Below are 55,632 nucleotides of genomic sequence, written 5' to 3' on the forward strand. Positions count from 1 at the left end.
AGATTTCCGAGCCTTCGTTGTCGAAGGTGACATGGGTTGGAAAGCGGAACTCCTTTTCCCGCTTCTTCACCTTGTCGCGCCCCGCCAGCGCCTCGCGCGCCACGACCTCGCCCTTCAGTGTCTTGTCGATCATCTGCGTCAGGCGCGGCAGGCGTTCCACGTCATAGGGCTTGCCCTCGGCGTCCTGAATCCAGAACACCGGCGTCGCATAGCCGTCCTTGGACGTGTAGGTCTTGGCATCCACCACATTCGCGCCCACCAGCGCCAAAGACCCGGCCAACCGGCTGAAGATGCCGGGGTGATCGACCAGTGCAAAGGCCGCGCGGGTGGCGTCGCGTGCCGGTTCCGGGTGCAGGTCGATGCGGATCTCGTTGTCTGGCAGGCCGTGCAACAGCCGGGCAAAGACTTCTTGGGTTTCGGTCGTCAGGCCCTGCCAGTAGGGCGCGTAATGCCGGCCGCATTCATGCCGGATCGCCGCCTCGTCCCAGTCGGTCAGCCGCGCCCGCAGCGCCGCCTTGGCTTCATCCTCGCGCTTCTCGCGGTTGATATGCTCCAGCCCGCCTTCCAGCGCATCGGTGGTCAGCCCATGAAGCTGGCGCAGCAGCATGGCCTTCCAGTTGTTCCAGGTGTTCGGCCCGACGCCGCGGATGTCGCAGACCGTCAGCACCGTCAGCAGGTCGAGCCGCTTGCGCGTCTTCACCGCCTTGGCAAAATCGCGCACCGTGCGCGGGTCGCCGATGTCGCGCTTCTGTGCCATGTCCGACATCAGCAGGTGATAGCGCACCAGCCATTCGACGGTCTCGCATTCTTCCTCGTCCAGCCCGAGCCGCGGCGCGATCCGCCGCGCCAGCTGTGCGCCGATGATCGAATGGTCCTCGGGCCGGCCCTTGCCGATGTCATGCAAGAGCAGCGCGACATAAAGCACCCGCCGGTTCACCCCCGCCTTCAGGATCGAGGACGACAGCGGCAGGTCTTCGACCAGTTCCTCCCGCTCGATCTGCGCCAGCGTCGAGATGGTCTGGATGATGTGTTCGTCCACCGTATAGTGGTGGTAGACGTTGAACTGCATCATCGCCACGATGTTCTCGAACTCGGGGATGAAGGCTGCCAGAACCCCAAGCTCGTTCATCCGCCGCAGGGCGCGCTCGGGGTTGCCGTGCTTCAGCATCAGATCCAGAAAGATCCGCTGCGCCTCGGGGTCGTCGCGCATCTCGTCGTCGATCAGATCGAGATTGGCGGCAATCAGCCGCATGATGTTGGGGTGCAACAGATAGCCCGAGCGCAGCGCCTCCTCGAAGGCGCGCAAGAGGTTCAGCTTGTCCGACAGGAACTTGCCGGCATCGGCCACGTCGATCCGGCCCTGCACCAGCTTGTAGCCCCTGGCCACGGTCTTGCGGGTGAAGAACCCTTTCAGCCGGGCCTCGGGCTTGGCGTGGCGGGCTTCCAGCTCGGTCAGGAACACCCGGGTCAACTCGCCGACGCGCGTGGCGTGGCGGAAATAATCCTGCATGAAATGCTCAACCGCCCGGCGCCCGCCCGCATCGCGATAGCCCATGCGCGCGGCCACTTCGACCTGCATGTCGAAAGTCAGCTGATCGACCGGCCGGCCGGCGATGTAATGCAGATGGCAGCGCGCGGCCCAGAGGAAATTTTCCGCCCGCTCGAACTGGGCATATTCCTCGGCCGTCAGCAGCCCCGCCCCGACCAGCCCCGCCGAGGAAGGCACGCGGTGCAGATACTTGCCGATCCAGTAGAGCGTCTGCAGATCGCGCAGCCCGCCCTTGGCCTCCTTGACGTTCGGCTCCAGCACATAGCGCTGGCCGCCCTGCCGCTTGTGGCGCTCGGCCCGTTCGGCCAGCTTGGCCTCGATGAACTCGCGGCCCGTGGTCTTGAACAGATCGGACCACAGCCTGTCGCCCAGCTCGGCTGCCAAGGGGGCGTGGCCGGCGATGAAGCGGTGTTCCAGCAGCGCGGTGCGAATGGTGATGTCCTCGCGCCCCAGCCGCAGGCAATCGGCGACGGTGCGGCTGGAATGGCCGACCTTCAGCTTCAGATCCCACAGGATGTAGAGCATGGATTCGATCACCGCCTCGGCCCAGGGGGTGATCTTCCACGGCGTCAGGAACAGCAGGTCCACATCGGAATGCGGCGCCATCTCGGCCCGGCCATAGCCGCCCACAGCCAGCACGGCGATGCGCTCGGCCTCGGTCGGGTTCGGCAGCGGATGCAGGTGTTGCGCGACGGCAAGGGCGGTCTCGACCAGCCCGTCGGTCAACCGGGCCTGCGCCGCCACCAAGGCGCGGGCGCTGAGCGGCGAGGCGGTGAACGCCGCGGCAAGGGCCGTGTTGCTGCTGGCCTTCGCCGTCGCAAGATGCCGCACGGCCACGGCGCGTGCCGCCCGCGGCTCGGTGTCCGCCGTCAGATCGGCCCTGATTGCAGCGATCAGGGCGGCGGTGTCGACATGCGCGGACGGCGGCACCAGCGGATCCACTGCCGGGGGCTGCGAGGCGGGCAAATCGCTCATCTCCTCAACCCCGGCAATCGTGATCAGAGGCCGGCGCCGGCAAAGCTGCGCGGCGCGGAATCGACGATCGTGGCCTGCCCGCCCTTGATCTGGGCAATCGCCAGACCGCGCTCGTTCTGACCATCCTCGCGCAGCCGGAAGATGCCATTGACGCCGACAAATCCCGCCCCTTGCGTCAGCGCGGCCTTGGTCAGCGGGCCGCTCTGGCCGGTCCGGGCCAGCGCGCCAACCGCCGCGATGCCGTCATAGGCAAGGCCCGCGATCGGATGCGGCCCTTCGCCATAGGCGGCGCTGTAGCGGCTCTGGAACTGGGCATAAAGCGCGGGGTCGGGCAGGGCGAACCAGCCCCCCTGGACGCCGGGCAGGCCCAGCGTGGCGGTGGGAATGTCCCAGCGGGTCAGACCGATGAACTGGGCATCAGCCGAAGACAGGCCATTGTCGGCCAGCAGCTGGGTGACCAGCGGCAGCGCACCCGCGCTGTCGGCGGTCAGGAAGATCGACTGCGCCCCGGTCTCCCGCGCGGTCCGGACGATGGTCGGCGCCGCCCCGACGACGCCATTTTGCGAGAATTCATAGCTGCCGACCGCAACCACCGAACCGCCCGCCGCGCGCACACCGCGGTCGATGGCGGCCTTGCCCAGCTCTCCGGCGGTGTTGCGGTCGTGGACGACCATGATCTTGCCCTTGCCCTGGCGCACGGCATAGGCGGCAAGACGGCTTGCCGTGTTGTCGAACGTCGAGCCGAGCACGAAGACGTTGTTGCCCGCGATGTCGGGATTGTTGGAAAACGACAGCAGGTTGACGCCGGATGCAGCGACAGCGACGCCTGCGGAATTGGCCTCCTGGGCGAAAACCGGCCCGAGGATGACCTGCGCGCCCTCGGCCACGGCCTTCTGGGCCTCGGCGGCCGCCAGCGCCGGCGAGCCGGCAGTGTTGTAGACCCGCAGATCGATCTGGACGCCCTTCAGGTCGGCAATGGCAAGCCGCGCCGCGTTCTCAAGGCTCTGGGCCAGGACTGCGTCGCTGGCCTGACCTGACCCGCCCGGCACCAGCAATGCCACCTGAACCTTGCCGCTGCCACTGCCCGTCGAAGGCCCGGGTCCGGTGCCCGGCACGCAGGCCGAAACGGCAAGTGCGGTGGCGAGGATGGCAAATCGGCCCAATGACTTGCGGGCCCGGCGCAAAACAGACAACATCAGTGAATTCCCCACCAGACAGGATTGGCTACATGAAGGCCGAACCTAAGGCCTTCGTGCCGGGAAGTAAACGCAAAGAGGACGGGGCAGGCCATGGCAGGCGGCAATTCGGCGTATCAGCTCAGCCCGCTCGCGCCCGGGCTTTATCTGGTGGCAACGCCCATCGGAACGGCGCGTGACATCACGCTTCGGGCGCTCGATGTGCTGGCTTCAGCCGATGTCCTGGCGGCTGAGGATACCCGAACCTTGCGGCACCTGATGGAGATCCATGGCATTCCACTTGGGGACCGGCCTCTGATCGCCTGCCACGACCACAACGAGGCGCAGGTCAGCCCGCGCGTGCTGCAGGCCATCGCGGCGGGAAAATCGGTCGCCTATGCCTCCGAGGCCGGAACGCCAATGGTGTCGGACCCCGGCTTTCCGCTTGCCCGCGCAGTGATCGCCGAAGGCCTGACCGTCACCTCGGCCCCCGGCCCCTCGGCCGCGATCTGCGCCCTGACGGTTGCGGGCCTGCCCACCGACCGCTTCCTGTTCGCGGGCTTTGCCCCAAGCCAGAAATCCGCCCGCCGCAGCTTCCTGCAAGAGCTTGCGCCCATCGCCTCGACGCTGGTGCTGTATGAAAGCCCGAAGCGGATTAACCAAATATTGGAAGATTGCTGCGAGATTCTGGGGGAAGGGCGCAAGATGGCCCTCTGCCGCGAACTCACCAAGCGATTCGAAGAGGTGATCCGCGGCACAGTTGCCGAGGTGCGGCAGGTCTGCGCAGGGCGTGACTTGAAAGGCGAAATCGTGCTCGTGATCGGGCGCGGCGAAAAGGCTGCGGCGGATGCAGCCACGGTGGAGGCGGCTTTGGACAGGGCTCTGGCCAGCATGACGGTCAAGGATGCCGCGGCGGCGGTGGCCGAGGCGTTCAACCTGCCGCGACGTGAGGTGTATCAGATGGCTTTGGCACGGGGGAAGGCATGAGCGGGGCAAGATCCTATTACGCGGGGCTGGCGGCGGAACACCTTGTCGAACAGGTCTATGAGCGGACCGGTCGGCAGATCTGTGCCCGGCGATGGCGCGGTTCGGCGGGTGAGATTGACCTTGTGGCGCGCGACGGGGCCGAGGTGATCTTCATCGAAGTCAAGCAAAGCAAGACCCATGCCATGGCCGCCGAACATCTGACCGAACGCCAGATGGCGCGCATTTACGGCGCCGCGTCCGAATTCATCGGGGGTGAACCCGCGGGGCAATTGACGCCGGTGCGTTTTGACGTGGCCTTGGTGGACGGGCAGGGCCGGATCGAAATTCTGGAAAACGCCTTCGCGGCCTGAGGGGTTTGCAACTCCGCTGGTCATGCGCCACAAAGGGCACGTTCAACGAAGGAGCGCGCCATGGGCCTGAAGGTTGCCTTGCAGATGGACCCGATCGGGTCGGTCAACATCAACGGCGATTCGACATTCCGGATTGGATTGGAGGCACAGGCGCGCGGGCATTCGCTGTTCTTCTATACACCCGACAATCTGGCCTTTGTCGAAGGGCGAGTCATGGCGCGGGGCTATCCGATCGAGTTGCGCCGCGAGCCGGGCAACCATGTGAGCTATGGGCCGGAGACCGAGGTGGATCTGGGCGACTTCGATGTCGTGTGGCTGAGGCAGGATCCGCCGTTTGACATGGGCTACATCACGACGACGCATCTGCTGGAGATGATCCATCCGAAGACGCTTGTGGTGAACGATCCGTTCTGGGTGCGGAACAGTCCCGAGAAATTGCTGGTATTGCGGTTCCCCGATCTGACGCCCCCCACCGCGATTGCCCGCGATCTGGCTGCCATCCGCGCCTTCAAGGCGCGGCATGGCGACATCATCCTGAAGCCGCTTTATGGCAATGGAGGCGCGGGGGTGTTCCGGCTGGACCCGAACGACCGCAACCTTGCCTCGCTGCACGAGCTGTTCACCGGGATGAGCCGCGAACCCATGATCGTGCAGAAGTTCCTGCCCGATGTGTCGAAGGGGGACAAGCGGGTGATCTTGGTTGATGGTGAGCCGGTCGGGGCGATCAACCGGGTGCCGCAGGCGGGCGAAACCCGGTCGAACATGCATGCCGGCGGGCGTCCCGAGAAGGTGGGCCTGACGCCGCGCGATCTGGAAATCTGCGCGCGGATCGGGCCGGTCCTGCGGGAAAAAGGGCAGGTTTTCGTCGGCATCGACGTGATCGGCGACTGGCTGACCGAGATCAACGTCACCTCGCCCACCGGAATTCAGGAGCTCGAGCGATTTGACGGCACCAATACGGCCGAACGTATCTGGCAGGTGATCGAGGCCAAGCGCGGGTTGTGACCCCTCCTCGGGCGCCTTCGGCTTCTCGTCGCGGGCCTCCCGAGGAGCGACGACGTCGACGACGAGATCACGTCAGCCCTTGGTTGCGACGGTCAGGCGGAAGCTGACCGCTTCGGCGACATGAGGCATGCGGACATCGGGGCTTTGGTCCAGATCGGCAATCGTGCGTGCAACCCGCAGGACCCGGTGATAGCCGCGTGCCGACAGGCCAAAGCGTTCGGCCACCCGGGCCAGCAGCGCGCGGCCCTCGGCGTCAGGGGCCGCGGCGGCCTCGAGCAGCGGGCCCTCGAGGTCGGCGTTGACGCGGGCTGTCGCGTGGTCCTTGAACCGTTCGGCCTGCACCGTCCGCGCCGCCGCCACCCGCGCCGCCACCTCGGCTGACGTGTCGCCCGAGGGCGGCAGGTCAAGGTCGGTATAGGCCACCGGGGGCACTTCGACCCGCAGGTCGAAGCGGTCCATCAGCGGGCCGGAAATCCGGCCCAGATAATCCTCGCCACAGGCCGGCACCCGTGCGCAGGCGCGGGCGGGGTCGGTCATGTAGCCGCATTTGCAGGGGTTGGCCGCCGCCACCAGTAGGAACCGCGCCGGATAGCGCACATGGGCATTGGCGCGCGCGACCACCACATCGCCGGTTTCAATCGGCTGGCGCAGGGTTTCCAGCACGGCGCGGGGAAACTCCGGGAATTCGTCCATGAACAGAACCCCGTTATGGGCCAGCGAGATTTCTCCCGGTTTCGCCCCTTTGCCGCCGCCGACGATCGCGGCCATCGAGGCAGTGTGATGCGGTTCGCGGAACGGGCGGTTGCGCGAAATGCCGCCTTCGCTGAGGAGCCCTGCCAGAGAGTGAATCATCGAGGTTTCAAGGGCTTCTGCTGCCGACAGCGGGGGCAGGATTGTCGGCAGCCGTGCTGCCAGCATCGACTTGCCCGAGCCCGGCGTGCCGATCATCATCAGGTGATGCCGCCCCGCCGCCGCGATTTCCAGCGCGCGTTTGGCGCGTTCCTGTCCCTTGACGTCGCGCAGGTCGCGGCCGCCTGCGGCCCGCGTCACTTCGCCCGCTTCGGCGGCCATGAGCGGCACCTGGCCGGTGTAATGCCGCACCACTTCCTGCAGATTGCCGGCCCCCAGCACCTCGGCCGCGCCGACCCAGGCGGCCTCGGCACCGCAGGCGCGCGGGCAGAGCAGCGACTTGTCCTCTTCCGCCGCGCACATCGCCGCCGGCAGCGCGCCGATGACCGGGATCAGCCGGCCATCCAGTGACAGTTCCCCCAGCGCGATCGTGGCCTCCACCTCTTCCTTCGGCACGATCTCCAGCGCCGCCAGCAGGGCGAGCGCAATCGGCAGGTCGAAGTGGCTGCCTTCCTTCGGCAGGTCGGCGGGCGAGAGGTTGACGGTGATGCGTTTCGACGGCAGCGCGATGGACAGCGTGTTCATCGCGGCGCGCACCCGTTCCTTGGCTTCGCTCACCGCCTTGTCGGGCAGGCCGACCAGCGAGAACGATGGCATGCCGGGAGACAGCGCGCATTGCACCTCGACCAGCCGCGCCTCGACGCCTTCGAATGCCACCGTAAAGGCCCGCGCGACCATATTGCCTCCGTTCGTCTGGTTAACGGATAGGCGGACAGCGTTAGCAAAGGGTTAACACGCCTCGGAGCGCCGTTCCGGTCTGCGAAAAGCGACCGGAACGGAGCGATGAGACGGATCAGACCAGCGCCATGAACCTGGGCCAGGCTTCCGGATCGGCCACGGTCTTGTCGCGACAGAAGGCGTTGCAAAAGCCGATGCGCCGGCCCTGCAGATCCAGAACATGGGTCACCGGCCTGCCGGAATAGGGGCAGGCTGCGTTCTCGGCCCCGGTCCCCTCGACGGCTCGGGCGGCCAGAGGCACCGGGCCGGGCCATGGGCGGCGCGGATAGGGGCGGCGGTAGAAGTCCTGATCGGCGCCATCGACCAGACCCATCGCGCGCCAGCGGCGGAACGAGGGGTGCGCCAGATGAGCCTGCACATAGTCCATGGCGCGGGGCGAGACCGGCAGGTTGTAGGTGGCGATCCGGGTCGCAACCGGGGCAAAGAAGACATCCGCGGCGGAATAATCCCCCGCCAGCCAAAGCTTTGCGCCGGTTTGTTCGCGCGCCCAGTCCCAGATCGTCTCCAGCCGCTGCAGATCGGCCAGCACCTCGGCCGGCGGCAGGCAGTCAGTATAGCTGACGCGCAGGTTCATCGGGCAATGGCTGCGCAGGGCGGTGAACCCCGCGTGCATTTCGGCGGCCAGAACGCGGGCCACGGCGCGGGCCCGGGGATCGGCGGGCCAAAGCCCGGCCTCCGGATGGCGGCTGGCGAGTTCCTCGGCAATCGCGATGGTTTCCGGCACCACCACCCCGTCGGGCGTGCGCATGGTGGGGGCGGTCTTGCCCGGGTGGAAGGCCTTGAGAAGGTTTGGCAATTCGTCGGTGTAAAGTCGGGCGTGGTGCAAATTCACCGGGATGCCGAAGGCATCGAACAGCAGCCATCCACGCAAGGACCACGAGGAATAGGCGCGGTCTCCGATCACAAGATCATAGGTCATTGGGCGTCTCCTTTCGCGGCAAGGAAGCACACCGCAGATATCAGGAAAAGCGCCGATTTGTGCGCAAGCCCATCACGGGATGTGATTGACGGAAATCACTCTTGGCGCGGCGCCGAACTCCAGACAGGTCACCGACAGGTTGTCGATCTTGTGCGAGAAGGCCTCGGTCGGGGTCATGGCGCCAGCGTGCTGGATCGCCGCGACAATGGCGCCGAAATGGGCAACCACGATCACCTCGGGCAGGTGGGCCAGCCGCCGCAAGGCAGTTTCCACGCGGGCCGTGACCGCGTTCCAGCTTTCGCCGCCCGGAGGGCTGACATCGCCAGGGGTTTCCCAGAAGGCGCGGATATGGTCGGGGCTTTCGGCCTCGACCTCGGCAAAGCTGCGCATTTCCCAGGCGCCGAAATGCAGTTCGCGCCAGTCGCGGTCATGCGGCAGGCGGGGACGCGCCTGCAACCTGTCGGCCGTCGCCACCGCGCGGCTGAGGTCCGAAGAGATCACCGGCACGTCCGGCAGGTGCGCGTTCAGCCGCGCAAGTGCGGCATGGTCCGACAGATCGGCGGGCAGGTCGGTCCAGCCGACCATGGCCTTGGCGTGGGTTGGCCCGTGGCGCACCAGCCAGACCCGACAGGTCCCGCCCCGGTTCAAGGCAGCACCGGCATCTGGCCTTTCAGCACCAAGGGCAGCCCCGCCATGACGCCCGCCACCAGATCGGCGGCCTCGGCCAGACGCTGGTTCAGCCGGCCCTGCTCGTCCCGGAAATCCCGGGACAGGCGGTTGTCGGGGACAATGCCCCAGCCGACCTCGTTCGACACCACGATCACCGGGCCGGGGTGCGTGGCAATAGCCGCGATCAGCCCGGCGGTTTCGGTCGCAATGTCGTCGCCGCCCAGCATCACATTGGTCAGCCACAGCGTTGCGCAATCAAGCAGCACCACACCCGGCGCGCGGCCCAAGGCGCCCGCCACATCGCGCGGCGCCTCATGCGTCACCCAACCGGTGCCGCGGTCGGCAACATGCCGGTCGATCCGCGCCCGCATTTCTTCATCCCAAATCTCGGCAGTTGCGATATAATGCCGCGGCAGGCCCGCCGCATGTGCCAGCCGCTCGGCGAGCCGCGATTTGCCGGACCTTGCGCCGCCGACTATCAGGGAAAATTTCGGGAAGGGCGGGGGTGATCCGGTCACGCGGTTGGTCCGTATAAGTTCCAGAAGTCGCTCTGGCCAGAAGGGGGAGGCGGCGATGGCTCTCGATGGATATACCGATCAAACGCTGCCCCGCCAAGCGCGCGCAGCCGAACTTCTGGATGCCGAGACCGAAGCCGCCCTTGCCCGCGCCTGGCGCGACCACGGGGATACCGCCGCGCTGCACCGGCTGGTGACGGCCTATATGCGGCTGGCGATTTCGATGGCCTGCCGGTTCCGTCGCTATGGCGCCCCGATGAACGACCTGATTCAGGAAGCGAGCCTTGGCCTGATGAAGGCGGCCGAAAAGTTCGATCCCGATCGCGGGGTTCGATTCTCGACCTATGCGGTCTGGTGGATCAAGGCTTCGGTGCAGGATTATGTCATGCGCAACTGGTCCTTGGTCCGCACCGGCTCTACCACCGGGCAAAAGGCGCTGTTCTTCAACCTGCGGCGGGTCGAGGCCAAGCTTTCGCGCGAAGCCGAGGCGGCGGGCGGCAGTCTTGATCCGCACCAGCTGCGCGAAAGGGTGGCGCACGAGGTGGGCGTGACACTCGCCGAGGTGCAGATGATGCAGGGGCGGCTTTCCGGCATGGATGCCTCGCTCAACGCGCCACAAGTCAGTGATGAAGACGGGCGCGAGTGGATTGACGTGCTTGAGGACGATGCGATGCAGGCGGCAGAGGCGGTGGAAGCCGCCCATGACCGGGCGCAGCTGCGCCACTGGCTGGCCGGGGCACTGGGGGCGCTGAAACCCCGCGAGCGCTACATCGTGACAGAGCGCCGCCTGCGGGATGTGCCGCGCACGCTGGAATCGCTGGGGTTGGAGCTGGGCCTGTCGAAAGAGCGCATCCGCCAGCTTGAGGCCGCCGCCTATGCCAAGCTGCGCCGCCACCTTGAAACCCACAGCGCCGGGGTGCATGACTTTCTGTGATGAAAGTTCTTGCGCTCCTGCTGGCGCTCGCCACCCCGGCCTGTGCCAAAGAAATCCCGCTCGAGGCGCTGGACGACCCCACGATCTTCTCGGGGGTCAACGTGGTGATCCTTGGCGAAACCCACGACAACCCGGCCCATCACGCCCATCAGGCCCGGGCAGTGGCCACCTTGAAGCCAAAGGCGCTGGTCTTCGAGATGGTGTCACCAGAGGCGGCGGCGCGGATGCCCGCAGTCCTGCCCGATGCACCCGGACTTGCCACCACGCTGGGCTGGGATGCGACCGGATGGCCGGATTTCTCGTTGTATTACCCGATCTTTGCTGCCGCTCCCGCCGCGCGGGTTTACGGCGCGGAGGTGTCGCGGGACATCGCGCGCAGGGCTTTTGACACCGGCATCGCCGCCCAGTTCGGCGAGGGCGCCGCGGCCTATGGCCTGACCACCGCGCTTGCCGCCACCGAACAGGCGCAGCGCGAGGCCGAGCAGCTTGCGGCGCATTGCAACGCGCTGCCGCCCGATCTGCTGCCCGGCATGGTGGCGGTGCAGCGCCTGCGCGACGCGGTTCTGGCCCGCGCTGTCGTGCAGGCGATGGCCGAGACCGGCGGCCCGGTTGCAGTCATCACCGGCACTGGCCATGCGCGCAAGGATGAGGGCTTGCCCGTGCCGCTGGCCCGGGTCGCGCCCGAGTTGCGGCTGCTGTCCATCGGCCAGTTCGAAGCGATGGTGCCGGACGCCCCGCCCTTTGACCTTTGGCTTGTCACCCCGCCCGCGCCGCGCGACGACCCCTGCGCTGCGTTTCGGGGCTGATCCGGCAATCCGCCTTGCGCGGAACCGGCTTATCGGCAAACCTGCAGACCGATGGGCCGCAGCACCATCCCTGAAACCGTGGAGCAAGATGGCCACCCGGCACCGCCCGCCCCCCGCCAGTCCGGCACAGCTCATCGCCCGGCGCCTGCCGGACTGGCGCGCGGACGTGGTGTTCGATGTCGGGGCCAACGTGGGCCAATCTGCCCGAGAATTTGCCCAAGGCTGGCCCGACGCCCGGATCCACAGCTTTGAACCCGTACCCCGCAGTTTTGCGCGGCTGTGCGAGGCGACCCGCGACCTGTCTTTGGTGACTGCGCACAACCTCGGCCTTGGCCGCCATTCGGGGGCGGCAGAGATGACGGATCTGGCCAATTCGGTGCAGAACCGGATCGTCGCCGAACCCGCGGCCGCAGCCGAGGCCACCACCACCCAGACTGTGCAGATCCTGCGCGGCGCGGATTTCTGCGACAGCCACGGCATCCGCCGGATCTCTTATCTGAAGATCGACACCGAAGGTCACGATCTGGAGGTGCTGAAAGGGTTTGGTGCCCTGCTGAAGTGGGTGGATTTCGTGCAGGTCGAAGCCGGGATGAACCCCTACAACAAGACGCATGTCCCATTCGAGGCGCTGTCCTCTTTCCTGACAAGACGCGGCTTCCTGCTGTTCTACCTGTTTGAACAGATGATGGAGTTCAAGCTGGGCGGGCGCCCGGTCCTGCGGCGCTGCAATCCGGTTTTCATCAATGATCGCCTTGTCGATCTGGCCGGCATTGCCTGAGCCGGGTTGAGTTCGCCCCGGCCCGGCCCTAACGTGGGCCGACCCTGAGCGGAGACCCCCATGCTGGCCGGCAAGCGCATTCTTCTGGTGATCGGCGGCGGCATCGCGGCCTATAAATCGCTTTTGCTGATCCGGCTGCTAAAAACCGCAGGCGCAGCGGTGACGCCGGTGCTGACGCGGGCAGGGGCAGAATTTGTCACGCCGCTCTCGGTTGCGGCACTTGCCGGTGAAAAGGTGCATGAGGCGCTGTTCGACCTGACGGATGAGGCCGAGATGGGCCATATCCAGCTCAGCCGCGTCGCCGATCTGCTGATTGTCGCCCCGGCAACGGCGGATCTGATGGCGAAGCTTGCCACCGGCCGGGCCGAAGATCTGGCCTCGACGCTCTTGTTGGCGACGGATACCCCGGTGCTGATGGCGCCGGCGATGAATGTGCGGATGTGGGACCATCCGGCAACCCGGCGCAATCTGGCGGTGCTGCAGGCCGATGGCGTGCGCTTTGTCGGGCCGGAGGACGGCGAGATGGCCTGCGGCGAATTCGGGCCGGGGCGCATGGCCGAACCCGAGACGATCCTTGCGGCCATTGACGCCGCCTTGGCGGACGGGCCGCTGAAGGGCAGGCATGTGCTGGTGACTTCGGGTCCGACGCATGAGCCGATCGACCCGGTGCGCTACATCGCCAATCGCTCGTCCGGGGCGCAGGGCACTGCGATTGCCGCCGCGCTGCGCGATCTTGGGGCGCAGGTGACGTTTGTCACCGGGCCAGCCACTGTGCCGCCACCGGCGGGGGTGCAGGTGGTGCGGGTGGAGACGGCGCGCGAGATGCTGGCGGCGGTCGAGGCCGCGCTGCCCGCCGATGCCGCCGTGATGACTGCCGCGGTTGCAGACTGGCGGGTGGCCAACCAGAACGGCCAGAAGATGAAGAAAGACGGCTCGGGCAAGGCCCCGGCGCTGGAGTTTGCCGAGAACCCCGACATACTGGCGAGCGTCTCGAAAGGGCCGACGCGGCCCCGGCTGGTGATAGGCTTTGCCGCCGAAACCGAGCAGGTGGTGGACCATGCTACCGCCAAGCGGGTGCGCAAGGGCTGTGACTGGATCGTGGCGAACGATGTCTCGCCCGCGACGGGGATCATGGGCGGGACCGAGAATGCGGTGGTGCTGATCTCGGCCGCGGGCGCAGAGGCCTGGCCGCGCATGGCCAAGGATCAGGTGGCGAAGAAACTTGCAGACCGCATTGCCCTAGCGCTGCAAAATTCCTGAAGCAGGAATTTTGTCCGGAATTCGTGCGAATTCCGGGGCGATCTGGCGAAGGGGAGTGCTGGCGCAGATGTGCGCCTCCGGCGGGGATATTTGGGAACAGATGAATGGCAGTTGACGTTCGGGTGATGCGGGAAGACGGGGCGGACCCTGCGGTGCCGTTGCCGGCCTATCAGACGGTGGGCAGTGCCGGGGCGGACATCTGCGCCAATCTGCCGGTCGAGATGCGGGCGGCGGGCTTTGTCCTGCAGCCGATGGAGCGGGCGATCGTGCCGACCGGGCTGCGGGTGGCGATTCCTGTGGGTTTCGAGATGCAGATCCGGCCGCGCTCTGGCATGGCCCTGAAACATGGCATCACCCTGCCGAATACGCCCGGCACCATCGACAGCGACTATCGCGGACCGCTGGGGGTGGCCTTGGTCAACCTTGGGGCGGCGCCCTATGTGGTGCGCCATGGCGACCGGATCGCGCAATGCGTGGTGGCGCCGGTGGTGCAGGCGGGCTTTGCGCTGGTGGCGGATCTGGACGACACGCCGCGCGGCCAGGGCGGCTTTGGCTCGACGGGGACACGCTGATGCTGGTGATCGCTCTGGGCCTTGGGATCTGGGCTTTGGGCTGGGTCATGGAGGTGCCGGTTGTCCGGCGTCTGGCGGTTCTGGGGGCGGTTTGGGCAGCGGTGGTTCTGGTGCATCTGGTGCTGCCGGAGGGGCATGCGGTTCGGCTTGCCATCGGCGGGGATGTCAGGGTCTGGCTGGTGCTTGGCGGGGGCGGGGTCCTGGTTGCGGGCTATGTTTTCGGATTGCGCCTGTTGCGCGACCGCGCCCGGCCACTGGCGGTGCGGGAGCCGGTGCAGGACGGAGCGTTCCGTGACGCCGAGCTTGACCGCTATGCCCGCCATATCCTCTTGCGCGAGATCGGCGGGCCGGGGCAGCAAAGGCTGAAGGCGGCGAAGGTGCTGGTGGTCGGGGCCGGCGGGCTGGGCTCGCCCGCCTTGCTCTATCTTGCGGCGGCCGGGGTGGGAACGATCGGGGTGATCGACGCCGACGTGGTCGAAGGATCGAACCTGCAGCGCCAGATCATCCATGCCGACGCTCGCATCGGTCTGCCGAAGGTGCAGTCGGCCGAGATCGCCATGCGGGCGCTGAACCCGTTCATCACGGTGCGGCCCTATCAGCGGCGGCTGGAGGAGCAAACCGCCGCCGCGCTGATTGCCGAGTATGATCTGATCCTGGACGGAACCGACAATTTCGACACCCGCTATCTGGTGAACCGGGTCTGTGCCGATCTGGGCAAGCCGTTGATATCGGCGGCCATCACCCAGTGGGAGGGCCAGATTGCGCTTTACGATCCGGCGCGCGGCGGCCCCTGCTATCAGTGCGTCTTTCCCGAGCGTCCCTTGCCGGGCATGGTGCCGACCTGTGCCGAAGCCGGGGTGGCTGCGCCCTTGCCGGGGATCATTGGTGCGATGATGGCGATGGAGGCGGTCAAGCACCTGACCGGCGCAGGAGAAGCGCTGCGCGGGCGGCTGATGATTTTCGACGCGCTTTATGCCGAGGCGCGGGTGATCGGTGTCAAGAAACGCCCGGATTGTCCGGTCTGCGCAGGAAAGGCCTGACGCCGGCAGACAAACGTGTAAGCTCAGGCTGCGAACAGGGAGGGTTTCACATGTTTGAAGGGGTGAATTGGCTGGCCGTGGGGCTGGGCTTCGTCCTGTCCTTCGGCTTTGGCTGGTTTTACTACGGGCCGAAAGGGTTCTATCCGGCATGGAGTGCTTCTGCCGGGGTCAGGCATCAGCCGGGTGATCCGATGGGCGCGGCCTTTGGCAGCCTGGTGGTCGGGTTGGTGCTGTATTCGGTTTTCGTGGGCGTGATGGTGGCGCGCGGCATGACGGGGCCGCTGATCCTTGGGGTCATCGCCTTCATCGTGATGGGCTATTCGAACAACGCCTTCAAGAAGCTGGGGCCGGCGAGCCGCGCGATTGACGCCGGAAGCTGGGCAGCTTCCGGCGTGCTGATGCTTCTGGCGCAGGGGCTTTTGTAAGGGGGAACCTTGCCCTACCCCAGACGGTAACTTGACGCTGTAACCCCGCCGAACAGCCCGGTGTCGTGATAGACCATGCGGGCGGGATCGGCTTCCGCCGCGCCGACCACGGCCCAGATCGGGGCGAAATGGTCCTCCTGCGCGTGGCAGGTGCGGGCGTAGGGGGCCTTTTCCCAGTCGATCAGATCGGCGGTGCGCTGGGCGGTCGGTTTGGCCATCACGTCCTTCAGCCAGGCATCGAAGGCCTCGGACGGCACTTTCGCGCCCGGCCCGAACAGGCGCAGGTTGTGATAGCTGAGACCAGAGCCGACGATCAGCACCCCCTCGTCGCGCAAGGGCGCGAGCGCGCGGCCCAGCTCGACATGCCGCGCCGGATCATAGCCCTTTTGCAGGCTGATCTGGAATACCGGCACGCTGGCATCGGGATACATGACATAGGCCGGAACAAAGCAGCCATGGTCGAACCCCTGTCTGGCATCCAGCCGCACCGGCAGGCCCGCCGCCTTGATGAGGTCGGCCGCCTTCTGCGCCAAATCGGGGGCGCCGGGGGCGGGATAGACGATCTGGAACGTCTCGGGCGGGAAGCCGTGGTAGTCATAGACCATTGGCGGGTTGGCGCTGGTCATCACGGCAAAGCTGTCGTCTTCCCAATGGCCGGAGATCATCAGGATGGCCTTCGGGCGTTCGGGCAGGTCTTTCACCATCTGCACGAAGCTGGCCTCCAGATTTTTGAACATCGCGCGCCAGTCGGGCATCCAGGGCCAGGGGCCGCCGCCATGGCTGATGAAATAGGTGGGCATCCGGGTCATGTCGGCTCTCCTGTTCGCTTGGGAGAAAGATGGGGCTGGCGGGAGATTCTCGCAACGGAAAGAAGTGGCGGGGAATGGGGGAAGTCTTGTGCAAATTTGCAAAATTCTTCACCATGAAACGGTGTGTTTGTGCGAATGGATGGGGCGGTCGGCGCCCCCCTCTTGCGCCCCGGCGTGCGGCGCTGCCATAGTCCGCCATCACGTCGAGACAGGAGTTTACAGATGAAGTTTGCCGCCGCCGCCCTTGCGGGATTTTCAATGCTGGCCACCGCCGTTTCGGCACAGGATCTGCCGAACCTTGACGGCAAGGACGTGGTCGTCGTGACCGAGAACGCCTATCCGCCCTTACAGTTTCTGGACAAGTCCGGTGCCGCGGTGGGCTGGGAATATGATGTCATGGCCGAGATCGCCAAGCGTATCAACATCACCGTGAAATATGAGAACACGTCATGGGATGCGATGATTCCGGCGGTGTCGGAAGGTCAGTATGACATTGGCATGACCGGCATCACCATCAAGGACGAGCGCAAGGAGAAGGTCGATTTCTCCGACGCCTACATGCGGTCGGAAATGTTGATGATCGTGCGCGGCGACGAGGCCCGCTTTACTGATGCCGCGTCTTTCGCAGCGATTCCGGAGTTGCTGATCTCCGCCCAGCCCGGCACGTCCCCCTTCTATGCCGCGATCTATGAAATCCTTGATGGCAATGAGGAAAACCCCCGCGTCATCAAGTTCGAGACTTTCGGCGCGGGGCTTGAGGCACTGAAAGCGGGCGATGTCGATCTGACGCTGTCGGACAGCACGGCGGCCAATGGCTATGTGGCGGCCTCAAACGGCGGGCTGAAGATTATCGGCGCGCCGCTTGCCTCGGAGGATTTCGGCTTCATCTTCCCGAAAGGTTCTGAACTTGTCGCCCCGATCAACGCCGCCATTGCCGCGATGAAAGCCGACGGCACGCTGGACGCGCTGAACCAGAAATGGTTCGTCGACTACAAGATGGGCGAATGACCTCTCATGGTGGCCCTGTCCTTTGGGGCGGGGCCGCCGCTTTCCCGCATGACCCCCTCTGCCCGACCCGAAGATGATTTCCCCTGGTGGCTGGTGATCCTGGCCCTGAGCGGGGCATTCCTGTTCTTCCAGATCGCCACCTCCGAAGTCTATTCAGCCGCCCTCTCGGCCCTGTCGAAAGGCATCTGGATCACCATCGGCGTCGCCGTGGTGGCCTATCTCGGCGCTTGCATCATCGGGCTTGGGCTGGCCGTCATGACGCTGTCGCGCCATCTGATCCTGCGCCAGATCGCCCGGCTTTACATCGAGGTGATGCGCGGCGTGCCGATCATCGTGCTTTTGCTCTATGTCGCCTTCGTGCTGGCCCCCGGCCTCGTCTGGCTGGCCAATCAGGCACTGGAGCCGCTTGGCCTGTCGCCGCTTCGGACCCGAGATTTCCCGCTGCTGAGCCGCGCCGTCATCGCCCTGATGCTGGCCTATTCCGCCTTTCTCGCTGAGATCTTCCGCGCTGGCCTGCAGGCGGTGGACAAAGGCCAGATCGAGGCGGCGCAGGCCTTGGGTCTGAATGGCTGGCAGCGCTTTCGCCATATTACATTTCCTCAGGCATTCCGGCTCATTCTGCCACCCCTTGGCAATGATTTCGTCGCCATGGTGAAGGATTCCTCGCTTGTCGCCGTGTTGGGCGTGACCGATGTCGCGCAGCTGGCCAAGGTCACGGCCGCCGGCAACTTCCGCTATTTCGAAACCTACAACGTCGCGGCCCTGATCTATCTGACCATGACCATCACCCTCAGCCTGATCCTGCGCCGAATCGAGCAACGCCTGCGCGCGCGCAATCAGCGCTGACCCCCCAAAGGACACCCCATGAACGCCCTCCTAACCGACTGGACCGCCGAGTTTTCCCTGCCGCCCTTTGCCGCCATCCGTGATGAGGATTTCGCCCCGGCCTTTGACGCAGCCCTGACGCAGGCGCGCGAAAACATTGCGAAAATCGCGGAAGATCCCGCAGTTCCGACATTTGCCAACACCATCGAGGCGCTGGAACTTTCCGAGGCGTTGCTCGACCGTGTGTCGGGGGTCTTCTACAATCTCGCCGGGGCCGACGCGAATGACACGCGCGAGGCGCTGATGCGCGACCTCGCCCCGAAAATGAGCGCCTTTTCCTCCGAGATCACCAACAACAAGGCGTTATTTTCCCGCATCGAGGCCCTTTGGCAGGCCCGCCAGACCCTTGACCTGACCGCCGAACAGGCGCGCGTGCTGGAGCTTTACCGCCAGATGTTCGTCCGCTCGGGGGCCAATCTGGAAGGCGCCGCCGCCGACCGGCTGACAGCGGTCAAATCCCGCCTTGCCGTCCTTGGCACCCGGTTCAGCCAGAACCTGCTGGCCGATGAACGCGACTGGTTCATGCCGCTGACCGAGGCTGACCTCGCCGGCCTGCCCGAGTTCGTCATCGCCTCGGCCCGCGCCGCAGGGGCGGAGAAGGGTCAGCCCGGCCCGGTGGTCACGCTGTCGCGGTCGCTGATCGTGCCGTTCCTGCAATTCTCGCCGCGCCGTCCTCTGCGCGAAAAGGCCTATGAGGCCTGGGTCGCCCGTGGTGCCAATGGCAATGCCAACGACAACCGCGCGATTGCCGCCGAAATTCTGGCCCTGCGCGAAGAGCGGGCAAAACTTCTGGGGTATCAAAGCTTTGCCGATTTCAAGCTGGAACCGGAAATGGCCAAGACCCCGGCGGCAGTACGGAGCCTTCTGATGCGGGTCTGGCAACCGGCGCGCGCCAAGGCCCTCGCCGACGCCGCCATTCTCGAAACCATGCTGCACGGCGACGGGATTTCCGGCCCGCTGGAGCCCTGGGACTGGCGCTATTACAGCGAGAAGCGCCGCAAGGCCGAACATGACCTCGACGAGGCGGCGCTGAAACCTTACCTGTCGCTCGATGCGATGCTGGCCGCGCAGTTCGACTGCGCGGGCCGCCTGTTCGGGCTGGAGTTCCGCGAGATTGCCGGCCCGTTCTATCACCCCGATGTGCGCGGCTGGGACGTCACCCGCAATGGCGCCCACGTTGCGGTGTTTCTGGGCGACTACTTCGCGCGCGGCTCAAAGCGCTCGGGCGCGTGGTGTTCTGCGATGCGCAGCCAGAAGAAGCTCGGACAGGACACAAGGCCGATCGTGGTCAATGTCTGCAACTTCGCCAAGGGAGAGCCAGCGCTCCTGTCCTATGACGACGCGCGCACGCTGTTCCACGAATTCGGCCATGCCCTGCATCAGATGCTGTCGAATGTGACCTATGGCTTCATCTCCGGCACCTCGGTCGCCCGCGATTTCGTGGAACTGCCGAGCCAGCTTTACGAGCACTGGCTGGAAGTGCCCGAGGTTCTCGAAAAACACGCCCGCCACTGGCAGACCGGCGAGGCGATGCCGGCCGATCTTCTGCAACGCCTGCTCGCCGCCGGCACCTATGACCAGGGCTTCGCCACAGTGGAATTCGTCGCCTCCGCCCTTGTCGACCTTGCCTTCCACGAAGGCGCCGCGCCCGCCGATCCGATGCAGAAACAGGCCGAGGTGCTGGAAGGCATCGGCATGCCCCGCGCCATCCGCATGCGCCACGCCACCCCGCATTTCGCGCATGTGTTCTCGGGTGACGGCTATTCCTCGGGCTATTACAGCTACATGTGGTCCGAGGTGATGGACGCCGACGCCTTCGCCGCCTTTGAGGAAGCCGGCAGCGCCTTTGATCCCGAAATGGCCAAACGGCTGGAAACCTTCATCCTCTCCGCCGGCGGCTCGCAACCCGCCGAAGAGCTTTACACGCAATTCCGCGGCCGCATGCCGGGAGTGGAGCCGCTGCTGAAGGGCCGGGGATTGCTGGAGCCGGTGTAAGGGGGCCAGCCCCCTCGCCCGTTCCGGGCTCACCCCCGGGATATTTCGGCCAGTATGAAAGCCCTTTCACATTGGTGCAAATATCCCCGCCGGAGGCTCCGACAGCAGCGCCGGGGCGGCGGGTCAAAGTTCAGCGCAGCCGGCTGGGGGCTTGGCCGAATTTTGCGCTGAAGGCGCGCGACAGGCTGGAGGCCGAGGAAAAGCCGCAGCGCAGCGCCACTTCGGCGAGCGGGTGGCGGGTATCGGTGATCATCCGCCGCGCCGCCTGCAGCCGCAGGGACAGGGCATAGGCGGCGGGGGTGAGGCCCAGATTTTGTGCGAAAATCTGCTCCAGCCGGCGGGCGGACAGGCCGATCGCGCGGGCGGTTTCGGCGGCGGTTTCGGGCATGTCCAGCCGGGCTTCCATCCGGGCGATGGCGGCGGCGACGCGTGGGTCAAGCCGCGGGTCGGTCTTGCGCGGGCTGATCTGCGGCTCATGCCCGTCGCGGGCGGTAGTGATGAAGCTTGCCGCCACCTGCAGCGCCAGCGCCGGCCCGTGGCGGGCGCGGATCAGGTGCAGCATCAGGTCCGCCGCCGGAGCCGCGCCGCCGGCGGTGAAGCGGCCGCGGTCGATGACGAAGCGGTCGGGCAGCACCTCCACCGCCGGGTGGGCGGCGGCGAGGTCTTCGAGGTCTTCCCAATGCACCGTCGCCTTGTAGCCGTTCAAAAGCCCCGCCCGCGCCAGCACCCATGAACCGGCGTCGATCCCGCCCACGGCGGCAAAGCGCGGCGCCATGCGCGACAGTTCGCGGATCAGCGCCGGGGTGGCGCCCTGCCATTGCTGAAAGCCCGCGATCACGATCAGCGCATCCGCTCCGTCGGCGGCGGCCAGCGGCCCGTTCGAAGGCAGCTCGATGCCGCAGGTCAGGGGCACGGCGCGGCCGTCGGGCGAGACCACGCGCCAGCGGTAAGACTCTGATCCCAAATGCCGATTGGCAGAGCGCAGCGGGTCGAGCGTCGAGGCGACCTCAAGGATCGAGGCCTGCGGCAGCACCAGCAGCGCCAGGGTCAGTGGTTGCTGCGATGCAGCGAAAATTGATGCGGATTTTGCCATGCTTCTTTCGTAAATCGCAATGCGCGCCGCGACAAGCCCGCTATGCTGCCGGCCATCGAATTGGAGGATTCCCATGCCCCTGGCCATGAACCGCGAAGTTTTCATCACCTGTGCCGTCACCGGCTCGGGCGGCACGCAGGACAAATCGCCCCATGTGCCGCGCAGCCCCGAGCAAATCGCCAAATCGGCGATTGATGCGGCGAAGGCCGGCGCGGCGGTGGTGCATTGCCATGTGCGCGACCCGGAAACCGGCAAGCCCAGCCGCGACGGCGCGCTTTACCGCGAAGTCACCGAGCGCATCCGCGATTCGGGTACCGATGTGGTCTTGAACCTGACCGCCGGCATGGGCGGCGATATCTATTTCGAGGGCACCGAGGAGATGGGCCGCATGGGTCCGCGCTCTGACATGGCCGGCGCGACCGAGCGGGTGGCGCATGTTGTGGAATGCCGCCCCGAGATCTGCACGCTCGACTGCGGCACGATGAACTTCAACGAGGCCGATTACGTCATGGTCAACACCCCCGGCATGCTGCGCGACATGGCGCGGCGGATGACGGCGGCGGGGGTGCGGATCGAGATCGAGGCTTTCGACACCGGCCATCTGTGGCTGGCCAAGGAACTGGCGCGCGAGGGCGTCATTCCGGCCCCGACGCTGGTGCAGCTGTGCATGGGCGTGCCGTGGGGGGCGCCGGATGATCTCAATACCTTCATGGCCATGGTCAACAACGTGCCGGCCGACTGGTTCTGGTCGGCCTTCGCAATCGGCCGCAACCAGATGCCCTATGTCGCCGCCGCCGTTCTGGCCGGGGGCAACGTGCGGGTGGGGCTGGAGGACAATCTCTGGCTCGACAAGGGCGTGCTGGCCACCAACGCGCAACTCGTGGAACGCGCGGTGAGCATCATCTCGAACCTCGGGGCGCGGGTCATCACCCCGGCCGAGGTGCGGGCCAAGCTGAAACTGGAAAAGCGGGCGCCTTTGCCGCGCTGATCCAGGGCCGCGGGACAACGAAATCGGGCACCTCCCTCCCCCCCCTCGTGGGGGAGGGCAGGGGGGGCGGTCGGCCCCGGAGGAAAAGGAAAAGACATGGCACGGAAAGCGGCAATCATTGGGGGCGGGGTTATCGGCGGCGGATGGGCGGCGCGGTTCCTCTTGAACGGCTGGGACGTTGCGGTCTTCGACCCCGATCCCGAAGCGCCCCGCAAGGTGGGTGAGGTGATCGCCAACGCCAGGCAGGCGCTGCCGGCGCTCAGCGATGTGCCGATGCCGGCCGAGGGCAAGCTGAGCTTTGTCAGCACCATCACCGAAGCGGTGGAGGGGTCCGAATACATTCAGGAATCCGTCTCCGAGCGGCTGGACCTGAAACACCGGGTCTTTGCGCAAATCCAGCAGGTCGCGCCTGGCGTGCTGATCGGCTCCTCCACCAGCGGTTTCAAACCCTCGGAATTGCAGGAAAAAGCCCCGGAACCGGGGATGATCTTCGTCGCCCACCCGTTCAACCCGGTCTACCTTCTGCCCTTGGCCGAGGTGGTGCCCTCGCCCAAAAACCCGCCCGAGGCCATCGAGCGCGCCAAGGAGATCCTGCGCGAAATCGGCATGTTCCCGCTGCATGTCCGCAAGGAAATCGACGCCCATATCGCCGACCGCTTCCTTGAGGCGGTCTGGCGTGAGGCGCTGTGGCTGGTGAAGGACGGCATCGCCACCACCGAGGAAATCGACGAAGCCATCCGCATGGGCTTTGGCCTGCGCTGGGGCCAGATGGGTCTCTTTGAGACCTATCGCGTGGCGGGCGGCGAGGCCGGCATGAAGCATTTCATGGCCCAGTTCGGCCCCTGCCTGACCTGGCCCTGGACCAAGCTGATGGACGTGCCCGAGTTCAACGACGAGCTCGTGGACCTGATCGCCGGTCAGTCCGACGCGCAATCCGGCCACCATTCGATCCGCGAGTTGGAGCGGATCCGCGACAGCAACCTGATCGGCTTCCTGCGTGCGCTGAAAGAGCGCAACTGGGGCGCGGGCAAGGTGCTGCGCGAGCATGACGAGCGCAAGGCGGCGGCGTTCTTTGGCGCCACCGACAGCGCGCCCAAGGCCGCGCCCCTGGAAATGGCGCATATGCAGGTGCTGCCGGGCTGGATCGACTACAACGGCCACATGACCGAAAGCCGCTACTACTTTGCCAATTCCGAAACCATCGACGCCTTCCTGCGGCTGATCGGGGCCGGGATGGACTATGTTGCTGCTGGCCACAGCTATTATTCGGCCGAAACCCATATCCGCCATTTGGGCGAGGCCAAGCTCGGCGATCGGCTGACCGGCACAATCCAGATCATTTCGGCGGATGAAAAGCGCTTCCGGTCCTTCGTGCGTATCATGAAGGGCGAGGACTGCGTGGCCACCATCGAGCAGCTTTGCCTGCACGTCGATATGGCGGCGGGCAAATCGTCCCCCGCTTCGGCAGAGGTCTGGGCCAAGCTGAAAGCGGTTGCTGATGCCCATGCCAATCTGCCTCTGCCCGAAGGTGCCGGCCGTGCTGTTGGTCAAAGGAAGTAAGCCATGCATTTCGGACTGACCGAAGAACAGCAGATGATCGTCGATGCGACGCGGGCTTTCGTGGAAAACGAGCTTTTCCCGCATGAGCTTGCAGTGGAGCGCTCGGGCCATTTGCCGCTGGAGCTCATCAAGGAGATCCAGAAGAAAGCCATCGCCGCCGGGCTTTACGCCGCCAACATGCCCGCCGAGGTGGGCGGCGCGGGGCTCGATACCCTGTCCTGGCTGCTTTACGAAAAGGAACTTGGCCGGGCGAATTACGCCCTGCACTGGACCTGCGTGGCGCGGCCGTCGAACATCCTGCTGGCTGGCAACGCAGAACAGCGCGAGCAATATCTGATGCCGTGCATCCGCGGCGAGACCTGGGATTGCCTTGCCATGACCGAACCCGGCGCCGGGTCGGACCTGCGCGGGATGAAAGCATCGGCACGCCAGGATGGCGATGACTGGGTGCTGAACGGCACCAAGCATTTCATCTCCCATGTCGATCTTGCCGGCTTTGCCATCTGCTTCATGGCGACCGGCGAGGAGGACACCCCGCGCGGCCCGAAAAAGAAGATCACCGCCTTCTTCGTCGACAAGGGCACCAAGGGCTTCACTGTCCGCGACGGCTATCGCAACGTCAGCCACCGGGGCTATACCAACGGCATTCTGGAATTCGACGATTGCCGCCTCAACAAGCGGCAGATCCTTGGCGAGGTCCACAAAGGTTTTGAGGTGGCGAACAGCTGGCTCGGCGCGACCCGCCTGCAAGTTGCCTCCACCTGCCTTGGCCGCGCCGAACGTGCGCTGGGCCATGCGATTTCCTATGCGGCAGAGCGCAAGCAATTCGGCCAGCAGATCGGCAAGTTCCAGGGCATCAGCTTCAAGCTGGCCGATATGGCGATGGAGTTGAAAGCCGCGGAACTGCTGACCCGCGAGGCGGCATGGAAATACGATCAGGGCACGGTGACCGAAGCTGACATGTCGATGGCCAAGCTGAAGGCCACCGAGGTGCTGGCCATGGTGGCCGACGAGGCGATCCAGATCCACGGCGGCATGGGGCTGATGGACGAATTGCCGCTGGAGCGCATCTGGCGCGACGCGCGGGTGGAGCGGATCTGGGAAGGCACCAGCGAGATCCAGCGCCACATCATCAGCCGCGAACTTCTGCGCCCATATGGGGCGTGACGATTTTCTGCGAAAATCAGGGGGCTGACTGCCCCCTTACCCCCGTGGATATTTGCGAACAGATGAAAGAAACGAAGTGTTAACCGGCATGACCTATCATGGAATCACCGAACAGGGGGGGACCCCGATGACGGTAACAGGTGAAGATTCTCTGCCTCGTTGGCTCGGGGCAGAGCGTCTTTGCCCTTCATTCATCTGTTCAAAAATATCCCGGGGTCCGGGGCAGCGCCTCGGGGCCGGTCAAAGGTGCGGGGGGTGGGCATGAAGAACCTCAACCGCCTTCTCCGCCCGAAATCCATTGCCGTTCTGGGGGCGGGCTGGGCGCTGAACGTGATCGAGCAATGTGGCAAGATGGGCTTCAAGGGGCCGGTCTGGCCGGTGCATCCGACCAAGGCCGAGATCGGCGGGCTGAAGGCCTATGCCTCGCTTGCCGATCTGCCGGAGCCGCCGGACGCCACCTTCATCGGCGTCAACCGCTTTGCCACGATTGACGTGGTGGCCGAGCTTGCGGCCATGGGCGCGGGCGGGGCGATCTGTTTTGCCAGCGGCTGGACCGAGGCGGGCGAGCCGGAGTTGCAGGGCAAGCTGGTGGCGGCGGCGGGCGAGATGCCGATCCTCGGGCCGAACTGCTACGGCGTCATCAACTATCTCGACGGCGCGCTCCTTTGGCCCGACCAGCATGGCGGAGTGCCGGTGGAGACGGGGGTGGCGCTGGTCAGCCAGTCCTCGAACATCGTCATCAATCTCGGGATGCAGCAGCGCGGGCTGCCGGTGGCCTATGTCGCCTGCCTCGGGAATGCGGCCGTGGTGGGGCTTGCCGAATTGGCGGGCGCGCTGCTCGATGATCCGCGCGTCACGGCGCTGGGGCTTTATATCGAAGGCATCGACGATACCCCGGCCTTTGCCGCGCTGGCCGAGCGGGCGCGGGCGATGGGCAAGGGGGTGGTGGCGATCAAGTCGGGCAAGACCGAACTCAGCCGCACCGCGGCTGCCAGCCATACCGCCAGTCTGGCCGGGGGCGGCGCGGCCTCGTCCGCCTTCCTGCGCCAGATCGGGGTGGCCGAGGTCAACACGCCGTCGGAACTGATCGAGACGCTGAAGCTCTTTCACATGCACGGGCCAGAGATCGGCACGCGGATCTGCTCGCTGTCCTGTTCGGGGGGCGAGGCGGGACTGGTCGCCGATCTGGCCGCGCCCTATGGCATCGACTTTCCGCCGGTTCCGCAACCCACGCATGACCGGCTGTTCAAGGTGCTGGGCGAGATCCCGACCATCTCCAACCCCTTGGATTACCACACTTTCATCTGGGGCGACGGCCCGAAGACCACCGAGGTTTTCACCGCCATGCTCGACGCCTATGACGCCGGCATCTACATCATCGACAGCCCGCGCCCCGACCGCTGCGACCCGTCGGGCTATCAGCCGGCCTTCGACGCCATTGTCGCGGCGCAAAAGGCGACCGGCAAGATTGCCCTGCCGGTCGCTTCGATGGCCGAGAATTTCGGCGAGGAGCGGGTGCAGGCGATGATGGCGCAGGGGGTCTGCACGCTTCTGGGGCTGGAAACCGCGCTGGCCGCGATCAAGGCGGCGCAGACGCCGGCGGGGGCGCCCGGCTGGCGGCCTGCCAAGGCGCTGGCCCCGCGCGAGGCCCGGATGCTGAGCGAGGCCGAAGGCAAGGCGCTTCTGGCCGAGGCCGGGGTGGCGGTGCCGAAGGCGGTTTCGGCGGCGCGTCTGGCCGATCTCGATCTGGCGGCGTTGACCCCGCCCTACGCGTTGAAGGGTCTGGGCTTTGCCCACAAGACCGAGGCCGGGGCGGTGCGGCTGGGTCTTTCCAGCCTTGACGGCCAGGCCGAGATGGCGGGCGCGACCGGCTATCTGGTGGAAGAGATGGTCACCGGCGCAGTGGCCGAAATCCTCCTGGGGCTGCGCCGCGATCCGGTCTACGGCGTCACGCTGACCCTTGGCATGGGCGGCGTCACCGCCGAAGTGCTGGCCGATACCGTGACGCTGGTGCTGCCCGCCACCGAGGCGCAGGTGCTGGAGGCGATGCGCCGCTTGCGCCTTTGGCCGCTGCTCGATGGTTATCGCGGGCGGGTGAAGGCCGACATGGCCGCCGTCGCCCGCATCGCCGTGGCTTTGGGGCAGCGGATGCTAGCCGACGACAGCCTTGAAGAAATTGAAATTAACCCGATCCTCGTCCGCGCCCAAGGCGCCGTGGCGGTGGATGCCCTGATCCGGAAGGTGTGACATGGCGATGGAAATGAGAACCGAGGGCCCGATCAAGACCCGCCGCGAAGGCGCGATCCTTGAGGTGACGCTGGATGCCCCGAAGGCCAATGCGATCAGCCTGAAAACCAGCCGGGTGATGGGACTGGTGTTCCGCGACTTCCGCGATGACGACAGCTTGCGCGTCTGCATCATCCGCGCCGCCGGCGAGAAATTCTTCTGCCCCGGCTGGGACCTGAAAGCCGCCGCCGAGGGCGACGCGGTGGACGGCGACTATGGGGTGGGCGGCTTTGCCGGCTTGCAGGAATTGCCGAACCTCAACAAGCCGGTGATTGCCGCGGTGCAGGGCATCTGCTGCGGCGGCGGGCTGGAGTTTGCCCTCTCCGCCGACATCATCCTCTGCTCGACCAACGCCACCTTCGCCCTGCCGGAAATCCGCTCGGGCACGGTGGCCGATGCCGCCTCGATCAAGCTGCCGAAGCGTATTCCCTATCACGTCGCCATGGACCTTCTGCTGACCGGCCGCTGGTTCGATGCCGAGGAGGCCTTCCGCTGGGGGCTCATCAAGGAGGTCTGCCAGCCCGAGGACCTGCTGACCAAGGCCTGGGATCTGGCGCGGCTTCTGGAATCCGGCCCGCCGCTGGTTTACGCCGCCATCAAGGAAGTGGTGCGCGAGGCCGAGAACATGCGCTTTCAGGATGCCCTCAATCGCATCACCAAGCGGCAGATGCCGACGGTCGACAAGCTTTATTCCAGTGAGGATCAGCTGGAAGGCGCCCGCGCCTTTGCCGAAAAGCGCGATCCGGTGTGGAAGGGGCGGTAAGCCGCCTTATCCGGGGCTGGCCAGCTTCATCAGCACCATCCCCGCCACGATCAGCAGGGCCGCCACGATCCGCAGGGGCGTTGCGGCCTCGCCCAGAACGGCAATACCCAGCACAAACGCCCCGACCGCGCCGATCCCGGTCCAGATCACATAGGCGGTGCCAAGCGGCAGACTGCGCATCGCAAGGGCCAGCAGCGCAAAGCTTGCGACCATTGCAATCAGGGTGACAAGGCTTGGCCAGAACAGGGTGAAGCCTTTGGACGACTTCATCGCAAAGGCCCAAACGACTTCGAGAAGCCCGGCAAGGCCCAGACAGATCCACGGCATGTTGAACTCCATCAAGGGGCCGGGTCGTCCCGGCAGGAGGATCATGCCACAGGTCGTCCTGCGTCGGTCCAGTATGGCGCAGCGCCGTCGCCGGGGAAAGCGACATTTTCTGTCGCAGCCCGGCAAGGTTCGGCGGGGTGGCCCGGATACAACACCGGCAAGGCCCTGACAAAAGGGTCACGCCGCAGCCAGACGGGGACCGGGGATGCACGAAACCGATTACATCATCGTCGGCGCCGGGTCGGCGGGCTGCGTTCTGGCCAATCGGCTGTCCGAGAACGGCAAACACCGGGTCACGCTGATCGAAGCGGGGGGCAGCGACACCGCACTCAACCTGACGAATTTCTTCGTCCACCTGCCTTTGGGCTATGGCAAGCTGTTCTACAACCCGGCCGTCAACTGGATGTACGCGACCGAGCCCGATCCGGGCCTGAACGGCCAGCGCGATCATTGGCCGCGCGGCAAGATCCTTGGCGGGTCGTCCAGCATCAATGCGATGGTGTGGATCAGGGGCCATAAGGCCGACTATGACGAATGGGGCGCGGAAAACCCGGGCTGGGGCTGGCAGGAGTGCAACGCGGCCTATCGCGCGATCGAGGATAACGAGGCGGGGGCGGATGCGTATCGCGGCAAGGGTGGCCCCTTGTTCATCTCTGAGAACCGCAAGGGGCTGCACTGGCTGGTCGATGAATACATCAAGGCCTGCGGTCAGGCGGGCCTGCCGCACAACCGCGATTTCAACGGCGCCGAGCAGGAAGGCGCCGGCAATTACCAGATGACGATCAAGGACGCGCGCCGCAACTCCACCGCGCGGGCCTTCTTGCGGCCGGCGATGAAGCGGCCGAACCTGCGGGTCCTCACTCGCGCGCAGGTGACGCGGGTGCTGATGGAAGGCCGCCGCGCCGTCGGGGTGGACTATCTGCAAGGCGGTCAACGCCATGAGCTGCGCTGCAACGCCGAGGTGATCCTGTCCGGCGGCGCAATCAACTCGCCGCAGCTTCTGGAATTGTCGGGCATCGGCAACGCCGGCCTGCTGCAGGGTCTTGGCATTCCGGTCGTGCTGGATAACCCCAACGTCGGCGAGCATATGTCCGACCATCAGGGGATCAACTATACCTTCCGCATGAAGGTGCCGACCTACAACGACATCCTGCGGCCGTGGTGGGGCAAGTTTCTTGTGGGCCTGCAGTATGTCCTGACTGGCAGCGGGCCATTGGCCAAGTCGATCAACCACGGCGGCGGGTTTTTCCGCACGCGGGCCGATCTCACGCGGCCCAACATGCAGCTTTACCTGCAGGCCTTTTCAACGCTCCTGCCCAAGGCGGGCGAGCGCCCCCTTCTGACGCCCGATCCCTTCCCCGGCCTCTCGATCGGCCTGTCGAACTGCCGCCCGACCTCGCGCGGGCATATCCATATCCAGTCGCCCGATCCGCTGGCGCATCCGAAGATCGTGGCCAATGTCTATTCGACCGATCACGACGTGCAGGAGATGCTCGAAGCGGTGAAATATGTCCGCCACATCGCGGCACAGCCGGCGCTTGCCGGCCTGATCGAGGAAGAGCTGCGCCCCGGCCCGGCGGTGCAAAGCGATGCCGCGCTGATCGACGATTTCCGCCAGCGCTCGGGCACGGTCTATCACCACTCCTGCACTGCGCGGATGGGGGCCAGTGCCGAAGCCGCCGTCGTTGATGCGCGCTGCCGGGTGCATGGGGTCGACAGTTTGCGCGTGATCGACGCCTCGGCCTTCCCGAACCTGATCGCCGGCAATACCAACGCGCCGTCGATCCTGATGGGCTGGAAGGGCGCGGAAATGCTGCTGGAGGACGCCCGGGGCTCGCGCGGCTGACAGGTCGGAGCCTCCGGCGGGGATATTTGCCGCCACGTTGAAGCCTTCAATGTGGCCCCAAATATCCCCCGCGGAGCGTCCAACCCTTGTCGGCGCGCTGTCGTCGCAGGATCACTCGCCGCGCGGGAAGCGCTTGTTGTCCTCCAGCACGTTCAGGTCCATGTGGTTGCGCATGTAGCGTTCGGACGCGAGGCGCAGCGGCTGGTGGTCCCAGGGATAGTAATTGCCATTGCGCAGCGCCTCGTAGACCACCCAGCGCCGGGCCTGGGATTGCCGCACTTCGGCGTCATAGGCGGCCATGTCCCAGCGGTCTTTGGCAAGGCCCTGAAAATGCGCCAGCACCTCGGCCACGCGCGGATCGCCTGCCAGGTTGTTCGTCTCTTCGGGGTCATTGGCGACGTCGAACAGCATGTCCGGGTCGGCCGGGCAGTGGATGTATTTCCAGGCGCCCTGTCGCAGGGCGACCATGGGGGTGATGGTGCCTTCGGCGGCGTATTCCATGGCGACGGGGGTGGTGCGCTCGGCGCCCTTGGCCAGGGGCACGAGGCTTTCGCCATCGGTCCAGGGCATCACCTCGGCCATCGAGATGCCGGCCAGATCGCAGAGCGTGGGCGTCAGGTCGATCGTCGAGACCGGCGTTGTCACCAAGCCCGGCGCAAGGCCGGGGGCGGCGATCATCAGCGGCACGCGGGCCGAGCCTTCGAAGAAGTTCATCTTGAACCACAGGCTCTTGCGGCCCAGCATCTCGCCATGATCGGACACGAAGGCGATGATCGCCTCTTGCCGCGAGGCTTCCAGCACAGCCAGAATCTCGCCGATCTTGTCGTCGACGTAGGAGATGTTGGCGAAATAGCCTTGGCGCGAGCGGCGGATATGCTCGGGCGTCACCTCCATCGACCGCCAGTCGCAGGCGTCCATCAGGCGCCTGGAATGCGGGTCCATGTCCTCATAGGCCAGGCCCTCTGGCGGTTCCAGTTCCGGGATGCCCTCATAAAGGTCCCAGTATTTGCGCCGGGCGACAAAGGGGTCATGCGGGTGGGTGAAACTGGCGGTCAGGCACCACGGGCGCGGGTCAAGGCCGCGCGACAGGTCGTAAAGCTTCTGCACCGCCTGATGACAGACGTCGTCGTCATATTCGAGCTGGTTGGTGATTTCCGCCACCCCCGCGCCGGTGACGGAACCCATGTTGTGATACCACCAGTCGATGCGTTCCCCCGGCTTGCGATAGTCGGGGGTCCAGCCGAAATCGGCGGGGTAGATGTCGGTCGTCAGGCGTTCTTCGAAACCGTGCAACTGGTCGGGGCCGACGAAATGCATCTTGCCGGAAAGCGCGGTGTAATAGCCCGCACGGCGCAGGTGGTGGGCATAGGTCGGGATGTCGGAGCAGAACTCGGCGGCGTTGTCATAGACCTTGGTGCGGCGGGGCAGGGCGCCGGACATGAAGGCCGCGCGGGCAGGGGCGCAGAGCGGCGAGGCCGTATAGCTGTTGGCAAAGCGCACCGACCGGGCGGCCAGCTTGCGCAGGTTCGGCACATGCAGGAAATCGGCCGGACCGTCCTCGAACAGGGTTCCGGTCAACTGGTCGACCATCAGGATCAGGATGTTCGGGCGGGCAGAGGTTGGCATGGCCATGATCGCTCCAGTTCTGGTTTGCGCCAGCCTAGCGCCGGGCGAGCTGATCGCAAGTCTCGGGGGCGACCAAATCTGCTTCAAGGGCGTAGTTTCCCGACGCATTGACGACGGAGTCAGGCCCGCCGGAAGGCCGGTGGTGACATTGCGTGGGCCGTCAATTATACGTTCGTGTAATTGTGTCGCAAATGGTCGAAAATGCGGCGTTTCCGGCCGGGGGCGGGGGGCAAAAACATTGCCCAATCGGGTCAGGGGGAATGTCCATGTCGATCGTTCGCACGCTTCCGTGTCCTGTGGCCGAGACCCCCGATCTGGGGATCGTCCTGTCCGACGGCTGCCGGCTGTCGGCGCGGGTCTGGATGCCCGAAGATGCCTTGGCCCGCCCGGTGCCGGCCATTCTGGAATACATTCCCTATCGCAAGCGCGACGGTACCTTGCCGCGCGACGAGATGATGCATCCGTATTTTGCCGGGCATGGCTATGCCGCCGTGCGGGTCGACATGCGGGGCTGCGGCGACAGTCAGGGGCTGATCGCCGACGAGTACACCGAGCAGGAACTGCGAGATGCCGAGGAGGTGATCGGCTGGCTGGCGGCGCAACCCTGGTGCAGCGGGTCGGTCGGGATGATGGGCAAGAGTTGGGGCGGTTTCAACTGCCTGCAAACCGCCTTTCGCCAGCCGCCGGCACTGAAGGCCGTGGTGTCGGTCTGCTCGACCACCGACCGGTTCGCCGACGACATCCATTTCAAGGGCGGCTGCCTTCTGGGCGAGAATTTCGGCTGGGGGGCGGTGATGCTCTCCTATTCCAGCCGGCCGGCCGATCCGGCCTTGCGCGCCGACTGGCGGGCCGACTGGCTGGCCCGGCTGGAGGCCGAGCCCTGGCTGGCGCCGCGCTGGGCCGGGCATCAGGCGCGGGACGCCTATTGGAAGCACGGCTCGGTCTGCGAGGATTTTGCCCGGATGACCGTTCCGGTGCAGATCTGGGGCGGCTGGGCCGACAATTACATGAACACCGTGGCGGCGCTGGTGGAAAATTGCGCCGGGCCGGTCAAGGGCATCGTCGGGCCCTGGGTGCACCAGTATCCCCATACCGCTGTGCCGGGGCCGCGGATCGGCTTTCTGCAAGAGGCGTTGCGCTGGTGGGACCGCTGGCTGAAGGGCATCGAGAACGGGGCCGAGGCGGATCCGGCCTATCGAGTGTACCGGCTGGAGTCGGAAGCCCCCGATGCCAGTGCAAAGCATCGGGCGGGCGAATGGGTGGCCGAGGCTGTCTGGCCCAGCCCGCGGGTGCGGCGGGAGATGTGGCATCTGGGCCAACCCCCGGGGGTTTCACACCCCCGGGCCCCCGTGGGATATTTGAGCCACATTGAAGGCGAAGTTCGGGCAGAGATTGCCACGCCGCAGCATCTGGGCATGCACACCGGCGAGTTCTTCCCGATGGGGCTGAATGCCGAGATGCCGGGGGATCAGGCGGGCGACGATGCGCTGTCGGTCTGTTTCGACGGGTCGGTGCTGGCGGCGCCGCTGGACTTGATCGGCGCGACGCGACTGTCGTTGCGGCTGTCCTCCGATCAACCTCTGGGCTTCGTCGTGGCGCGGCTGTGCGATGTCGGGCCGGATGGGGCCTCGGTGCGGATTGCCCATGGCATGCTGAACCTGTGCCACCGTAACGGCATGGAAACCCCTGCGCCGCTGGTCCCGGGAGAGGTGGTGGAGGTTGCCTTCGACATCGACCAGATGGCCTATCGGCTGGCCGCCGGACACCGCTTGCGGCTGGCGCTGTCGAACAGTTACTGGCCATTTGTCTGGCCCTCGCCGCAGGCCGGCCGGCTGACCCTGACTGGCGGTCGTCTGGACCTGCCGGTGCATCAGGGCGCGGGAACGGAGTGGGCTCCGCCGCCCGCCGAGCATGCAAGCCCGTGGAAACACAAGGTTCTGCGTGCGGCCCAGACCACGCGCAAGATCGAGACGGATCTGATGTCGGGCAGGGTCGCGCTGGTGATTCGCGACGATCTGGGCGATGCCGAGAACCTCGATCACGGGCTTTGCACCGGCGAGACCATGACTGAACTGTGGGAGATTCACCCCGATGATCCCCTGTCGGCGCGCGCCGTCCACACCTGGGAGCAGCGGCTGTCGCGCGGCGACTGGCGGGTGCGGACCGAGGCCAGGGCCGAGATGACGGCGACCGCCAGCCACCTGCGGTTGCAGGCCCGGCTGACCGCCTATGAGGGCGATGAAAAGGTCTTTGAGCGCCACTTTGACGAGGAGGTGCCGCGCCAGTTTGTCTGACCGGGCCGCCGGCAAGAATCGTTGCCAGCCCAGGTGCTTCACGATTTAGTAGGTCTCAAATCAACAAGAAGGCACCGGCAATCCGGGCCAAACGCAGGGAGAAAAATCTATGTCCGATCAACTCGACCAGATGATTGCGCGCGTCCGCAAGGGCGCGATGACGCGGCGCGAATTCGTTGGCCGTACTACGGCGATGGGGATTTCGGCGGGCCTCGCCGGGGCGCTGTTCACCAAGGCCGCCCATGCGGAAGAGGCCAAGAAAGGCGGCATCATCCGGGTCGGGATGCAGGGCGGTGAATCGACCAACAGCCTTGACCCGGCGCTGGCCGCTTCGGAAGTGCCGTTCCAGGTCAACATGACCTGGGGCGAGATGCTGGTCGACGTGAACCCCGACGGCTCGATCGACCACCGCATTGCCGAGGAAATCTCCTCCTCGCCCGACGCGACCGAGTGGAAGTTCAAGATCCGCGCCGGCGTCGAGTTCCACGACGGCAAGACCGTGACCGCCGATGACGTGGTGGCGACGCTGAAGCGCCACACCGACGAGAAGGCGCAGTCGGGCGCCCTGGGCATCGTGCAGGGCATCACCGACATGAAGGCCGAAGGTGACATGGTCACGCTGAAGCTGAACGCCGCCAACGCCGACCTGCCCTATCTGATGGCCGACTATCACCTGATGATCCAACCCGGCGGCGGCGTGGACAATCCGGCGGCAGGCATTGGTGCCGGCCCCTACAAGGTGGTGGTGAACGAGCCCGGCGTGCGCCACACCTTCGTCAAGCATGCCAACTATTTCGACAGCACCATCGGCCACGCCGACGAAATCGAGATTCTGGTCATCAACGACAACACCGCCCGTACCGCCGCGCTGCAATCGGGTCAGGTTCACATGATCAACCGGGTGGACCCGAAGATCGTGGAACTGCTGAAGGGCGTTCCGGGCATCCAGATCCGTTCGGCCGCCGGTCGCGGGCACTATGTGTTCATCATGCATGTCGACAAGGCACCGTTCGACAACAACGATCTCCGGATGGCGCTGAAACTGGCGATCAACCGTCAGGAGCAGGTCGACAAGATCCTGGGCGGTCTGGGCAAGCCCGGCAATGACTTCCCGATCAATGCCGCGTATCCCCTGTTCGACGAGACCATCCCGCAGCGCGAATACGATGCCGCCGCCGCCGCCGAGTTCTACAAGAAATCCGGCCATGACGGCAGCCCGATCATCCTTGCCACTGCGCCGGGTGCCTTCCCGGGGGCGGTGGATGCCGCCAACCTGTTTGCCGCTTCGGCCAAGGCCGCCGGCATTCCGCTGGAAGTGAAGCTGGAGCCCGATGACGGCTACTGGTCGAACGTCTGGAACGTCGCGCCGTTCTGCGCCTCCTACTGGGGCGGCCGTCCGGTGCAGGACCAGATGTATTCCACCGCCTATCTGTCCACCGCAGAATGGAACGACACCAAGTTCAAGAACGCCAAGTTCGACGAGCTGCTGCTGGCGGCGCGCGGTGAACTGGATGCGGCCAAGCGCAAGGGTCAGTATTCGGAAATGGCGCATATCCTGCGCGACGAGGGTGGCCTGATCCTGCCGATGTTCAACGACTTCGTGTCGGGCGTGTCCGAAGCGGTCGGCGGCTGGGTCGACGATCCGAACGGCGAGCTGATGAACGGCCGGGCGCAGGTGCGCTGCTGGCTGAACGCCTGAGGCCGGGTCCTTGCATCCGGTTCTGAAACTGGTGGTCCAGCGCGTTGCGCTGGGCCTCCTGCTCCTTCTCGCCGTTTCGGCTGTGATCTTTCTGGGGGTCGAGGCCCTGCCGGGTGATACCGCGCAGGCTATTCTTGGCCAACAGGCGACACCCGAGGCATTGGCCAACCTGCGGGAACAGATGGGGCTCGATCAGCCCGCCTTGACCCGCTACTTCCAGTGGCTTGGCGGGGTCGTGCAGGGCGATCTGGGCACGGCCCTGACCAACAAGGCCGATATTGCCCAATCCATCGGGCAACGCCTTGGCAACACGCTGTTTCTGGCCGGATGTGCCGCCGCGATCTCGGTGCCGCTGGCGATCCTGCTGGGCCTCATCGCGGCCCGCTATGCCGGGCGCTGGCCTGACAAGCTGATTTCCGGGGTGACCTTGACCACGATCTCGCTGCCCGAATTCGTCGCGGCCTATTTCGTGATCTTCCTGCTGACGCAGGTCTTCCCGATCTTCCAGCCGGTTGCCATGGTGTTTCCGGGCATGAGCTTCTGGGCCAAGCTGCACGCCGTGGCCCTGCCGGTGATCGTGCTGGTTCTGGTCGTGCTGGCGCATATGATGCGGATGACCCGCGCGGCGATCCTGAACGTCATGCAGTCGGCCTATATCGAGACGGCAGAGCTGAAGGGTCTCACGCCGATGCAGGTGGTCTGGCGCCATGCCTTCCCGAACGCCATCGCGCCGGTGGTCTCGGTGGTCATGCTGAACCTTGCCTATCTGGTGGTTGGCGTCGTCGTGGTGGAAGTTGTCTTTGGCTACAATGCCTTGGGGCAATACCTCGTCGACCACGTGACCAAGCGTGACGTGCCGGTGGTGCAGGCCGTGGGCCTGATCTTCGCCGCCGTCTACATCTTCCTCAACATGGCGGCGGACGTGATTGCCATCGTCGCGAACCCGCGCCTGAGGCACCCGAAATGAGAATGCCACTTTCCGCCATCATCGGGCTGGTGCTGACCGGGGCCTTCCTGTTCGTCGGCCTCTTTGCCCAGTTCATCGCGCCCTATCCGATCGATTCCGCCGTCGGCGGCGTGTGGGAGGGGCCGAGCGCCGCCTACTGGCTCGGCACCGACACCATCGGCCGCGACATCGTTTCCCGCCTGATCTACGGTGCGCAGGTGACGATCTTTGTCGCGCTCGCCTCCTCGATCCTCGCCTTCTCGCTCGGCTCGTTCCTCGGCTTCTTCGCGGCCGTGCGCGGCGGCTGGATCGACCAGACCCTTTCCCGCATCGTCGATCTGGTGATGGCGATCCCCTCGCTGATCGTGGCGCTGGTCATGCTGTCGGTGTTGCCGCTGAACCTCACCGTGCTGATCCTCGTGATGGGCGTTCTCGATTCAACCCGCGTCTTCCGCCTCAGCCGCGCTGTCGCCATGGACATCACCGTGATGGACTATGTCGAGGCCGCCAAGCTGCGCGGCGAAAAGCAGGGCTGGATCATCTTCCGCGAGATCCTGCCCAACGCGCTCTCGCCGCTCGTCGCCGAGTTTGGCCTGCGCTTCATCTTCGCGGTGCTGTTCATCTCCACCCTGTCGTTCCTCGGCCTTGGCATCCAGCCGCCGCTGACCGACTGGGGCGGCATGGTGAAGGAAAACAAGGACGGGCTGATCTACGGCAAGGCCGCCGCCCTGATGCCCGCCATGGCGATTGCCGCGCTGGCAATCTCGGTCAACCTCGTTGCCGACTGGATCCTGTCGCGCACCTCCAGCCTGAAAGGGGGCCGCGGTGGCTGATACCCTGCTGTCGTTCAACAATCTGAAAATCGAAGCCACCGCCTATCCGCCGGGCGAACCGCCGCGCCATGTGGTGCTGGTCGATGGCGTGTCGGTGTCGGTCGAAAAGGGCAAGGTTCTGGGCCTGATCGGCGAAAGCGGCGCCGGCAAGTCCACCATCGGGCTTTCGGCCATGTCCTTCGGCCGCGGCGGCGTGCGCCTGACCGGGGGCGAGATCGTGCTGAACGGCCGCGACATCCGCACTGCCAGCGCCGGCGCCCTGCGCGACCTGCGGGGCAGGGAAGTCACCTATGTCGCCCAATCGGCGGCGGCCAGCTTCAACCCGGCGAAAAAGCTGATGGAGCAGGTGATCGAAACCTCGGTCGCCCATGGCGTGATGACCAAGGCCGAGGCCGAGGCCCGGGCGGTTTCGCTGTTCCGCCAGCTCTCGTTGCCGAACCCCGAAACCATCGGTAACCGCTACCCGCATCAGGTCTCCGGCGGCCAGCTCCAGCGGGTCATGACCGCGATGGCGCTCTGCCCCAAGCCCGACCTCGTGATCTTCGACGAACCCACCACCGCGCTTGACGTGACGACCCAGATCGACGTGCTGGCGGCGATCAAGCGGGCGATCCACGAAACCGGGGTCGCCGCGCTTTACATCACCCATGACCTCGCCGTGGTGGCGCAGGTCGCCGATGACATCCTTGTGCTGCGCCACGGCAAGAAGGTGGAATACGGCAGCACCGACCAGATCATCAACGCCCCGAAGGAAGCCTACACGCAGGCCCTCGTCTCGGTCCGCTCCATCGACCACGCCGAAAAGCCGCAGGCCGCGCCGGTGCTGTCGGTGCAGAACGTCACCGCCCGCTACAAGGGCACGAGTTTCGACGTGCTGAAGAATGTCACCGTCGATGTGGCGCCGGGCCAGACGCTGGCCATCGTCGGCGAAAGCGGCTCCGGCAAGTCGACGCTTGCCCGCGCCATCACCGGCCTGCTGCCGCCCGCCTCGGGCCGCATCACCTTTGCCGGCCGCACGCTCTCGGCAGACCTCGCCGGGCGCACGAAGGACGATCTGCGCGAACTCCAGATGATCTACCAGATGGCCGACGTGGCGATGAACCCGCGCCAGACCGTCGGCACCATCATCGGCCGCCCGCTGGAATTCTATTTCGGCCTGAAGGGGGCAGAAAAAGAGAAGCGCATTCAGGAACTTCTCGACCAGATCGAGATGGGCAAAGGCTATGCCGACCGCTATCCGGCGGAACTCTCCGGCGGCCAGAAGCAGCGCGTCTGCATCGCCCGGGCGCTGGCGGCCAAACCGAAGCTCATCATCTGCGACGAGGTGACCTCCGCGCTCGACCCGCTGGTCGCCGACGGCATCCTGAAGCTGCTGCTCGATCTTCAGGCCCGCGAGAATGTCGCCTATCTGTTCATCACCCATGACCTTGCCACAGTGAAGGCCATCGCCGACAAGATCGCGGTGATGTTCAAGGGCCAGGTGGTGCGCTACGGCCAGAAGACCGACGTGCTGACCCCGCCCTTCGACGATTACACCGATCTCCTGCTTTCCTCGGTTCCGGAAATGAAACTTGGCTGGCTGGAAGACGTCCTGACAACCCGCAAGATGGAATCCGCCGGAAACTGAGTATCCCGGCCTTTCATACTGGCCCAAATATCCCCGCCGGAGGCTCTGACGGCCCCGGCGGGCGCAAGGTTTCAGACCATGACAAAACGCAAGCTCCTGCTCATCATCCTTGACGGCGTGCCTTACCGCAACTGGCGCCGGCTCTTTGGCAATCTCGAGGGCTGGGTCGCCCATGGCGACGCCTCGGTCCACCGTATCCGCGCCGTGCTGCCGTCGACCAGCGCCTCCTGCTATGCCTCGATCCACACCGGCGTGCCGCCGCAGGTGCATCGGGTCTGGGGCAATGAGGCGGTCTACCGACTGGAGCAGCCCGACATCTTTTCCGAGACCACCAAGGCGGGGCTGAAGACCGGGGCGGTGACCCACAGCTTCTGGTCGGAATTCTTCAACCGCGCGCCCTTCGACGTTGTCCGCGATATCGAATATGACGAGCCGGGCGGCCCGATCACCCATGGCCGCTTCCACACCATGACCGGCTACGGCAACATCAACCAGATGACGCCCTCGGACGTCGATCTCTTCGCCACGCTGACCCGCCTGACCGAGGTGCATGGCATCGACTACGGCATCCTGCATACCTGCACGCTGGACAGCATGGGCCACAGATTCTTCCATGACTGCGAGGAGATGGATCACGCCTGCTATGTGATGGACGCCATGCTGGCGCCCTTCCTGCAACGCTGGCGCGACAACGGTTATGAGGTGATTGTCACCGCCGATCACGGGCAGGACGAGCGCGGGCACCATGGCGGCACCGGCGAATTGCAGCAGGACGCGGCGTTCTACTATTTCGGCGACAGCGCGATGCCGGCATCGGATGTGGTGCTGGACCAATTGGCGCTGGCGCCCTCGATCCTGACCCGGCTGGGCGTGCCGGTGCCGCCGACGATGAAGGCGAAACCGTTCTTTTCGGCGTAACTCCTCGGGTGGCTTCGCCTTCTCGTCGTGACACCGAAGAGCGGCGAAGCCGACGATGAGGTTCAGGCCGCGTAGGTCGAGCCTTCTTCGTCAAGAATGGCCTTCATCTCGCGCAGATGCGCCTCGGCAAAGCCGGGGTAATCCTCCCATTCCCGCGCGGTCTTTTCGGCGACCGTATCGGGCAGCACCCGCAGCTTCTGCCCGGTCTGCAAGGCGCGGATATAGGTCTCCGCCGCCCGTTCGAAATAATAAAGCCGGTTGAAGGCTTCGGCCACCGTCTGCCCGACCACCAGCACGCCATGGTTGCCCATGATCATCGTGGTGATCTTCGGGTCCGCCAGCATCGCCGCGCAGCGCGCGCCTTCCTCTTCAAAGGCCATGCCGCCGTAATGGTCGTCCACCACATGCCGGCCAAAGAACATCGCGGTGTTCTGGTCGATGGCGGGCAGGCGCGAGTCGGCGAGGCTGGCCAGCACGGTGGCATGAATGGAATGCACATGCATCACGCAGCGGGCATGCGGCAGGGCGCGGTGGATCGCGCCATGCAGGCCCCAGGCGGTGGGATCGGGCGCATCGGGGCGCTGCATCGTTTCGGGATCATTGGCGTCGATCTCGACCAGGCTCGACGCGGTGATCCGGCTGAAATGCCGCCCGTTCGGGTTGATGAGAAAGCGCGAGCCAGCCTCATTCACGGCCAGCGAAAAGTGGTTTGCCACCGCCTCATGCAGGTTCAGCCGTGCCGTCCAGCGAAAGGCTGCGGCTATGTCGACGCGTTCGGCCCAATGGGTCAGGTTCGGCAGCGGGGCGTTCATGGCTGGTCTCCTTTGGCGAAAGTCGAGATGGCGTTGACGATGCGGGCAAAGCTTGCGGCGGCGCGTGGCACGGTGGCGCGGGCGCGCAGGTAGCCATGCACCAGACCGGGCTCCTCCACCCAGTCCGCCTGTCCCCCGGCGGCCTTGATCCGGGCGGCATAGTCGCGCGCGTCATCCGCCAGCGGGTCACACTGGGCGCCGATGGCCAGCGTTGGCGGCAAGCCGGTGAAATCGCGGTCGCGCAACGGGTAGACGGTCGGGTCATCCTCGGGAGGCGGGCCGCCGTGGCGGATGTCCTTGTAGAACAGCACGTCATCGCGGCTGAGCATCGGGGCATGGGCGTGGGTCAGGTAGCTGCCCTTGTTCACTTCGCCCCCAAGGCCCGGATAAATCAGGACCTGACCCAGCAACCGCACCCCGCTGCCGCGCAGGGCATGGGCGGCGGCGGCGGCGAGATTGCCCCCCGCGCTGTCACCCGCCAGCACCACCGGCCCTTCGGCCGCAACGGCGCGGATCACCGCGCAGGCATCATCAAACGCCGCGGGGTGCAGGTTCTCGGGTGACAGCCGGTAGTCAACGGCCACCACCGTGAGCCCGGTGCGGTCGCAGATTTCGGCGCAGACATCATCGTGGCTGTGCAGCCCCCCGACCACATGGCCACCGCCGTGCAGGTAGATCACCGCGGGCGCCTTGCCGGCGTAGATCCTGCAGGGCACGCCGGCAACGTTCTCGTCCCGCACCGCAAGGCCCGGCGGGTAGCCGCGATGGAACAGCCGGCACATCCGATCATAGATCGCGCGCTGATCGGCGATGGTCAGCGTCGCGGTGTCGGGCGGATATGCGGCATTGGTCGCTTCGATGAAGGCCCAGGTCGGAGCATCAATAAGGCTTTGGTAATCAACGGCTGTCATGCTGGGCTCGGGGTGGATGGGGATCGGGAAAGATGGGGATCGGGGCCAAGGCTGGCACCTGCACCATGACCTCAAAGCCGCCGTGCGGCAATGGCCAAGGATTGGCTGAATTTACCTTAAGCTTGCCGAGAATTATGCCCAGTTTGGGCACAATTCACTGGCACCATCTGGTCAAGGGCGTAGCGGGGAAAGCCGAGATGAACCTCTTCAATTCCTTTGATCGAGACGAGGCAACCGTCGTCGGCTTTGGCATCGGTGCGCTGCTGATTTCCGGCAGTGGTCAGGAAACCGTTCTTTGCCAAAGGCTTGCGGGTCTTGGTTGCCGAGTCGAGATGTGCGAGGACATCTATTCCGCGCTGGATCGGGTCGTTGATGGCGGAGAGGTGTTCGACCTGATCGTGGTCGACTGCGATACCGCCGGGGGAATCACTCTGGGACAGCGCGCCAACGCCCTTCTGAGGGCCAGCGGCCGTTGTGTCCCGATGATCCTCATCAGCCGCGACTGCACGCAACAGAGCTTTCCGACCAGCCGCCATGAACCGACCGTGCTGCGCGCGCCCCACAGCGCAGCGGCGCTGCGAGTGGGTTTCGAACACGCGATGCAAGAGCGTCTGCTGATCGCGCGGGCAAGCTGACTGCCGGCGCATGCCATGCAAAAGGGGCAGGCCATCGGCCCGCCCCTTCTTTCGTCCGCAGGTCGAAAAATCAGGCCAGAGCCAGATTGGTCGCCGATTCGCGGCCATCGCGGCCGGCTTCGATGTCGAACGTGACCGGCTGGCCGTCCTTCAGCGAACGCAGACCAGCGCGCTCCAGCGCGGTGATGTGAACGAACACGTCCTTCTTGCCGCCTTCCGGGGCGATGAAGCCGTAGCCTTTGGTTTCATTGAACCATTTCACGGTGCCCTTGGCCATCGTGATGTCTCCTGTCATGTTGCCACCCGCGAAATTGCAGCGGCCCGGCCAGTCAGCTTTTGGTCGAATGCTGTGGCCGTGAACGGAGACAGAGATCGAGTAGAGATAACCTAGCCCGCGCTATATGGGGGCGAAAGGCTTGTGGATCAAGGGGATTCTCAGAACCCCCGGTTGCGCGGGTCAGGCGTGTTCCACAATGAGGTCAGCGTCAGGTTGGCGGGCGGTGAGGGCGACGCCGATCAGGGTCAGCGCGATTGCGGCCCCGCCGAGCGACCAGAGCGCCAGCGCCAGAAGCCAGCTTGCGTTGAACAGGACCAGGGCGACAAGGGCCATCACAAGGCCCGCCATGCCGCCGAAAATCATCGCAACAGTCGCCATCTTGGCCTCCCGCGTCCGATAGGTCTTGGTCTGTTCCCGGATTGCGGCGAGAACGTGGCGGAAAGGCGGAGACTTTGTGGGGCCTGCCCGCAGGACTTCAGAACCGGCGGCGGGCGCGCAGGGCCGCACCAATGGTGCCGTCGTCCAGATAGTCCAGCTCGCCCCCGACCGGCACGCCTTGCGCAAGGCTGGTGATCTGCGCGGCAGAGCCGGCCAATGCGTCGGCGATGTAATGCGCCGTCGTCTGGCCATCCACCGTGGCGTTCAGCGCCAGAATCACTTCGCGCGTGCCTTCGCTGGCCACGCGCGCGACCAGACGGGGAATGCCAAGTTCGTCCGGCCCGACCGAATCGAGCGCCGACAGCGTGCCGCCGAGAACGTGGTAGCGGCCTTTGAAGGCCTGGCCGCGTTCCATCGCCCAAAGGTCGGCCACATCTTCCACGACGCAAATCTCGCCCGTGGCGCGGGCCGGATCGGCGCAGATCGGGCACAGCTCTGAGGTGCCGATATTGCCGCAGACCATGCAATCGCGGGCGTTCAGCGCCACATTGGCCATGGCCTGCGCCAAGGGCGCCATCAGCTGCCCGCGTTTCTTGAGCAAGGCCAGCACCGCGCGCCGCGCCGACCGTGGCCCGAGGCCCGGCAACCGCGCCATCAGGTCGATCAGCGCCTCGATGTCACGGGTGTCGTCCATGGCTCAGAACGGCAGTTTGAAGTCGGGCGGCAGGCCAAGACTTTGCGTCAGCTTGCCCATTTCCTGCTCGGTCCGCGCGGCGGCCTTGGCCTGTGCATCGTTCAGCGCGGCAAGGATCAGGTCTTCGATGACCTCCTTTTCCGAAGGCACAAGGATCGACGGATCGATGTCCAGCCCGGTGATCTGCCCCTTGGCGGTGGCGCGGGCCTTCACCAGCCCTGCGCCGGCTTCGCCGATCACCACGATGCGCGCCAGCTCCTGCTGCAATTCGCCCATCTTGACCTGCGCGTCCTGCGCCGCCTTCATCATCTTGGCCATGTCGCCAAGCCCGCCCAAGCCTTTCAGCATCTGGTCACTCCGGTTGTTCGGCCCACAAGATAGGCGCAGGGGGAAGGGCGGGCAATACGGGTGCGGTCAGGAATCCTCGAACGGATCCCATTCATCCTCGACCTCGGGCAGCGCCTCGGCTTGTGCGGCGGCGGCCATCGCCTCGGGCGTGCGGATTTCGGCGATCTTCGCCCCGGGGAAGGCGGTCAGCACGGCCTGGACCAGCGGATTTTCCAGCGCCTCGGCCCGGGCGGCATTCTCTTCGGCATCGCGCTCTTCGGCAAGGGTGGGGGCGCCGCCCTCATTGACCACCGAAATGCCCCAGCGGCTGCCGGTCCAGCCCTGCAGGCGCTGCGACAGCCGCGCGGCCAGATCGGCGCGCGCCAGCGGGCTGGGCTGGAATTCGATCCGGCCGGGGGCATAGCGCACCAGCTTCAGCCCGTCCTCAACCTCTTTCAAAAGCAGCATGTCGCGTTTCTCGCGGATCAGGTCCACGACATGCTGGAAGGTCGGCAAGGCCATCGCCGGGGCCTGCGCCAGCGCCGTCGCCTGCCCGCCCATCATGGTCGGGCCACGCATCGGGGCCATTGAGGCGCCCAGCATCGGGGCATGCAGCGTCCCGCCATTCGAGCCGCCATAAGTGCCGCCCGCCATCCCGGTTCCGGGCGTTGGCGCCGGCTGCGATTGCAGCTTTTTCACCAGCGTCTCGGGGTCGGGCAGGTCGGCGACATGGGTCAGCCGGATGACGGCCATTTCGGCGGCCATCATGGCGTTGGGGGCCAGCGCCACCTCCTCGATTGCCTTCAAGAGCATCTGCCACATGCGCGACAGCACCCGCATCGGCAGCCGCCCCGCCATCTCCAGCCCGCGCGTGCGTTCCTCGGGCGGGGTTGTCGGGTCTTCGGCGGCCTCGGGGGTGATCTTGATGACCGAAATCCAGTGGGTGATCTCGGCCAGATCGCGCAGCACCGCCATCGGGTCCGCCCCGTCGGCATATTGCGCGGCCAGTTCGGCCAGCGCCTCGGGCGCGGCGCCCCGCATGATCATGTCAAAAAGGTCCAGAACCCGGCCGCGGTCGGCCAGCCCCAGCATGGCGCGCACCTGATCGGCGCCGGTTTCCCCCGCGCCGTTGGAAATCGCCTGATCCAGAAGGCTGGTGGCATCGCGGGCCGAGCCTTCGGCGGCCCGGGTGATCAGCGCCAGCGCGCCTTCGGTGATCGTCGCGCCTTCGCCCGCGGCGATCTTCGACAGCAGCGCCATCATCACCTCGGGCTCGATCCGTTTCAGGTCGAAGCGCTGGCAGCGCGACAGAACTGTCACCGGCACCTTGCGGATCTCGGTGGTGGCGAAGATGAATTTCACATGCGCCGGCGGTTCCTCCAGCGTCTTCAACAGCGCGTTGAAGGCGGCGGTCGACAGCATGTGCACTTCGTCGATGATATAGACCTTGAAGCGCGCCGATGCGGCCCGATAGTGAACGGAATCAATGATTTCCCGGATATCTCCGACGCCGGTGCGGGAGGCGGCATCCATCTCCATCACATCGACATGGCGGCCCTCGGCAATCGCCCGGCACGGTTCGCACTTGCCGCAAGGCTCGGTCGTCGGTCCGCCGGCGCCATCGGGGCCGACACAGTTCAGCCCCTTGGCAATGATGCGGGCGGTGGTGGTCTTGCCGGTGCCGCGGATGCCGGTCATGATGAAGGCATGCGCGATGCGGTCGGCGGCGAAGGCGTTCTTCAGCGTGCGCACCATCGCCTCTTGCCCGACCAGATCGGCAAAGGTTTCGGGGCGGTATTTGCGGGCAAGAACCTGATAGGCTTGCTCGGGCGTGTCGGACATGATGCCTCGCGGGATTCGTCGCGAGCCAGACTAGGCGCTTGCAGGGCAGAGGTAAACCGGAAGGGCTGGGATGGAGATTGCCGGGATCGAGATTGCCGGGCGCATGCGGGGGATCTGCCCGATGCCGGGACGGACGGGCGATTATGCCGGTGACCTTGCCGCGCTTCTGTCCTGGCAACCGGCGCTGGTGGTGACGCTGGCGGAGGCGGGCGAGATGGTCGCACGCGGCGCGGCATCCCTGCCGGCCGATCTGGCTGCAGCGGGGGTGGCGTGGCTGCACCTGCCGATCCCCGATTTCGGTACACCGCCTCGGGCCTTGCGCGCAGGCTGGCCCGAGATATCCCGGCGCCTGCTCGGGGCCGACCGCATGATCGTGCATTGCATGGGGGGGTGCGGGCGGTCGGGGATGATCCTGTTGCGGCTGATGATCGACGCCGGTGAAGCCGCCGAGACCGCCCTTGCCCGCCTGCGCGCTGCCCGGCCCTGCGCGGTGGAGACCAAGGCGCAGATGGCCTGGGCCTTTGGGGCTTGAAGCCCGCGCCATTCGGCGCGAAGGGTAGCAAAAGACCGGAGTTTGCCATGGCAAAGATCGCCATCCTGACCGTTTCCGACCGAGCGAGCCGCGGCGAGTATGAAGACCGCGGCGGCCCGGCCTGCGAGGACTGGCTGCGCCGCGTCGTCACCAGCCCGGTCGAGATCCTGCGCCGGATCACCCCGGACGGCCGGGCCGAGGTGGCCGCCGCGCTGACCGATCTGGCCGACAGCTGGGGCGCCGATCTGATCCTTGCCACCGGTGGCACCGGCCCTGCGCCCCGCGACCAGACGCCCGAAGCGGTGGCCGATGTCATCAGCTTTGACCTGCCGGGCTTTGGCGAGGCGATGCGGGCGGCCAATGGCAAGGTGGTGGCGACCGCCATCCTGTCGCGACAAGGCGCGGGGGTGCGGGGCCGCACGCTCATCATCACCCTGCCGGGCAGCCCGAATGCGATTTCCACGAGCCTTGAGGCGGTGTTCGCGGCCGTGCCCTATTGTCTCGACCTGATCGGCGCGGGACGGATCGAAACTGACCCGGCGCTCGTCAAGGCCCATCGTCCCAAGGGGGCGTGACCAGGGCGATTTCCCTGCGGAAATCGCTTGCGGAATTCCGGAGAATTCCGCCCTGTCCGCCGCACACCGACTGGCCCCGGGCGATTTCCCGACGGAATTCGCAGGAATTCCGTGGCTCAGGTGCCGGTCCCTGCGGCTTGCAGAAGCAGCACGGCGTTGATCTTCCAGCCGTCGGCGGTTTCCACCATCTGATAATCCAGCAGATAGGTCCGGCCGATGCCGTCGGTCAGCATCACCCGCTGCCAAAGGGTACCTGCCACCTCGCGCAGCCCCAGCATCTTCACCGCCGCGGGGCGGTGGACCATGGGATAACCGTGCGCCACCATGCGGCCAAAGTTCTCCGGAGTGCCGAAGAGGGCCTGGATGGAGGGCGATGCGAAGGTGAAGGCGGTGGCGAAATCATCGACCTTCAGCGCCTGAAGCTGGCTTTCGATGGTGGACCGGATCGGGGCCTCTTGCGCCGTGGCAGGCAGCGCGAAGAGCAGGCAGGCAAGGATGATGCGCATGAAACCCTCCCTTTGCGTAGCAGGGAAGGTAGGGCGAATTCAGAAAAGGAAATGCCCGGACCTCGCGGTCCGGGCCCCGTTGTGCCTGCGCCGGGTTCAGCCGACCAAGGCGCCGGACAAGCCCTTGTCGATCAGGGCGATGCTTTCCTCGATCCCATAGAGCGCAATGAAACCGCCGAAGCGCGGGCCGTCGGAGGCACCCAGCAGCACCTCGTAGAGCGCCTTGAACCAGTCGCGCAGCGGCTCGAAGCCGTGGTCCTTGCCGACGGCGAAGACCATGGATTGCAGCGCCTCGTCATCCAGCCCGCCGGTCCAGCCGGACAGCCGGGCGCGCAGGTCTGCCATGGCGGCGCGTTCGGCGTCGGTCGGCGGGCGGAACTTCCGCGTCGGCGCGATCTTGTCGGCATAGTAGCGCACGGCAAAGCCGGCGGCGGCGTCGAGATCGGGGTTCTTCTCGGGCGAGGCCTCGGGGGCATAGCGCTTGATGAAGCCCCAGAGCCCCTTGGCATCCTTGGCGCCCGCCACCGAGGCGAGATTCAGCAGCATGGAGAACGGCACCACCATATGCGAGGCCGGCGGCTTGCCGTTGTGGATGTGCCAGACCGGGTTGTTGGCCTGTGCGTCGATGTCTTGCGTCGGATAGGCGCGCAGTTGCTGGTGGTATTCGTCCACCGCGCGCGGGATCACGTCAAAATGCATCCGCTTGGCGGTTTTCGGCTTTTGATACATGAAATAGGACAGGCTTTCGGTCGCCGCATAGCTCAGCCATTCGTCGATGGTCAGGCCGTTGCCCTTGGATTTCGAGATCTTCTGGCCGACATCGTCGAGGAACAGCTCATAGGTCATGTGGTTGGGCTTGCGCCCGCCCAGAACCTCGCAAATCCCGTCATAGATCGGGGTATTGGTCGAATGGTCCTTGCCATACATTTCAAAGTCGACATCCAGCGCGGCCCAGCGGGCTCCGAAGTCGGGCTTCCATTGCAGCTTCACATGGCCGCCGGTGACGGGCAGGGTCCATTCGCGACCGTCCTCGTCATCGAAGGTGATGGTGTGGTTCACCGCGTCCACGTTCTTCATCGGCACATAAAGCACCCGGCCGGTTTCGGGGTGGATCGGCAGGAAGCAGGAATAGGTCTGCTGGCGTTCGTCGCGCAAGGAGGCCAGCATGATCTTCATGATGGCGTCATAGCGTTCGGTCGCCAGTTTCAGCGTGTCGTCGAAGCGGCCGGACTTGTAGAATTCGGTTGCCGAGATGAACTCGTATTCGAAGCCGAAGGTGTCGAGGAAGCGGCGCAGCATGGCGTTGTTGTGGTGGCCGAAGCTGTCGAACTCGCCATATGGGTCGGGCACCGAAGTCAGCGGCTTTTGCATGTGCTGGCGCAGCATGTCCTGCTGCGGCACATTTTCCGGCACCTTGCGCATGCCGTCGACGTCGTCGGAAAAGCAGATCAGCCGGGTCGGGATGTCGGAAATTACCTCGAAGGCGCGGCGGATCATCGTGGTGCGGGCCACTTCGCCAAAGGTGCCGATATGGGGCAGGCCCGAGGGGCCATAGCCGGTTTCGAACAGCACATAGCCCTTTTCCGGGGCCTTCTTTTCGTAGCGTTTGAGAACGGCGCGGGCTTCTTCGAAAGGCCAGGCCTTGGACTTCATCGCGGCATCACGGAGCGCGGTCATGGTCATTTCCTCAAACGCCGCCGAAACCCCATGTTCTGGCGGGTTTTCGTGCCATATTGCCATGGGCGCGGGCCGTCAATAATCTCGCCGCAGATGCAAAGGGATTTGATCATGTCTGATACGGCGGCGATGTCACCTCAGGATGCACTGGTGGCGGTGATGGTGGCCGCTTCGGCGAGCGACCAGAACATGCGCACGGCGGAACTGGTGGCCATTCAGCGCATGGTCAACCACATGCCGATCTTTGCCGAATATGACGCCGACCGCATCCGCCGCATCAGCCAGACGGTCTTTGACCTGTTCGAAGAGGAGGACGGGCTGGATGCGCTGTTCGGCCTGATCCGCGAGGCGCTGCCCGAGCGGCTGAACGAAACTGCCTATGCGCTGGCCTGCGATGTGGTCACGGCCGACGGCAAGCACTCGCAGGTCGAGTTGCGCATGCTGGAGGAGGTGCGCGAGGAGCTGCACATCGACCGGCTGCATGCGGCGGCGATCGAATGGGGCGCGCGGGTGCGCCACATGACGCCCTGAGCGGCGACGCCGCAAGGCGGGCAAGGGGTCAGGCCGTAAGCCCGGCCATGCGCGCACCCTGCAGCAGGTCGCTGGCAAGGTGATGCGACCAGCGGCCAGTGACCGGGCCGACATCCGGCACCTGCACCACGGTGCAACCGGCGCGGTGTGCAGCCTCTGCCCCGGTTTCGCTGTCTTCGAACACCAGACAACGCGCGGGGGACACCCCCAGCCGTTCCGCAGCCAGCAGGTAGGGTTCGGGCGAGGGCTTGGGCCGGGTTACATCGGCCAGCGTCACCACAGTGGCAAAATGCTGTCTCAGCCCGGTCACCCGCAGCTTGTGATGCGCCTCGGCCTCGCCTGACGAGGTGACAAGCGCCATGGGGCAATGGCGGGCTTGCAGCAGGTGCAGCGCGCCGGGTTTCAGCGGCAGGTCGCGGTCGATGGCAGCGGAAAAGGCGTGATGCCAGCGGTCCTGAAGGCCCTTCTGGTCCAGCGTCGGCAAGGCCGCCCCGATGATGCCGGCCGCAGTGGGAAGATCGACGCCGACTAGGCGCTGCATGAAGCTGCGGTCAACCGGGTGGCCCATGGCGGCAAAGGCGGCCATGCCGGTGGTCAGCGCCACGGTTTCGGTGTCGATCAGGGTGCCGTCCAGATCGAAAAGCAAGGCGTCGTAGGACATGGGCCAACCCGTTTGCGCGTCGATGAGCGCCTTAGCCGATCAAAGTCGCAGGCGAAAGCGCAGAAAGCCCGTGGGTTGCAGGCCCATGACCTCGAGCCCGGCGATGTCCTTGGCAAGTTCCGCCGCCCCGGGCGCGGTGTCGAAGGTAACGGTTGTGCCGGGCATGGGTGCAAACCCCCAGTCGGCGGCGCCAGTCGGGGCGACGCGGCCGGTCTGCGCCACATGGTCTTGCAGGATGCGCCGCAGGTGCCGGGCCTGCTCCAGCACCACGCGGGCGGGCTCGGTGCCGGCAAAGCCCGCGCCGCCGCTGGAGCGATAGCTGTTGGTGACCAGCACGAATTCTTCATCCGGGGCGACCGGCCGTCCCAGACGGGACATCCCGGTCACGCGCCGGGAGGCGGGATTGACCTGGCGGCCAAGGCAGTCGAAGCGCGCGGGCTGCGACAGGTCGATGCGGAAGGTCAGGCCGTGGATCATGTCAAAGTTGTAGGCCGGGAAATCGGGGTCGATCAGCGGGCTGTCCTCGGTGCCCGGGGCAATCCGGTTGAACAGGCTGACCGAGCGTTCAAGCCAGTCGGCCAGCTCACGCCCGGTGATCCGCAATGCCACCGGGCTGTTGGGGTGGATGTAAAGGTCGGCGATGTTGCGGGCCGTCAGCGGGCCGGGCGGGATCGCGGTATAGTTTCCCGGCCCGCCCCGCCCTCCGGCCTTGAAGGGCGCGACCGCAACCAGCATCGGCAAGGCGGCCTCGGGCTTTCCGTTCAGCGCGCGGCGCATGTTCCGCATCTGCGCCTCGGCCAGCAGGGTTTGCACCGGGCTGTGGCCGATCAGCGCGAAATAGGAGTGCAACGCAACCGCGCATTCCCCGACCGGAATCGCGGCCTGCGCGCGCATCGCCGCAAGATCTTCGGCCGCCGAGGCGGCAATCGCCGCGTCGGTCTGGACAAGGGCCTCGACCAGCCCCTGCGGGCCGCGACGACGCGAGACGGGACGCACTTCGGTCCGGTGGCCCGCCACGCGCCAGCCCGACCCGTCATGATCCAGCGACAGGTCGATCACCCCAAGATGCGAGCCGAAGAAACCCGGCATCACCAGCGGCCGTGCCGGCCGGCCCCCGCCTTCGCCGGGAAAGGCCTGATGGGTATGGCCGGCAATCACCGCGTCGATCCCGTCGAGCGCGCTGAGGGCTGCCGAGACATTCTCGTCCGCATCCTCGCACACCCCGTCGCCAAGGCCGGAATGCGACAGGGCGATCACCAGATCGGCCCCGGCCCGGCGCAGGCGTGGCACCTCGGCGCGGGCCGCGGCCAGAATTCCGCGCGCGGCCAGCGTGCCGGCCATGTGCCGCCGTTCCCACAGCGCGGTCTGGGGCGGCAGGAAGCCAAGGACACCGATCACCAGCCGGTGCTGCTGGCCGTGCTGATCGGTCAGAACGCGGTGCAGCAGGATCTGGCGCGGCAGGTAGGCACGCCGTTTGCCATCTGCCGGGTTGATCCGGTCAAGGTTGGTGGCCACAACCGGAAACTCGGCCTGCGACAGCGCCCGACGCAGATGCCCCAGCCCGTTGGACAATTCGTGATTGCCCAGCGTCGCGGCGTCATAGCCCAGCCGGTTCATTCCCGCGATCATGGGGTGACGATGGCTGCGGTCCTGTTCGGCGACCTCGGTGGCGTGGTCTGACAGCGGACTGCCGTTCAGGAAATCGCCATTGTCCAGAAGCAGACTGCCCGGCACCTCGGCGCGGGCCTGGGCGATCAGGCTGGCCACCTGCGCCAACCCGCGATCGGGCGCGGGGCGGTCGGCGAGGTCATCCCAGGGCAGGATATGGGCGTGCAGGTCAGAAGTGGCAAGCAAACGCAAGAGCAGGCGCGGCCTTTCCTTGTCCGGCGTCAGGGAGGGGTCTGCAAACGGCTCGGGAAGGGAATGTTGCGTTCTCACCATCGACCTTTCAGGATCACGCGGCACCGGCTTGGGCGCATCTTGCAGGGATGTCGCAAACTGGCTTTGATCCAGATGAATTCTGGCAACAATTTTCTCCCTTTAGTTGCAAAAATGACAATCCTGTCGCCTGAGATCAGGATTTGATCTTGCGGGCCGCTTCGTGCCAGATGCCGCGGCGGGAACCGGCTTGGGGATGGCGGACATGCACGACGACGCGACGCTTGTCTTCGGAGCCTCCGGGCTTGACCGTGCCGCTGCCCTGCGGGCGAAACCGGAGGAGATCGCCCGCGCCTGGGCGGTGGGCCGCGTGCTGCCGGTCTGGCGCGGCAAGCCTCTGTTTGCGGCAGAGGGCGCGCTGTGCTGGGTCGGCCCGGACCATCCGGTACTGGCAGGCAGCGCGCCGGCGGTCTTTCTGGGGCTTGAGGAAGACGGGCAGGCAAGCTTTGCCGCCGACCTGTCCGACTGGGAGCCGGAAAGCGGCGAGACGGCCGAGCAGTCCTTCTTCGATCAAAGCCGCCAGCCGCATCCCGCGCTTGGGTCAGGTCCGGGGTTCGAGGATCTGCGCAACGCCATGACCCGGCTTGCCCCGCGCGAGGCCGAGCTTGCCGCCACGGCGCGGGCCGTGCTGCACTGGCATCGGTCGCACCGGTTCTGCGCCGCCTGCGGCGCGCGGTCCGAGATGGCGCAGGCCGGTTGGCAAAGGCTTTGTCCGGCCTGTGGCGCGCAGCATTTCCCGCGCACCGATCCGGTGGTCATCATGCTGGTGACGCATGGCAACCGGGTGCTGCTGGGCCGCAATGCGGTCTGGCCCGAGGGGATGTATTCGCTGCTGGCAGGGTTCGTCGAACCGGGCGAGACGGTCGAGGCGGCGGTGCGCCGCGAAGTGCTGGAGGAAACCGGCGTCCGGGTCGGTCCGGTGCGCTATCTGGCAAGCCAGCCCTGGCCCTTTCCCGCCAACCTGATGCTTGGCGCGCAGGGCGAGGCGGTCTCGGACACCATCACGCTTGATCCGGCGGAGTTGCAGGACGCGCTTTGGATCGGCCGGGAGGAGTTGCTTCAGGTCTTTGCCGGTCGGCATGCGCGGATCAGGCCGCCGCGAAAAGGCGCGATTGCCGAGTTTCTGATGCGCAATTGGCTTGCGGATCGGCTGCGTTGACGCCAGATTCCCGCCACCATGCGGCCCCGCCGCCCGAGCAGACGGATGGAAGATGAAACTGGCCACCAAGAAAGACATCGAAGCTCCGATTGCACAGGTCTGGGCCGCGGTGTCCGATCATGAGGCCTGGGAGCGCGCCGCGATGCGCCGTGGCGTCGAGGTGGAGCGCACCGACAAACTGCGCAGCCCCGGTCCCGGCATGGCCTGGACCTCGCGCTTCAGCTTTCGCGGCCGGGACCGCAAGGCGGATCTGCAGGTGACCGAGATGACCGGCCCGGGCGCCATGGGGTTTACCGTGGTGTCGGATGCGATCGAAGCGGTCTCGCGCGTCGAACTGATCGAGATGAGCGCCAGGCGCACCCGCCTGCATCTGACCTCCGAGATCAAGCCGCGCTCGCTCGGCGCGCGGCTGTTCCTGCAATCGCTGCGCCTGGCCCGTGCCAAGGTGGAGCGGAAGTTCGATGCCAAGGTCGGTCAGCTTGCCGCCGATCTGGAAGCCAGGGCCAAGGCCATCGCGCGGCGCGGCTGAGGCGCCGACCCGCCTTTGGTTCCGCGGCCTTGCGGATCAGCCGCGCACGCGGTCCGAGGGGTAGACGCCCAGAATCTTCACCTTGGTGGTGAAATAGGCCAGTTCTTCCAGCGCCAGTTTCACGTTGGCATCCTCGGGGTGGCCTTCGATGTCGGCGTAGAACTCGGTGGCGGTGAAGGTGCCGCCGACCATGTAGCTTTCCAGCTTCGTCATGTTCACGCCATTGGTGGCAAAGCCGCCCATCGCCTTGTAAAGCGCCGCCGGAATGTTGCGCACCCGGAAGGTGAAGGTGGTGATCATCCGCTCGGCCCGGCGGGAATGGTCGGCCTCGCGCGCCATCACCAGAAAGCGGGTGGTGTTGTTCTTGTGGTCCTCGATGTGGCGGGCCAGCACGTCCAGCCCGTAGATCTTGGCGGCCAGCTCGCTGGCCAGCGCGGCGCGGGTCTTGTCGCCGGCCTCGGCCACTTCGCGGGCGGCGCGGGCATTGTCGGAGCTGACCTTGCCCTTGATGCCGTGGTCCTTCAGAAAGCCCGCGCATTGCGGCAGGATGACCACATGGCCATGGGCTTCCGTCACATTGTCCAGCTTGGCGCCCTTGACCCCCAGCAGGTTGACATGGACGCGCACGAAGGCCTCGTCCACGATATGCAGGCCGGCCTTCGGCAATAGCGAATGCACGTCGGCCACCCGGCCATAGGTGGAGTTTTCCACCGCCAGCACGCCCAGATCCACCGCGCCCGAGCGGGTCATTTCAACCACATCCTCGAAGGTCTGGCAGGGAACCGGGGTGAAGTCGGGTCTGGCCTGAGCGCAGGCCTGATGGGAATAGGCCCCAAGTTCTCCCTGAAATGCGATGCGCCCCGACATTTTCACAGGCTCCGTGACAAATTGGCCCGAATTGGGCGATTGGTCGCGCTACTACACCTTGAAACCGATATGGGGAAGCGGGTAGATAGCGCGGAATTCTGCAGTCAAGGCCAGCAGACAGGCCAGCCGAGAGGGAAGGCGAGACATGTTCGATACGATGACCGTGACCAAAGTGACCGGGGCCATCTGCGGCTCGCTTCTGGTTTACCTGTTTGCTTCCTGGGCGTCTGATGCGCTCTATGCCACCGCCCCTGCCGCCCATGGCGACGAGGAAGTGGCGCAGGCCTATTCCATTGACACCGGCGCCGAAGCGGCCACGACCGAGGCTGCCGCCGAAGGCCCGGCATTCGCCGATGTGTTCGCCGCTGCCGATGCCGCCGCTGGCGAGAAGGTGTTCGGCAAGTGCAAGGCCTGCCACAAGCTTGACGGCTCGGATGGCACCGGCCCGCACCTGAACGGCGTGGTGAACCGCGCCAAGGGGTCGGTTGGCGGTTTCGGCTATTCC

General features: G+C 65.8%; 54 protein-coding genes (2 of these 54 running past the window's edge). 32 read left to right on the forward strand and 22 right to left on the reverse strand.

Annotated features, from left to right (window positions below; translation table 11 throughout):
• Both G4Z14_RS05975 and G4Z14_RS05980 read right to left on the reverse strand, forming a co-directional pair.
• Window positions 1–2,524, reverse strand: the 5' portion of a protein-coding gene (locus tag G4Z14_RS05975; protein WP_164623873.1) for a [protein-PII] uridylyltransferase. The gene continues 245 nt to the left of window position 1, outside the view; the window shows 2,524 of its 2,769 coding nt (coding positions 1–2,524); its start codon is at window positions 2,522–2,524; its stop codon lies off the left edge, out of view.
• 23 nt (window positions 2,525–2,547) lie between these two features.
• On the reverse strand, window positions 2,548–3,720 hold the full coding sequence (locus G4Z14_RS05980; protein ID WP_164623874.1) for a penicillin-binding protein activator: 1,173 nt from the start codon (window positions 3,718–3,720) through the stop codon (window positions 2,548–2,550).
• 93 nt (window positions 3,721–3,813) lie between these two features.
• On the opposite strand from G4Z14_RS05980, the gene rsmI reads away from it, so the two are divergent.
• Genes rsmI through gshB form a run of 3 tightly spaced genes read left to right on the forward strand, consistent with a single transcriptional unit; the run spans window position 3,814 to window position 6,041 of the window.
• Entirely contained in the window at window positions 3,814–4,686 is an 873-nt protein-coding gene (gene rsmI, locus G4Z14_RS05985) for a 16S rRNA (cytidine(1402)-2'-O)-methyltransferase (RefSeq protein ID WP_164623875.1), read from the forward strand.
• Window positions 4,683–5,036 (forward strand): YraN family protein, encoded by a 354-nt coding sequence (locus G4Z14_RS05990; RefSeq protein WP_164623876.1) that lies wholly within the window; start codon window positions 4,683–4,685, stop codon window positions 5,034–5,036. The genes rsmI and G4Z14_RS05990 overlap by 4 nt, the downstream gene beginning before the upstream one ends.
• Window positions 5,037–5,096: 60 nt before the next feature.
• A complete protein-coding gene (gshB, locus tag G4Z14_RS05995; RefSeq protein WP_164623877.1) occupies window positions 5,097–6,041 on the forward strand; it encodes a glutathione synthase in 945 nt (314 codons plus the stop codon).
• Between the two features lie 72 nt (window positions 6,042–6,113).
• Here the strand turns inward: gshB and G4Z14_RS06000 are convergent, their stop codons facing one another.
• The 4 genes from G4Z14_RS06000 to cobU all read right to left on the reverse strand — a co-directional run bounded on the left by G4Z14_RS06000 (window position 6,114) and on the right by cobU (window position 9,794).
• A complete protein-coding gene (locus G4Z14_RS06000; protein WP_164623878.1) occupies window positions 6,114–7,628 on the reverse strand; it encodes a YifB family Mg chelatase-like AAA ATPase in 1,515 nt (504 codons plus the stop codon).
• 115 nt (window positions 7,629–7,743) lie between these two features.
• Window positions 7,744–8,607 (reverse strand): glutathione S-transferase, encoded by an 864-nt coding sequence (locus G4Z14_RS06005; RefSeq protein WP_164623879.1) that lies wholly within the window; start codon window positions 8,605–8,607, stop codon window positions 7,744–7,746.
• Between the two features lie 72 nt (window positions 8,608–8,679).
• Entirely contained in the window at window positions 8,680–9,222 is a 543-nt protein-coding gene (locus tag G4Z14_RS06010; protein WP_407703801.1) for a histidine phosphatase family protein, read from the reverse strand.
• Window positions 9,223–9,251: 29 nt separating this feature from the next.
• On the reverse strand, window positions 9,252–9,794 hold the full coding sequence (gene cobU / locus G4Z14_RS06015) for a bifunctional adenosylcobinamide kinase/adenosylcobinamide-phosphate guanylyltransferase (protein ID WP_164623880.1): 543 nt from the start codon (window positions 9,792–9,794) through the stop codon (window positions 9,252–9,254).
• 55 nt (window positions 9,795–9,849) lie between these two features.
• Here cobU and G4Z14_RS06020 point away from each other — a divergent pair, with 55 nt between their 5' ends.
• From G4Z14_RS06020 to G4Z14_RS06050, 7 genes are all read left to right on the forward strand, one after another.
• Window positions 9,850–10,725 (forward strand): RNA polymerase factor sigma-32, encoded by an 876-nt coding sequence (locus G4Z14_RS06020; RefSeq protein ID WP_164623881.1) that lies wholly within the window; start codon window positions 9,850–9,852, stop codon window positions 10,723–10,725.
• Window positions 10,725–11,531 carry a ChaN family lipoprotein gene (locus tag G4Z14_RS06025; protein ID WP_164623882.1) on the forward strand — a complete coding sequence of 269 codons (807 nt, stop codon included), beginning with the start codon at window positions 10,725–10,727 and terminating at the stop codon, window positions 11,529–11,531. The genes G4Z14_RS06020 and G4Z14_RS06025 overlap by 1 nt, the downstream gene beginning before the upstream one ends.
• An 88-nt stretch (window positions 11,532–11,619) precedes the next feature.
• The gene (locus G4Z14_RS06030) at window positions 11,620–12,309 is read left to right on the forward strand and encodes an FkbM family methyltransferase (RefSeq protein WP_164623883.1); all 690 of its coding nucleotides are present in this window, start codon (window positions 11,620–11,622) and stop codon (window positions 12,307–12,309) included.
• Window positions 12,310–12,369: 60 nt separating this feature from the next.
• Entirely contained in the window at window positions 12,370–13,569 is a 1,200-nt protein-coding gene (coaBC, locus tag G4Z14_RS06035; RefSeq protein WP_164623884.1) for a bifunctional phosphopantothenoylcysteine decarboxylase/phosphopantothenate--cysteine ligase CoaBC, read from the forward strand.
• Between the two features lie 104 nt (window positions 13,570–13,673).
• Window positions 13,674–14,141, forward strand: a complete 468-nt coding sequence (gene dut, locus G4Z14_RS06040) for a dUTP diphosphatase (protein WP_164623885.1) — start codon at window positions 13,674–13,676, stop codon at window positions 14,139–14,141.
• Window positions 14,138–15,181 carry a HesA/MoeB/ThiF family protein gene (locus G4Z14_RS06045; protein ID WP_164623978.1) on the forward strand — a complete coding sequence of 348 codons (1,044 nt, stop codon included), beginning with the start codon at window positions 14,138–14,140 and terminating at the stop codon, window positions 15,179–15,181. Before dut ends, G4Z14_RS06045 begins: the two co-directional genes overlap by 4 nt.
• A gap of 50 nt (window positions 15,182–15,231) precedes the next feature.
• Entirely contained in the window at window positions 15,232–15,606 is a 375-nt protein-coding gene (locus tag G4Z14_RS06050; protein ID WP_164623886.1) for a DUF1761 family protein, read from the forward strand.
• Window positions 15,607–15,620: 14 nt separating this feature from the next.
• Here the strand turns inward: G4Z14_RS06050 and G4Z14_RS06055 are convergent, their stop codons facing one another.
• A complete protein-coding gene (locus G4Z14_RS06055) occupies window positions 15,621–16,415 on the reverse strand; it encodes a DODA-type extradiol aromatic ring-opening family dioxygenase (RefSeq protein WP_164623887.1) in 795 nt (264 codons plus the stop codon).
• 222 nt (window positions 16,416–16,637) lie between these two features.
• Between G4Z14_RS06055 and G4Z14_RS06060 the strand changes: the two genes are divergently transcribed.
• The 3 genes from G4Z14_RS06060 to G4Z14_RS06070 are packed head-to-tail and all read left to right on the forward strand — an operon-like array spanning window position 16,638 to window position 20,303.
• The gene (locus G4Z14_RS06060; RefSeq protein WP_164623888.1) at window positions 16,638–17,423 is read left to right on the forward strand and encodes a transporter substrate-binding domain-containing protein; all 786 of its coding nucleotides are present in this window, start codon (window positions 16,638–16,640) and stop codon (window positions 17,421–17,423) included.
• A 48-nt stretch (window positions 17,424–17,471) separates the two neighbouring features.
• Entirely contained in the window at window positions 17,472–18,269 is a 798-nt protein-coding gene (locus tag G4Z14_RS06065) for an amino acid ABC transporter permease (protein WP_164623979.1), read from the forward strand.
• Window positions 18,270–18,287: 18 nt separating this feature from the next.
• Complete coding sequence (locus G4Z14_RS06070) at window positions 18,288–20,303, forward strand: M3 family metallopeptidase (protein WP_164623889.1); 2,016 nt, start codon at window positions 18,288–18,290, stop codon at window positions 20,301–20,303.
• A gap of 130 nt (window positions 20,304–20,433) precedes the next feature.
• On the opposite strand, the gene G4Z14_RS06075 is transcribed toward G4Z14_RS06070, so the two are convergent.
• The gene (locus G4Z14_RS06075) at window positions 20,434–21,396 is read right to left on the reverse strand and encodes a GlxA family transcriptional regulator (protein ID WP_164623890.1); all 963 of its coding nucleotides are present in this window, start codon (window positions 21,394–21,396) and stop codon (window positions 20,434–20,436) included.
• A gap of 73 nt (window positions 21,397–21,469) precedes the next feature.
• Between G4Z14_RS06075 and G4Z14_RS06080 the strand changes: the two genes are divergently transcribed.
• The 5 genes from G4Z14_RS06080 (at window position 21,470) to G4Z14_RS06100 (ending at window position 28,160) form a co-directional block, all read left to right on the forward strand.
• On the forward strand, window positions 21,470–22,384 hold the full coding sequence (locus G4Z14_RS06080) for a BKACE family enzyme (protein WP_164623891.1): 915 nt from the start codon (window positions 21,470–21,472) through the stop codon (window positions 22,382–22,384).
• A 96-nt stretch (window positions 22,385–22,480) separates the two neighbouring features.
• Window positions 22,481–23,944, forward strand: coding sequence for a carnitine 3-dehydrogenase (locus G4Z14_RS06085; RefSeq protein WP_164623892.1), 1,464 nt, complete (start codon window positions 22,481–22,483; stop codon window positions 23,942–23,944).
• Window positions 23,945–23,947: 3 nt separating this feature from the next.
• Window positions 23,948–25,111 carry an acyl-CoA dehydrogenase family protein gene (locus G4Z14_RS06090; protein WP_164623893.1) on the forward strand — a complete coding sequence of 388 codons (1,164 nt, stop codon included), beginning with the start codon at window positions 23,948–23,950 and terminating at the stop codon, window positions 25,109–25,111.
• Window positions 25,112–25,372: 261 nt separating this feature from the next.
• Window positions 25,373–27,358 (forward strand): acetate--CoA ligase family protein, encoded by a 1,986-nt coding sequence (locus G4Z14_RS06095; RefSeq protein WP_164623894.1) that lies wholly within the window; start codon window positions 25,373–25,375, stop codon window positions 27,356–27,358.
• Window positions 27,359–27,365: 7 nt separating this feature from the next.
• A complete protein-coding gene (locus tag G4Z14_RS06100) occupies window positions 27,366–28,160 on the forward strand; it encodes a carnitinyl-CoA dehydratase (protein WP_164623980.1) in 795 nt (264 codons plus the stop codon).
• A gap of 6 nt (window positions 28,161–28,166) precedes the next feature.
• Here the strand turns inward: G4Z14_RS06100 and G4Z14_RS06105 are convergent, their stop codons facing one another.
• Window positions 28,167–28,487, reverse strand: coding sequence for a DMT family transporter (locus tag G4Z14_RS06105; protein ID WP_164623981.1), 321 nt, complete (start codon window positions 28,485–28,487; stop codon window positions 28,167–28,169).
• Between the two features lie 205 nt (window positions 28,488–28,692).
• On the opposite strand from G4Z14_RS06105, the gene G4Z14_RS06110 reads away from it, so the two are divergent.
• The gene (locus tag G4Z14_RS06110) at window positions 28,693–30,333 is read left to right on the forward strand and encodes a GMC family oxidoreductase (protein ID WP_164623895.1); all 1,641 of its coding nucleotides are present in this window, start codon (window positions 28,693–28,695) and stop codon (window positions 30,331–30,333) included.
• Window positions 30,334–30,444: 111 nt separating this feature from the next.
• Here the strand turns inward: G4Z14_RS06110 and betC are convergent, their stop codons facing one another.
• A complete protein-coding gene (gene betC / locus G4Z14_RS06115; RefSeq protein WP_227751555.1) occupies window positions 30,445–31,965 on the reverse strand; it encodes a choline-sulfatase in 1,521 nt (506 codons plus the stop codon).
• 260 nt (window positions 31,966–32,225) lie between these two features.
• On the opposite strand from betC, the gene G4Z14_RS06120 reads away from it, so the two are divergent.
• From G4Z14_RS06120 to G4Z14_RS06145, 6 genes are all read left to right on the forward strand, one after another.
• On the forward strand, window positions 32,226–34,253 hold the full coding sequence (locus G4Z14_RS06120; protein WP_164623896.1) for a CocE/NonD family hydrolase: 2,028 nt from the start codon (window positions 32,226–32,228) through the stop codon (window positions 34,251–34,253).
• 109 nt (window positions 34,254–34,362) lie between these two features.
• A complete protein-coding gene (locus G4Z14_RS06125; RefSeq protein WP_164623897.1) occupies window positions 34,363–35,952 on the forward strand; it encodes an ABC transporter substrate-binding protein in 1,590 nt (529 codons plus the stop codon).
• Between the two features lie 10 nt (window positions 35,953–35,962).
• On the forward strand, window positions 35,963–36,919 hold the full coding sequence (locus G4Z14_RS06130) for an ABC transporter permease (RefSeq protein WP_164623898.1): 957 nt from the start codon (window positions 35,963–35,965) through the stop codon (window positions 36,917–36,919).
• The gene (locus G4Z14_RS06135; RefSeq protein ID WP_164623899.1) at window positions 36,916–37,731 is read left to right on the forward strand and encodes an ABC transporter permease; all 816 of its coding nucleotides are present in this window, start codon (window positions 36,916–36,918) and stop codon (window positions 37,729–37,731) included. The genes G4Z14_RS06130 and G4Z14_RS06135 overlap by 4 nt, the downstream gene beginning before the upstream one ends.
• A complete protein-coding gene (locus tag G4Z14_RS06140) occupies window positions 37,724–39,358 on the forward strand; it encodes an ABC transporter ATP-binding protein (RefSeq protein ID WP_164623900.1) in 1,635 nt (544 codons plus the stop codon). The genes G4Z14_RS06135 and G4Z14_RS06140 overlap by 8 nt, the downstream gene beginning before the upstream one ends.
• A gap of 78 nt (window positions 39,359–39,436) precedes the next feature.
• A complete protein-coding gene (locus G4Z14_RS06145; RefSeq protein ID WP_164623901.1) occupies window positions 39,437–40,276 on the forward strand; it encodes an alkaline phosphatase family protein in 840 nt (279 codons plus the stop codon).
• A 62-nt stretch (window positions 40,277–40,338) separates the two neighbouring features.
• On the opposite strand, the gene G4Z14_RS06150 is transcribed toward G4Z14_RS06145, so the two are convergent.
• Both G4Z14_RS06150 and G4Z14_RS06155 read right to left on the reverse strand, forming a co-directional pair.
• Window positions 40,339–41,088 (reverse strand): class II aldolase and adducin N-terminal domain-containing protein, encoded by a 750-nt coding sequence (locus G4Z14_RS06150; protein WP_164623902.1) that lies wholly within the window; start codon window positions 41,086–41,088, stop codon window positions 40,339–40,341.
• Entirely contained in the window at window positions 41,085–41,999 is a 915-nt protein-coding gene (locus G4Z14_RS06155) for an alpha/beta hydrolase fold domain-containing protein (RefSeq protein WP_164623903.1), read from the reverse strand. The genes G4Z14_RS06150 and G4Z14_RS06155 overlap by 4 nt, the downstream gene beginning before the upstream one ends.
• A 101-nt stretch (window positions 42,000–42,100) precedes the next feature.
• On the opposite strand from G4Z14_RS06155, the gene G4Z14_RS06160 reads away from it, so the two are divergent.
• On the forward strand, window positions 42,101–42,634 hold the full coding sequence (locus G4Z14_RS06160; RefSeq protein ID WP_164623904.1) for a hypothetical protein: 534 nt from the start codon (window positions 42,101–42,103) through the stop codon (window positions 42,632–42,634).
• Window positions 42,635–42,704: 70 nt separating this feature from the next.
• Here G4Z14_RS06160 and G4Z14_RS06165 read toward each other — a convergent pair whose 3' ends face one another.
• The 5 genes from G4Z14_RS06165 to G4Z14_RS06185 form a co-directional block, all read right to left on the reverse strand.
• A complete protein-coding gene (locus G4Z14_RS06165; RefSeq protein ID WP_103258321.1) occupies window positions 42,705–42,911 on the reverse strand; it encodes a cold-shock protein in 207 nt (68 codons plus the stop codon).
• Between the two features lie 180 nt (window positions 42,912–43,091).
• Entirely contained in the window at window positions 43,092–43,289 is a 198-nt protein-coding gene (locus tag G4Z14_RS06170) for a hypothetical protein (RefSeq protein WP_164623905.1), read from the reverse strand.
• A gap of 97 nt (window positions 43,290–43,386) precedes the next feature.
• A complete protein-coding gene (recR, locus tag G4Z14_RS06175) occupies window positions 43,387–43,983 on the reverse strand; it encodes a recombination mediator RecR (protein WP_164623906.1) in 597 nt (198 codons plus the stop codon).
• A 3-nt stretch (window positions 43,984–43,986) separates the two neighbouring features.
• A complete protein-coding gene (locus tag G4Z14_RS06180; protein WP_164623907.1) occupies window positions 43,987–44,331 on the reverse strand; it encodes a YbaB/EbfC family nucleoid-associated protein in 345 nt (114 codons plus the stop codon).
• A 66-nt stretch (window positions 44,332–44,397) separates the two neighbouring features.
• Window positions 44,398–46,152: a DNA polymerase III subunit gamma/tau gene (locus G4Z14_RS06185; RefSeq protein ID WP_164623908.1), complete on the reverse strand. Its 1,755-nt coding sequence runs from the start codon at window positions 46,150–46,152 to the stop codon at window positions 44,398–44,400.
• Window positions 46,153–46,222: 70 nt separating this feature from the next.
• Between G4Z14_RS06185 and G4Z14_RS06190 the strand changes: the two genes are divergently transcribed.
• Entirely contained in the window at window positions 46,223–46,684 is a 462-nt protein-coding gene (locus G4Z14_RS06190) for a phosphatase domain-containing putative toxin (RefSeq protein ID WP_164623909.1), read from the forward strand.
• A 47-nt stretch (window positions 46,685–46,731) separates the two neighbouring features.
• A complete protein-coding gene (gene mog / locus G4Z14_RS06195) occupies window positions 46,732–47,259 on the forward strand; it encodes a molybdopterin adenylyltransferase (protein WP_164623910.1) in 528 nt (175 codons plus the stop codon).
• 116 nt (window positions 47,260–47,375) lie between these two features.
• On the opposite strand, the gene G4Z14_RS06200 is transcribed toward mog, so the two are convergent.
• Together G4Z14_RS06200 and G4Z14_RS06205 are read right to left on the reverse strand one after the other, a co-directional pair.
• The gene (locus G4Z14_RS06200) at window positions 47,376–47,765 is read right to left on the reverse strand and encodes a DUF4864 domain-containing protein (protein WP_164623911.1); all 390 of its coding nucleotides are present in this window, start codon (window positions 47,763–47,765) and stop codon (window positions 47,376–47,378) included.
• Window positions 47,766–47,861: 96 nt separating this feature from the next.
• The gene (locus G4Z14_RS06205) at window positions 47,862–49,442 is read right to left on the reverse strand and encodes a lysine--tRNA ligase (protein WP_164623912.1); all 1,581 of its coding nucleotides are present in this window, start codon (window positions 49,440–49,442) and stop codon (window positions 47,862–47,864) included.
• Window positions 49,443–49,553: 111 nt separating this feature from the next.
• On the opposite strand from G4Z14_RS06205, the gene G4Z14_RS06210 reads away from it, so the two are divergent.
• Complete coding sequence (locus G4Z14_RS06210; protein WP_164623913.1) at window positions 49,554–49,973, forward strand: tellurite resistance TerB family protein; 420 nt, start codon at window positions 49,554–49,556, stop codon at window positions 49,971–49,973.
• A gap of 28 nt (window positions 49,974–50,001) precedes the next feature.
• Here the strand turns inward: G4Z14_RS06210 and G4Z14_RS06215 are convergent, their stop codons facing one another.
• Both G4Z14_RS06215 and G4Z14_RS06220 read right to left on the reverse strand, forming a co-directional pair.
• A complete protein-coding gene (locus G4Z14_RS06215; RefSeq protein WP_164623914.1) occupies window positions 50,002–50,634 on the reverse strand; it encodes an HAD family hydrolase in 633 nt (210 codons plus the stop codon).
• A gap of 39 nt (window positions 50,635–50,673) precedes the next feature.
• The gene (locus G4Z14_RS06220) at window positions 50,674–52,494 is read right to left on the reverse strand and encodes a bifunctional 2',3'-cyclic-nucleotide 2'-phosphodiesterase/3'-nucleotidase (protein WP_164623915.1); all 1,821 of its coding nucleotides are present in this window, start codon (window positions 52,492–52,494) and stop codon (window positions 50,674–50,676) included.
• A 283-nt stretch (window positions 52,495–52,777) separates the two neighbouring features.
• On the opposite strand from G4Z14_RS06220, the gene nudC reads away from it, so the two are divergent.
• Together nudC and G4Z14_RS06230 are read left to right on the forward strand one after the other, a co-directional pair.
• Window positions 52,778–53,731: an NAD(+) diphosphatase gene (gene nudC / locus G4Z14_RS06225; protein WP_164623916.1), complete on the forward strand. Its 954-nt coding sequence runs from the start codon at window positions 52,778–52,780 to the stop codon at window positions 53,729–53,731.
• Window positions 53,732–53,783: 52 nt separating this feature from the next.
• Window positions 53,784–54,260: an SRPBCC family protein gene (locus tag G4Z14_RS06230; RefSeq protein ID WP_164623917.1), complete on the forward strand. Its 477-nt coding sequence runs from the start codon at window positions 53,784–53,786 to the stop codon at window positions 54,258–54,260.
• 36 nt (window positions 54,261–54,296) lie between these two features.
• Here the strand turns inward: G4Z14_RS06230 and G4Z14_RS06235 are convergent, their stop codons facing one another.
• A complete protein-coding gene (locus G4Z14_RS06235) occupies window positions 54,297–55,127 on the reverse strand; it encodes a prephenate dehydratase (protein ID WP_164623918.1) in 831 nt (276 codons plus the stop codon).
• Between the two features lie 145 nt (window positions 55,128–55,272).
• On the opposite strand from G4Z14_RS06235, the gene G4Z14_RS06240 reads away from it, so the two are divergent.
• On the forward strand, window positions 55,273–55,632 hold the 5' portion of the coding sequence (locus G4Z14_RS06240) for a c-type cytochrome (RefSeq protein ID WP_164623919.1). It continues 165 nt past the right edge of the window; 360 of the gene's 525 nt are visible here — the first part of the coding sequence; the start codon lies at window positions 55,273–55,275; its stop codon lies beyond the right edge, outside the window.

Origin of the sequence: Tabrizicola oligotrophica (assembly GCF_011008935.1) — a bacterium.
Taxonomy (GTDB): Bacteria; Pseudomonadota; Alphaproteobacteria; order Rhodobacterales; family Rhodobacteraceae; genus Tabrizicola_A; species Tabrizicola_A oligotrophica.

Coding starts and splice junctions, on each gene's coding strand:
- G4Z14_RS06205 (WP_164623912.1), bottom strand. CDS start 49,442: ATGACCGCGCTCCGTGATGCCGCGATGAAGTCCAAGGCCTGGCCTTTC.
- G4Z14_RS06155 (WP_164623903.1), bottom strand. CDS start 41,999: ATGACAGCCGTTGATTACCAAAGCCTTATTGATGCTCCGACCTGGGCC.
- dut (WP_164623885.1), top strand. CDS start 13,674: ATGGCAGTTGACGTTCGGGTGATGCGGGAAGACGGGGCGGACCCTGCG.
- G4Z14_RS06075 (WP_164623890.1), bottom strand. CDS start 21,396: ATGGCAAAATCCGCATCAATTTTCGCTGCATCGCAGCAACCACTGACC.
- nudC (WP_164623916.1), top strand. CDS start 52,778: ATGCACGACGACGCGACGCTTGTCTTCGGAGCCTCCGGGCTTGACCGT.
- recR (WP_164623906.1), bottom strand. CDS start 43,983: ATGGACGACACCCGTGACATCGAGGCGCTGATCGACCTGATGGCGCGG.
- G4Z14_RS06050 (WP_164623886.1), top strand. CDS start 15,232: ATGTTTGAAGGGGTGAATTGGCTGGCCGTGGGGCTGGGCTTCGTCCTG.
- G4Z14_RS06235 (WP_164623918.1), bottom strand. CDS start 55,127: ATGTCGGGGCGCATCGCATTTCAGGGAGAACTTGGGGCCTATTCCCAT.
- G4Z14_RS06190 (WP_164623909.1), top strand. CDS start 46,223: ATGGAGATTGCCGGGATCGAGATTGCCGGGCGCATGCGGGGGATCTGC.
- G4Z14_RS06170 (WP_164623905.1), bottom strand. CDS start 43,289: ATGGCGACTGTTGCGATGATTTTCGGCGGCATGGCGGGCCTTGTGATG.
- G4Z14_RS06165 (WP_103258321.1), bottom strand. CDS start 42,911: ATGGCCAAGGGCACCGTGAAATGGTTCAATGAAACCAAAGGCTACGGC.
- betC (WP_227751555.1), bottom strand. CDS start 31,965: ATGGCCATGCCAACCTCTGCCCGCCCGAACATCCTGATCCTGATGGTC.
- G4Z14_RS06055 (WP_164623887.1), bottom strand. CDS start 16,415: ATGACCCGGATGCCCACCTATTTCATCAGCCATGGCGGCGGCCCCTGG.
- G4Z14_RS06030 (WP_164623883.1), top strand. CDS start 11,620: ATGGCCACCCGGCACCGCCCGCCCCCCGCCAGTCCGGCACAGCTCATC.
- G4Z14_RS06095 (WP_164623894.1), top strand. CDS start 25,373: ATGAAGAACCTCAACCGCCTTCTCCGCCCGAAATCCATTGCCGTTCTG.
- G4Z14_RS06110 (WP_164623895.1), top strand. CDS start 28,693: ATGCACGAAACCGATTACATCATCGTCGGCGCCGGGTCGGCGGGCTGC.
- G4Z14_RS06100 (WP_164623980.1), top strand. CDS start 27,366: ATGGAAATGAGAACCGAGGGCCCGATCAAGACCCGCCGCGAAGGCGCG.
- G4Z14_RS06020 (WP_164623881.1), top strand. CDS start 9,850: ATGGCTCTCGATGGATATACCGATCAAACGCTGCCCCGCCAAGCGCGC.
- rsmI (WP_164623875.1), top strand. CDS start 3,814: ATGGCAGGCGGCAATTCGGCGTATCAGCTCAGCCCGCTCGCGCCCGGG.
- G4Z14_RS06085 (WP_164623892.1), top strand. CDS start 22,481: ATGGCACGGAAAGCGGCAATCATTGGGGGCGGGGTTATCGGCGGCGGA.
- G4Z14_RS06230 (WP_164623917.1), top strand. CDS start 53,784: ATGAAACTGGCCACCAAGAAAGACATCGAAGCTCCGATTGCACAGGTC.
- G4Z14_RS06080 (WP_164623891.1), top strand. CDS start 21,470: ATGCCCCTGGCCATGAACCGCGAAGTTTTCATCACCTGTGCCGTCACC.
- G4Z14_RS06180 (WP_164623907.1), bottom strand. CDS start 44,331: ATGCTGAAAGGCTTGGGCGGGCTTGGCGACATGGCCAAGATGATGAAG.
- G4Z14_RS06145 (WP_164623901.1), top strand. CDS start 39,437: ATGACAAAACGCAAGCTCCTGCTCATCATCCTTGACGGCGTGCCTTAC.
- G4Z14_RS06000 (WP_164623878.1), bottom strand. CDS start 7,628: ATGGTCGCGCGGGCCTTTACGGTGGCATTCGAAGGCGTCGAGGCGCGG.
- gshB (WP_164623877.1), top strand. CDS start 5,097: ATGGGCCTGAAGGTTGCCTTGCAGATGGACCCGATCGGGTCGGTCAAC.
- G4Z14_RS06200 (WP_164623911.1), bottom strand. CDS start 47,765: ATGCGCATCATCCTTGCCTGCCTGCTCTTCGCGCTGCCTGCCACGGCG.
- G4Z14_RS05980 (WP_164623874.1), bottom strand. CDS start 3,720: ATGTTGTCTGTTTTGCGCCGGGCCCGCAAGTCATTGGGCCGATTTGCC.
- G4Z14_RS06105 (WP_164623981.1), bottom strand. CDS start 28,487: ATGCCGTGGATCTGTCTGGGCCTTGCCGGGCTTCTCGAAGTCGTTTGG.
- G4Z14_RS06210 (WP_164623913.1), top strand. CDS start 49,554: ATGTCTGATACGGCGGCGATGTCACCTCAGGATGCACTGGTGGCGGTG.
- G4Z14_RS06150 (WP_164623902.1), bottom strand. CDS start 41,088: ATGAACGCCCCGCTGCCGAACCTGACCCATTGGGCCGAACGCGTCGAC.
- G4Z14_RS06025 (WP_164623882.1), top strand. CDS start 10,725: ATGAAAGTTCTTGCGCTCCTGCTGGCGCTCGCCACCCCGGCCTGTGCC.
- G4Z14_RS06120 (WP_164623896.1), top strand. CDS start 32,226: ATGTCGATCGTTCGCACGCTTCCGTGTCCTGTGGCCGAGACCCCCGAT.
- G4Z14_RS06215 (WP_164623914.1), bottom strand. CDS start 50,634: ATGTCCTACGACGCCTTGCTTTTCGATCTGGACGGCACCCTGATCGAC.
- G4Z14_RS06185 (WP_164623908.1), bottom strand. CDS start 46,152: ATGTCCGACACGCCCGAGCAAGCCTATCAGGTTCTTGCCCGCAAATAC.
- G4Z14_RS06065 (WP_164623979.1), top strand. CDS start 17,472: ATGACCCCCTCTGCCCGACCCGAAGATGATTTCCCCTGGTGGCTGGTG.
- G4Z14_RS06125 (WP_164623897.1), top strand. CDS start 34,363: ATGTCCGATCAACTCGACCAGATGATTGCGCGCGTCCGCAAGGGCGCG.
- G4Z14_RS06005 (WP_164623879.1), bottom strand. CDS start 8,607: ATGACCTATGATCTTGTGATCGGAGACCGCGCCTATTCCTCGTGGTCC.
- mog (WP_164623910.1), top strand. CDS start 46,732: ATGGCAAAGATCGCCATCCTGACCGTTTCCGACCGAGCGAGCCGCGGC.
- G4Z14_RS06135 (WP_164623899.1), top strand. CDS start 36,916: ATGAGAATGCCACTTTCCGCCATCATCGGGCTGGTGCTGACCGGGGCC.
- G4Z14_RS06060 (WP_164623888.1), top strand. CDS start 16,638: ATGAAGTTTGCCGCCGCCGCCCTTGCGGGATTTTCAATGCTGGCCACC.
- G4Z14_RS06090 (WP_164623893.1), top strand. CDS start 23,948: ATGCATTTCGGACTGACCGAAGAACAGCAGATGATCGTCGATGCGACG.
- G4Z14_RS05990 (WP_164623876.1), top strand. CDS start 4,683: ATGAGCGGGGCAAGATCCTATTACGCGGGGCTGGCGGCGGAACACCTT.
- G4Z14_RS06070 (WP_164623889.1), top strand. CDS start 18,288: ATGAACGCCCTCCTAACCGACTGGACCGCCGAGTTTTCCCTGCCGCCC.
- coaBC (WP_164623884.1), top strand. CDS start 12,370: ATGCTGGCCGGCAAGCGCATTCTTCTGGTGATCGGCGGCGGCATCGCG.